This window comes from Corynebacterium uberis, assembly GCF_020616335.1.
GTDB lineage: Bacteria > Actinomycetota > Actinomycetes > Mycobacteriales > Mycobacteriaceae > Corynebacterium > Corynebacterium uberis.
In genome coordinates, this window is record NZ_CP085051.1 from 458,874 (window position 1) to 515,773 (window position 56,900).

The window sequence follows — 56,900 nt, forward strand, 5'->3', positions numbered from 1 at the left end:
CCGGTGGGCATCCCGCAGCTGATCGGGATCGACCTGTGGATGGGCGGGCTGCGCGCCGGGCTGCGGGGCAATCGGGTACAGCGGACTCGCGCATGCGGCGCCGGGGTCCGTCTCGGTTGGTTCGGCGCCGACGGGCAGGGGTGTTGAGGCGGCGAGCAGCACACCGGCCAACGGCATAACCCACCTGCGGGACCACAAAGGTGGAAGCGTAATCATCCCAGCCCCCGGATCAGCGCGAACAGGCCCATCAGGTGGGCGGCGAGGGGGAAGACGGCGGCAACCAGCAGCGATTCGGCCTTTTCTAGCCAGGCCACCGTGGTGGGTTGGGGGGAGCCGAGCCGCGAGATCCATAGCGGACTACTCAGCGCGGTCATTCCGGTGATACCAACGATGGCCGCCGCTATTGGGTGTGCGTGGACGCTGGTTCCCGCCACCGCTGCTCCCAGCATCCCCGCGACCGCAAGCGTGCCGTAGGACAGGCGGCACCCCGGGGTGATGTGGCGCAGGCCATGGAAGATCACGCCACCGGCTACCGCGATGCCCAGCACCAGCCCGAAGGCGGAATGAACGGTGTCTTGGCGAGCAGCTAACCCCATGAGCACCAACGCTGGGCCGGCACTGGCAGCGACTCCTGCGGTGATGCCGGTGTGTATTCGGCGGGCGCGCGCGGCACGCTGCGTGACGTGTGGGTCTGCGGTGTCACTGGCCGCAAGATCCTCCCCGGCGGTGGGCAGCACGGGTACTCGCAACCCGGACAGTGCCGTTGCCAGGCCGGGTGTGCTCAGCAACACACCCATCCCTGCCGCGCACACAGCTGCGCTGGCACCCAGCAGGGTTCGGGAAATGGCCCAGCCACCCAGGCCGCACCCGACCAGCGCCAGGGCGGTCATCCCCGCGCACACAGTGCTCACGCCCCAGCCCCGGATGCGCAGCCACGCGGGAATAAGCACGCCGAGGACACCCAGGAGGGTCGCGGTGGCGATCACGGCCGGAAGGCTGGCGTGGGCAAGCGCCCCGGAAGCCCCCGCCCTGACCCACAGGGCGCCGCTGGCTACCAGGCAGGATATGGCCGCACAGCACACCTCGGTGAGCTCGCGGCACCACACCACAATGGCCAATAGACTGCCGCCGAGTATTCCTGCGATGGCCCAGGCCGGCAGCCAGGGAACAGCCAGCGCGGCCAGGCCCACCGCGCCGAGCAGGCAGCATAGGGTGGCGGTGGTGCGTTCGGGAAGCACCAGGTCGCCGTGGGGCCACGGCGAGTGCCGGGAGTCCGTGGCGGCGAGAGCCTCGGCGGCATCGCGGATCACGGGGGCCGGACGCGACTCGGTTGGTTCGACGATGATGAGGCTGCCATCGCGCACGGGAGTGTGGGCGAGGGCGACGGCGGCGTCGATAAGCACTCCGGCGGGGGTGCGCGCCTGCCAGGGGCGTGCGGGACGGGGAGCCGCGCACAGGTCGGCGGCTTCTGGCAGGACGTCTGCGAGCGCGCAGCTCGCCGGGATGGTCAGGTCCGATTCTCGCTGGCAGCCGCCCACGATGAAACGCATGGTCACCCGTCTGAGGTGATCGGTAGGCATGGGCACAGTTATTTCCCCCTTTGTGCACGTCAGTGACCGCGTGGCCGAACCCCCAAGGCGGGCTCCGCGGCTGATGCGGGGGAAGAAGATTTTTCTTGAACCCCCGATTGGTGACCATGATGGCCTATACTGGCGGCCATGTCCACACCCCGGGGGGAATTCGGGGTGATAACCGCAGCCTCAGGATCCGGCACACACGCCCGGTGAGCTGGGGGAAGATACACAATCGGGGGGAAATTTTGGTGGCCACCACCGCCTTGTCACACGCCATGACACCCATCGACGATGACGCCTTTGTCATCGCCACACGCACCTTTGAGCAACGCGAACCGGTTCCCACGGTGGGCAGCGAGCCGCTGCGTGCCGAGCCCATTCCGCCGGCCAACCGCCCCGGGTCTACCCCCTTATTGCGGCTGCTCATGCCGGTGGTCATGGTCGCCGCGATGGCTGCGATGATCATCGTCATGGTGGTCTCCGCGGGGACCATCAATCCCATGATGCTGGTTATGCCGCTGATGATGGGCATGAGCTTTCTTATGATGTTTTCTCCACCCGCAGGGGCGGATACGGACGAGACTCGACGTACCTACCTGCGCCACCTTGGCCACCTGCGCGAAGCCGCCCTGGCCAGGGGAGATGAACAGCGCGCCGCCGAGCTGCACCGCAACCCCCACCCGGAGGACTTGGGGTGGCTGGTGGGTACCGCCCGGCAGTGGGAACGCGCGCCGGAAGACCCCGACGCCCTCCACGTGCGCGTGGGCACCGGACCTGCCGCCCTGTGCACCCCCGTGGAGGTGGGGGAGGCCGGCGCGGCAGAAGACCTAGACCCGGTGTGTGCGGTCTCCCTGCGGGCGACGGTGCGCGCGGTCAATACCGTCGGCGGGATGCCGGTGGTCATCGCGCTTCCCGCATTCCGCCTGATCAGCCTGAACGGTCCTGGTGCGGCGGGGCTCGCGCGCGCCCTTATCTGCCAGCTGGCGGTGGCCCACGGGCCAGAAGCCGTGTCCGTGGAGATCCTCGGCGGGCATGCGCAGCAGTGGCAGTGGCACAAATGGTTGCCGCATTCCGCGCGGGTGCCGCAGGCGCGCCACCGGGTGCTCATCGCCGTCGGCCAGGCCGGAAATGACTACATCACCAGCACCGAGGAGACTCCCTTTACGGTGGTCATTGGTGTTGATGCCGGCGATCACGGTCCGCTCCACCAGCGCGCTGCGGAGGAGGGCCTGGCGCTGACTATCACCGACCGGCTGCTTGTCCACACCGCAGACGGGACCGAAGACATTGGGGCGGCGGACACGCTGCGCGTCGAGCAGGCCTGCCATCTCGCCCGCGCCTTGGCTGCGTATCGACGCCCCACCACCGCCACCGCGCACACCCACTCGGCCGCCTCCGGGCTCCTGGGTCTCCTCGGCTGGCGCGCCCTCGACGACCTCACCGCGCCCGCGCTGTGGCCGCCGCGACCGGCCAGCAGGCGCCTCGCCGTCCCCTTGGGACTTGTCACCGCAGCCACGCCCGGCCAGCCGGAGGCAACACCGCTGGTCATTGACCTGAAAGAATCCGCCCACGGGGGCATGGGGCCCCACGGGCTATGCATCGGGGCCACCGGGTCCGGGAAGTCCGAGCTGCTGCGCACCCTGGTTGCCGCCCTCGCCGCAACGCACAGCCCGGAAGAACTCAACTTTGTCCTGGTGGACTTCAAGGGCGGGGCGACCTTCTTGGGACTAGACCGCCTGCCACACACCTCCGCGGTGATCACCAACCTTGAAGAAGAATCCGTGCTGGTCGAGCGCATGCGAGACGCGATCTCCGGGGAGCTCAATAGGCGCCAGGAGGTGCTGCGCCAGGCAGGAAACTGCGCCAACGTCACGGACTACAACACCGCCCGCGCCGCCGACCCGACCCTCGCGCCGCTGCCCGCGCTGCTCATCGTGCTCGACGAGTTTTCTGAACTGCTGGCACAACACCCAGACTTTGCAGACCTCTTTGTTGCCGTGGGACGCCTGGGCCGCTCCCTGCACGTCCACCTCCTGCTGGCCAGCCAACGCCTCGACGAAGGCCGACTGCGCGGACTCGATTCTCACCTGTCCTACCGCATTGGTCTGCGCACGTTTTCCGCCGCAGAATCCCGCCAGGTCCTCGGTGTACCGGACGCCCACCAGCTGCCCTCACGCCCCGGGGCCGGCTACCTCAAGGCCGACGCGGACGGGGTGGTAGGTTTCCAGGCAGCTTATGTCTCCGGGCCCGCACCTCGGCTCGCGCAGCTACCTGGATCTACCCCAGACAGCCCGAGCGCCGAGCCGGACGTTCACATTGCGCCCTTCTACCGGCGCGATGACGGCGAGGAGCGCAGCCAGGCAGAGGTGGTTCTGGATGATTCCACGACCGTTCTCGACGGCATTGTGGACGTGTGCGTGGCTGCCGCCGCCCAGCGGAATCAGCAGGCCCACCGCATCTGGCTGCCGCCGCTGCCAGAACACATTGGGCTCGCCCAGCTTTCTCACCAGGAGGGAACTGGCGATGCAGATGCGAGCGGGTCGTCTGGGTGCCAGGCTGCCGTGGGCATCATCGATCGCCCCTACAAGCAACGCCAAGACCACCTCGTCCTGGACTTTTCTCGCGGCGGCGGACACCTGGCCCTGTGCGGTGGGCCGCGGACGGGCAAGACCACGGCGTTGCGGACCATTATCGCCGCGCTTGCCCTGCGCTACTCGCCAGACCAGGTCAGCTTTTACGTCCTTGACCTCGGCGGCGGCGGGCTAGACTACCTCTCCACCTTGCCGCATGTGGCCGGGGTAGCCGGGCGCAGCCAGCCCGAGCGCGTCGAGCGGATCATCGATGAAGTCACCACACTGATCTGCGACGGCCCTGCCGGACACGGGGAAACCTTCCTGGTCATCGACGGATGGCACAGCGTGTGCACAGATTTTGAGGACCTGGTCGAGCCGATTACCTCCATGGCTGCCGACGGCCCCGCCGCCCGCGTCCACCTCATCATCACCACCCCACGCTGGACGCTCCTGCGTCCCGCCATCCGGGACCTGATGACCATGCGCATGGAGCTGCGCCTCGGCGAGGCGATGGATTCGCTCATCGACCGCAAAGCACAACAGCAGCTCCCCGCCCGACCGGGGCGCGGCATCACCCATGAGGGAGAACCCATGCTGCTGGCATGTACCGCCAACCAAGATGTCGCCCATATTGCCCGGCAGTGCGCCCAGCGCGGCGATCGCCCCGTTGCGCCGCTGAAGGTGCTGCCCGAATCCATCGGCCGCGATCAGCTGCCCTCCACCGGCGCGGGGATTGCCTGTGCGATCGGCGGACCGCGCTTGACCTCGGTGGCCTGGGACTTTGATAGCAGCCCGCACCTGGTGGCTATGGGTACTCGCGGGTGCGGCAAATCGACGCTGCTCGCCAGCCTGGCAGAAGGGGTCTGCGCTCTGGGTCGGGATGCCGCGCGCATCGTGTTTATTGATCAACGCCGCTCCCACCTGGGCGACATCCCCGAAGACATGCTCGCCGCCTACGCCGCCACGAGCGACGCGGTGGGCAGCGTGCTCGCCGACACGGTTGCTACCGCCCGCACCCGGCTGCCCGGACCGGACGTCAGCGCCCGCCAACTCAGTGAGCGCAGCTGGTGGCAGGGGCCGGAGTTGTTTGTCTTCATCGACGATTGCGATCTCATCGCCGATCACCATCTAGCCGAGCTCGCCGAGCTGCTGCCGCACGCCCGCGACATCGGCCTCCACCTGGTGGTCGCCCGCAAGGCCGGGGGCGCCGGCAGGGCGCTGTTCCAGCCCTTCCTGTCTGCCCTGAAAGACCAGGTGCCCACGGTGGTGCTTTTCGACGTCGACCGTGACGAGGGCGCGTTGTTTGGCATCAAGCCAACGGCGCAGCGTCCGGGCAGGGCGATCTGGCAGCACGGCGGAACCACGCTGGGAACGATCCACGTGGCGCTTCCCGAATCCGCAAGAAAGGAAACCGCATGACCGAGCAGGCGCTGCCGCAGTGCACAGTGACAATCATGGAGGCGGCAACGGTCATCGCCGGCGCCGATACCGTCTACCGCTACGATCTCGCCGGTCCGCTGCTGACCGCCCCCTGGGCGCGAGTTGCGGTCGTGGAACAAGTTCGCCAGCTCTACGCCCTTGATTTCCCACACCTCACCGTGGTGGTGCACCTCTCCTGGCAACTCGATGCCGCCGAGGTCCAGGCGTTGCTGCTGGCTTTTCGCGATGCGGGGGTCGACGCGACCGCGAATGAAGACCCGCACGCGCCCCAACCAGCACCCGCTGCCGAGACTGGGCCTGCCGATGCCTTGCTTAGCCGCGCCACCCCAGCACTGCCGGAAGGCACAGTGCCGGAGCCACCGGCTACCCCGCATGAGCAGGATGGCCAGTACCGCGAGAGGGAGCCGGAAGCTCAGGGGCTTAACGCCGGCGAACTCGATGACGCTGGCTATGGGGGCTCTGGGCCCTACGGCGATAACCCCTACGGTGATGATCCCTACGGTGATAACCCCTACGGTGACGGTCCTTACAGTGGCGGTCTTTACGGTGACGCCTTGTACGGTGACGGCGGGGGCGATGATGACGGCTATGAGGACATCGATTCCACCATGCGCCTCTACCGCCCGGACCGCAGGCCGTCGCGCACGCGAGGCAGGGTGACACCCATCCATCTGGCAATCGCCGCCGTCGTGGTGGCGGTGGTGGGCCTGTCCTGGTTCTCGTTGGATAACACCGTGGCGCCACCTGCGCTGATGAGCCAGACCGAACACGAAGAACCAGCACAAGACCATGCCGCGCCCTCCTCGACGCCCCCGGAGACTCCGGCGGTGCAGGAAAACCAGCAGCATGAGGCGGGGGTGATGCAAGTGTCCACCCCGGCGGGATTCCACGCCAGTGCGCTCGATGCCAACGGGTTCATCCTCACCGGGGCGGATGCGGACCTGCGCATTCATGTGGCCGCGGACCCGATCTATTCGGTAGCGCCTGCCTCGGTTGTACAAGAGGTTGCAGCGATGGTGGAGGAGGACCCTACGCTGACGCGTATCGACGCCCCCGCTACTCCCGATGAGCGCATGCGGTACCGCGAAACCCCGGGCGATGGGTCTGAAGTGGAGTGGACCACATGGATTTCGCAGGGCTATCACGTCAGCGTTGGGTGCCAGACCCGCCAGCAAGCCACCGTGGCGCAGCGTGCCGCCTGCCGGGTCGCCGTGGATTCCGCGGAGGTGCGCACACCGGCTGGACAGGCTGGTTGATACGGGTGGGAACCGAATGGGCGCGCAATCAGTCAAAGAGAAATAGGACGGTCAGGGCACCGCCTTTCCCGGCACCATCAGGGAAAGCGTGGGAATAAGCGCCCCGTCGGGGGGTTGACCGTTGTTCCGCCAGCGGACGCGCGCATCGCGCGTAGCCGCCGTGGCGGTGGGGCCGCACTGTGGCCGTGCTTGTGCCCACTGAAAGCAAGGAACACTATCCATCACATTTCCGGGGGCAAAAGGTCACCCGGGCGAGTTCGAGGAGGGGCGAACAACATGGCAGGACTATTCCGTACTGAAGCCGACGTCATGGTGGCAACCGCGGGACGCGTGGATGACACCAACAGCCAGGTGCAGGGAGAGCTCACCCGCCTGCAAGGCGTCGTAGACGGGGTGCGTGGCTCCTGGGCCGGCGCCGCGCAGGCCAGCTTTGACAACCTCATGGTCCGCTGGAACACCTCAGCGCGTTCCCTGCGTGAGGCGCTGGACTCCATCAGCCAGAACATCAGGGCAAACGCCCGCAACTTTGAGGGTATGGAAGCCAGCAACGCGCAGGCGTTTTCCAACGTCGGGGGAGCGGGGCTGGCGCTCTAGCTGCCGCAAAACCTGACAGACCAATCGACGCAGGACACACAGAACACAGAAAGGATTCCTCGTGGATCAGATCAAGTACTCGTTCGGGGCTATTGAGGCCGCAGCCGGCGATATCAGCTCCACTTCTGGCCGCATCAACCAGGTGCTCGCTGAGCTCAAGGCACGTCTGGCCCCCATGGTGGCCACCTGGGAAGGCGACTCCGCGGTGGCGTACCAGGCAGCTCAGGAGAAGTGGGACCGCTCGGCAGCAGAGCTCAATGAGATCCTAGCGACCATTTCGCGCACGGTCTCCCAGGGCAATGACCGTATGGCTGACGTCAACCGTGCGGCAGCCGCATCCTGGGGCTAAGCCCAGCTAAATCCTGAAAATGGCCTTGCCAGGACCGCGCGGGCTATCCCGCGGCTGGTCCTGGAGGCTCTTACCGGAGCCGCGGGGTGGAACCTGTGCGCGCTTCCGCCGTTGATCTTCTGCGCAACCGGCCTGTGTGTGCAGCCCGGGCACCACCGGGTTGTGCGGGTCTGCGCAGCTGTCCACAGCGGGGCATCACGGGTGGCGTTTGACGCCGCAGGCTTGCGCATGGGATGTCACCGTGGTGCGGCACACCACGGGGGCTTTCCTCCCCGCGGCCCCTGGAAGAGCCTGAAGAAAGCCCTTGCCCGGCATGCCTGTTGTTTGGTTTTGCAGGATGCCTGGTTTAAAGTTGATCAACTGTGTGTGGATCGCTTCGGCGGTCCCTTATGCGCTCATGCCAGGAACGGGTCTCCACCGGCCGCCGGGAATGGCGCTACCTCCTTGTATGGGGTAGCAGGGCGGCATCACGTTGTTGGCCGGCAGCCCCTGGACAGACTTTTCAAGGAGTCGCCTAATGTCTACTTACCACCCGAAGAGCGGTGACATTACCCGTAAGTGGTACGTCATCGACGCCACTGACGTGGTGCTGGGTCGGCTTGCCACCCACGCGGCAAACCTGCTGCGCGGCAAGGGCAAGCCGCAGTTTGCGCCGAACGTCGATTGCGGTGACCACGTCATCATCATCAACGCTGACAAGGTTGCTGTGAGCTCCAACAAGCGCGACCGCGAAATGCGGTACCGCCACTCCGGTTACCCGGGCGGCTTGAAGTCGATGACCCTGGGCCGTGCCCTGGAGACTCGTCCTGAGCGCACCATTGAAGAAGCGATCACCGGCATGATGCCGCACAACAAGCTGTCGCGCGCATCCGTGAAGAAGCTTCACGTCTTCGCTGGCTCGGAGCACCCGTACGCCAGCCAGAAGCCTGAGAACTACGAGATCAAGGTGGTGGCCCAGTGACCGAGCCGAACAACAACATCGACAACAACGTTGCCGACGCCGAGGACCTGGCTGCCGCCGCAGCCGCCGCGACCGAGGAGTTCACCAGCACCATCGGTGATGCCATGGTCACGGAGTCCGAGGAGGCCACCGAGGCCGTCGCCGAGCAGCCCGCCGGCGTCGAGGGCCCGATCCAGACCGTCGGTCGCCGTAAGCGCGCCATCGTGCGTGTGCGCATGGTTCCCGGCAGCGGCAAGTTCATCTGCAACGGCCGCACCCTGGAAGACTACTTCCCCAACAAGATCCACCAGCAGTCCGTCAAGGCTCCCTTGACCCTGCTGGAGCGTGAGGGGCAGTTTGACATCCAGGCCAACCTCAAGGGTGGCGGCCCCACCGGTCAGGCTGGTGCATTCCGCCTGGCCATCGCCCGCGCCCTCAACGCCTACGATCCTTCGGATCGCCCGGCGCTGAAGAAGGCTGGCTACCTCACCCGTGACGCTCGTGCCGTCGAGCGCAAGAAGGCGGGTCTGCACAAGGCACGTCGTGCCCCGCAGTACTCCAAGCGCTGATTTTCAGCCTGCTGCACCACCCCCGGAAGGTTGTCCTCCCGGGGGTGTTGTGCATCGTGGGGGCGACCGCCTGCGGGAGGTGGGGGCGTCGACAAGCGGCACAGCGCGGTGGGCATAATAGGAGCATGACTCGACTTTTTGGAACCGACGGTGTTCGCGGGCTGGCGAACAAACACCTCACTGCCCCCTTGGCATTGAAGCTAGGGGCGGCGGCAGCCCGGGTGCTCACGGCGGAAAAGCTGTCGAGCGAGCGGCGCCCCACGGCCATCGTTGGGCGGGATCCCCGGGTCTCCGGCGAGATGCTGGCCGCAGCGTTGTCGGCGGGCATGGCATCCCAGGGTGTTGATGTATTGCGCGTGGGCGTGGCCCCCACCCCGGGGGTGGCGTTCCTGACCGACGATTACGGCGCTGATATGGGGGTCATGATCTCCGCGTCGCACAACCCCATGCCGGACAACGGCATCAAGTTCTTCTCCGCCGGTGGGCGCAAACTGCCCGATTCGGTGGAAGATGAGATTGAGGCGGTGATGGCGCAACTGGAAGACGCGGGTCCGACGGGCCACGGCATTGGCCGCATCATTGAGGAGGCGCCGGATGCGCGGGATCGCTACCTGGCGCACCTTGCCCACGCGGTGACGGAGGACCTCAGCGGCATCAAGGTTGTGGTGGACACGGCAAACGGTGCGGCCTTTGATATTGCTCCGGCCGCATACCGGGCGGCGGGCGCTGAGGTCATAGCCATTCATGACCAGCCCAACGCCTACAACATCAACGATCACTGTGGTTCGACCCATATTGAGCAGATCCAGGAGGCCGTGCGTGCCCACGGCGCGGACCTGGGTTTGGCGCACGACGGCGACGCGGACCGTTGCCTTGCGGTGGATGCGCAGGGAAACGTCGTCGATGGTGATCAGATCATGGCGATCCTGGCGGTGGCGATGAAGGAAAGTAATTCGCTGCGCAAGAACACGCTGGTAGCTACCGTGATGTCCAACCTGGGGTTGAGCTTGGCCATGCAGGAGCAAGGTATCACCATCGTGCCCACCAAGGTGGGGGACCGCTACGTGCTCGAAGAGCTCAACGCCTCTGGGTATTCCCTGGGCGGCGAGCAGTCCGGGCACATCATCATCCCGGAGCACGGCACCACCGGCGATGGGTTGCTCACGGGTCTGTCGCTGATGGCGCGCATGGCCCACACCGGGTCTTCCTTGGCGGAACTGGCCAGCGTGATGACGGTCCTGCCGCAGGTGCTAATCAACGTTCCGGTCTCTGATAAGAGCGCGATCAGCAGCGCCCCCGCGGTCACCGAAGCCATCGCCGCCGCGGAGGAGGAGCTGGGCGATACCGGCCGGGTGCTGCTGCGCGCGTCCGGGACCGAAGAACTCTTCCGGGTCATGGTTGAGGCCGCAGATTCCGAACAAGCCCGCAGAGTCGCAGGTAGGTTAGCTGCGGTGGTTTCCTCGGTGTAGGAGCGCCGCCCCAATTGTGCGGCGGCGGGAACCGGGCGGGGGGTTGGCGCAGTCAAAGGTGATGGGCGTGTGAAAAGGAATCGCGCCCTGAAAGACTGCGTCACAAGAATTTACCCAGGGGGACAACATGGTTGATGGGGTATCGCTGCAGCCGCACGAAGCCGCCAGCCTGGTTACCATCGGCATTGCAGAAATCGCCGGGCAACACCAGCAACACCAGGCAGTATGCCCGGAATTCACACCGAGCGCGGCTGGCCAAGGTTTTGTGGAATACGGCTCGCGCCTGGCGGCCATGCTCATGCGGGTGCACGCCCGCCAGGGCCGCAATATCACCGCCGCGCAGGAGGTGTTGCGCCGGGCGCGCCGGGAGGTGTCCCAGTTCGTCGCAGCGGATCAGGCCAATGAGGCAGCACTGCGCTGGGGGCGGCGATGAGCGGGGGAACAATGACCGCCCAGGCGCAGGCTTACGCGAAAGTGGTGGCCCAACTCCAGGGTGCTGCCCGGGGGCGGTGGGTTGGCCCGGCTATTGCCCCGGGGGTGCTCAACCAGGCGCTGAGCACCACGGCTGGATTAGACACTAAGGCCCTGGTGGGGCAGGTATCTGCCGCGGTGGGCAAGTCCGGGCCGCAGGGATTATCTGGGGGAATCATGGACCAGATTCTCCGGCTGTTGGGCCAGATCGCCGTGGGCACGATTAGCAGTGGAATCGCCTCGATCATTGAGGATTGGGCACGTGGGCGCAAGGACGCAAAGGATTTTGAAAAGTCCGGCCGCGACGCCGCCTGCGCGATTGATCGAATAGACAAGGGATGTTCGACCAGCAGTTCTGCGATCATCGAGGTCATGGGGCAAGCCGTAGGCCTCCTGTGCGTCCAGCTGCGCCTGCTTGAGCCGATGTGCGGGCCCGCCCACGCCGCAGCATTTGCCAGCGTATTGCGCATTGCCACCACCCTCATCGACTGTGCCGGCCGGCTGGTTATGGATACCTGCCACGATCGCGACGATGCCATCAAGGGCTGTTTTGAATTGCTGCTCAAGCGTGGCGACGCCCTCTGCGAGGCGCCCAGCCGGCCCGTTCCGGGGGAGTCGTCCGAGGACACGTGCCCACAGCCGCCTGCACAGGAGTGCCCCGCGCCAGAAACCCCAAAAACCCCAAAAACCCCAAATGTGCCTGCCCCGGCTCCGTCTCCGGCTCCCGCGCCGGCACCAGAGACTCCTGCCCCGGCTCCCGCGCCGCAGGCTCCCGAACAGCCGCAAGCACCAGAAAAGCCCCAGCAGCCGGCACCACCGGCGCCACAAGCACCGCCTCTTGCTGAGCCGACGGTCCCGCAGGATCAGACCCCTCCTGCATCGCCGACGACCCCGCCGATGGAAACCGGCACGCAGCCTGGATCGGGTAGCGGGCAGACCACCATCGCTGGCGGGTTAGCAATGAAGGTCGAGGGCCTTTTCCAAATCGCTGGTCAATTGGCAGGCAACGGGCTTGTGACCGCACCCGCCTCCGTGGTGGACGTACCGGTCGCTCCCACCACGCCGGCGGCACCGAGCATGGGCACTCACTGGTCTGAGCAACCGCCGGCATCGACGCCTCCAGTGCTTACCGACGCCCCCGTGCCCACCCCCACCAACCCCGTCACCCCTGCTAGCACCACCGGTGTTGCGCCAGCACACGCTGCGGGTGCGGTGTCGGTTACTGGTGGGCTTGCAGGTGGCGTCGCAGGCCATGTGGGCGCACTCGGCGCCGCCGGGGTAGGCCTAGCCTGCCGCGGACTCGAAGCGCTGGGAGGTGCCGTGCAGTGCGCGGTTGATGGGGCGCATCAGGTCGCCGGGCTGGTGCAGGAGGCTGCACTGGGCGCGACTGGTGAGGCTGCGTGGCAGGCCAGCGGAGAACTGACCATCGATGCTCACGCGCAATGGTCCTGCGAACAGGCCAGTGAATGCGTCGATTCTGCCCAGCCGGAAGACACCCCGGAGCTGCCGGATCAGGCGGTGCCGGAGGCGCCTGCACCGGAGACACCAGACACGGCGGAGACGCCGGAAGACACCCCTGAGGTCCCGGAAGTCGTGGAGGAAGACCACGAGCCACAGGAGTCGATCCCTGATGAGGAGGAGCTCGCTCAGGTAGAGCAGCCAGCTCCACCGGCAGAAAAACTTGCTCACACCCAGGTGCGGGCCACCGAACCGCAAGAAATCCCGGAGACCCCGGTTTCTGCGGGGCCGGACGGTGGCGCACCGGAGGAAGCGGATGACACCCCACCCCCGTCGCAGCAATCCGCAGACGAGGTACACAACCGGCATGAGGACCCGGATGGGGCGTCCTCGAAGGCACGAAAGGCAGGGCAGTGGTAATGGAATTCGAGGAGTTTGCAGAACAGTTCCGGCAGCGTGCAGCGGCAAAAATGCTGGAATTTGAAAAGGCGCTAGAGCAGGCGCATCGAGACGTGGTGGCCAAGGATGCCGCGACCCCCGGTGGGCGGCACGCTCCGGCAAGCCCGCCGCCGGGGGCAGATCCTATGCGCCCCAGCAGCAACACCACTGCGCGCCGACCACGGGGGCCGGTGCGTGGGGTCCTACGTACTACGGCCTCCGGCTAGGGAGATGTCGGGAGGACTCCCTAGCAGCTGCGGCTGGGAAGCTGCGCGGCCAGGGGCCTGGGGCTAGGACAGCGAGCTGCGATCCACCGCGTGGGCAGTGGTGGGCTCAAGACCGGCATGGTTGCGCAGGTCATCGCCAAAGAAGGACACAACCTTCTTGGCGGTGGCGTCCGCGGCGGAGAAGGCGGCGTACTTCTTGTCGCCCGCGAGCTGGTGCAGGAGGAAGCCGGTGACCAACCCGCGGACTGTTTCGCGTGCCGAGGTCTGCGGCTTGCCAGCCCCGATAATGAGCTTGAGCAGGATGTCTTCGCTAAAGCCGCCCTGGTTGCCGTTTTCAATTTCACGGTAAGCCACATCCCCGCGCCAGGAGGCGGCAAGCCGCGGGGGATTACCGGCGTCGAGAAGCGAATCTTCACCCGAGCCGATGACCAGGCCGGGGATCGTCAATTTTTGCGCCGCCTTTTCCGCCGACGGCGAGGTAACTGCGGGATAAATCGCGGCGATGGCGCGAACCTTTTCCACCCCAGCGGCCGCTAACACCGCTGCACCAGCCCCCATTCCGTGGCCGACGATGCCCAGCTTTCCGGGGCCAACAGTGATATTGCCCTGGCCCAGCTTGACTCCGGCTAATACCTGAAGGGCGGTGTCCAGATCCCCGGCAAAGCCGCGGTGATCGGGGTTAAATCCGGTTTCCGTGTCCGGAGCCGCCACGGCGATACCCCAACTTGCTAGGTGACGCAGCGTGCCATGGTAGGCCGATACGTGCTTGCGCCAATCGTGGCCAAAGGCCACTGCGGGAATAGAGTTTCCCGTCGCCGGGGTGTAGACCTTGCCCTCCATGCCTGCGTAGGCGAGGTCCCCAACCAGCACCCGGTGAGGCCCGCGCTTGGAGAGCTTGGAAAGCTGCTTCTTCAGATTCTCAGACACGGCTTCAAGGATAGCCAACACCCGCGACATGCGGGGTGTTAGCGGGCCACCTGCTGGGAGGGGCGCTCTGCATGCCAGGTGCACACCTCACGGCTCGACCATAGGGGAGTGCGCGCGTTGAGGTGGGCGGACGGGGCCGGCGCAATGGTGCGAGAAACATACGCTGACCATGATGATCGAGTGATATTGCAGTAGTTGGCGCAACGCTCTGCTGTCCAATACTCGATGTTTGTTTCTTCGTCGATGATGACGAATTTCATTGCGCTATCTCTCCGTGGGTCTCAGGGGCGTGGTCGCCAGATCGAAATGGCGGTCGGGGGCCTGCCGAGAGATTCCGGTAATTCCCCTCGAGCTAGGGGGGAAGAGCCGTGAGAGGGGGCGCCTCACCACCGTGATAAATGTCGCCATACTAACACAAGAGACTTGCCAGGTATTCCTAGTCTGGTGTTTGTGGTGGTGAATTATGCAAAATGCCTGCCAGCAGCGGCACAGGGAAATGGTGTAGCGTCGCGCGGGCGTTTCGCGGGTGTCTTTGTGGTGACTGTTTTTCGTCTTCTCAAAGCCGTGCTGGCGCGCCCCGCTAACGCGCAACCGGACCATCGCTGGGCCGCAACCGACGGTCGGCTCGGTGCTCGTCGTGCGGCGAGGTGGCGGGGCGTCGATAAGCGTCCATGAACGTCGAGGGGGACGCCGGTGAGAACCGCGGGGGCGTCGATAAGCGCCGCTGGGGGTGGTTACAGCGGGGTGGTGTGCCCGCGAGTGGGCGGCAACGTAGTCTATGGGGCATGTGTGGAATCGTGGGATATGTTGGTCGGCCCTCGGGGCGGCAGGGCTTGGGCATTGCGCTGGATGCGCTGCGCCGGATGGAGTACCGCGGGTATGACTCCGCGGGCATTGCCACCGTTGATGACGGTGAGATTCACCTTGCTAAACGCTCCGGGAAGCTAGCCAACTTGGAGGACAAGATCGCGGAGATTGGCGCGGATCAGCTCAGCGGGACAACCGCGATTGGGCATACGCGGTGGGCCACGCATGGCCGTCCGGTTGATGAGAATGCGCACCCGCACCTGTCTTTTGATGGCCGGGTGGCCATCGTGCATAACGGCATCATTGAGAATTTTGGCCCGCTGCGCGAGGAGCTGACTCGCGCCGGTGTGGAGCTGCGCTCGGAGACGGATTCTGAGGTGGCGGCGCACCTGCTGGCGCTGGCCTATAACGAGGGCGAGACTGCCGGGGATTTCCGGGCTTCTGCACTCAAGGTGCTCAATCGCCTGGAGGGCGCGTTTACGCTGCTGTTTGTGCATACTGATCACCCGGATCAGATCATCGCTGCTCGGCGTTCCACCCCGTTGATTGTGGGTGTTGGGGACGGGGAGATGTTCTTGGGTTCGGACGTGGCTGCGTTCATTGAGCACACGCGCGATGCGGTGGAGCTGGGCCAGGATAACGTGGTGATCCTCACCAGCGAGGGCTATGAGATTCTCAATTTTGATGGCACGCCTTCGCAGGGTCGGCCGTTGACTATTGACTGGGATCTGGCCGCCGCGGAAAAGGGTGGCTACTCGTCCTTCATGATGAAGGAGATTCATGAGCAGCCTGCCGCGGTGCGCGACACGCTGGCCGGGCACTTTAGTGATGGCCGCATTGTCCTCGACGAGCGCAATCTCAGCGATGAGGACCTGCGTGGAGTGGATCAGATTTTTGTGGTCGCCTGCGGTTCGGCCTACCACTCTGGCCTGCTGGCTAAGTACGCGATCGAGCACTGGGTGCGCATTCCCGTCCAGATTGAGGTTGCCAGCGAGTTCCGTTATCGGGACCCGGTTGTCGGCCCGCGCACGCTCGTCGTGGCGGTGAGCCAGTCGGGTGAGACCGCCGATACGTTGGAGGCGGTGCGTTACGCCAAGGCCCAGGGCGCAATGGTGTTGGCGGTGTGCAACACCAACGGTTCGCAGATCCCGCGGGAGTCGGACGCGGTGCTTTACACGCACGCCGGCCCGGAGATCGGGGTGGCTTCCACCAAGGCGTTCCTGGCGCAGGTGGCTGCCAACTACATCGTGGGCTTGGCGCTGGCGCAGGCTAAGGGCACCAAGTACCCGGATGAGATTGAGGAGATCTGGAATACCCTGGAGGAGATTCCGGGCAAGATTGAGACGCTGCTGTCTTGTGCGCAGGATTGCCAGGCAATCGCCACCACCTTGGGCGCTATTCCCACGATGCTTTTCCTGGGCCGCGGGGTGGGCTACCCGGTGGCGCTGGAGGGTGCGCTGAAGCTCAAGGAGCTGGCCTACATTCACGCTGAGGGTTTCCCCGCCGGGGAGCTCAAGCATGGCCCGATCGCGCTGATTGAGGATGACCTGCCGGTTGTTGTTGTGGTGCCAAGCCCCCGCGGGGTCAAGCTGCTGCATTCGAAGGTGGTGTCCAATATTCAGGAGATTCGGGCGCGCGGTGCGAAGACGATTGTCATCGCCGAGGAGGGCGATACGGCCGTCGAGCCTTATGCCAATTGGCTCATCCGCCTGCCGGAAACGTCCACCCTCATGCAGCCGCTGTTGGCCACGGTGCCGCTGCAATTCCTGGCCGCCTACATCGCCGCCGAGTGCGGCAATGAGGACATTGATAAGCCGCGCAATCTGGCCAAGTCCGTGACGGTGGAGTAGGCGCCGCACCAGGAGGCGCAACTGCGGGCGGTCGGCGATCCGCGTGGCCACCGGCGGTGGCACAATAGCTGCCATGGATCTGCTGACCACCCGCATTGACCTGGGCGCTATTGCCCATAACACCCGGCTGTTGGCGCGCCGGGTTGCTCCTGCCGCCCTCATGGCCGTAGTCAAGGCCGATGGGTATAACCATGGGGCGGCGCGCGTGGCGCAGGTGATGCTTGCCCACGGGGCCAGTCAGTTGGGGGTGGCCACTCTGCCCGAGGCGCATGCGTTGCGCGCCGCGGGTATCACCGCGCCGATCCTGGCGTGGATTTGGCACCCGCGTGTCGATGATGTTGCCGCGGCGTTGGACGCGTCGATCGAGGTGGCACTGACCTCGCCGGAGCATTGTCAGGCGGTGCTGTCCGCGCTTTGCGACGCCCCCCACCGCACCGCGCGCGTGACCCTCAAGGTGGACACGGGCATGCGCCGCAACGGGCTGGAAGGCGCGGATTTTGATGCGGTCTGCCGGGCGTTGGTGGGTCACCCGCAGGTGGAGGTCACGGGGGTGATGAGCCATCTGGCGTGCGCGGATGAGCCGGATAATCCGTTTACGGATGCCCAGGCGCGGCAGTTTGATCAGGCGATTGCCACGGCGCGTGCGCACGGCCTGGAGGTGCCGGTTAATCACCTGTGCAACTCTCCGGCGACGCTGACTAGGCCGGATCTTTATCATGAGATGGTTCGCCCTGGGGTGGCACTCTACGGTCTGGAGCCGGTGGCGGGGCGCGACCACGGGCTGCGCCCGGCGATGAGCTGGGTGAGCACGGTGACCAAGGTCCAGCCCATCGCCCGGGGCGAGGGCACGTCTTATGGGCTGACGTGGACGGCGCCCAGCGATGGCTTTTTGGCGGTCGTCCCGGGTGGTTATGCTGACGGGCTGCCGCGGGCGTTCCAGAACTGCGTGGAGGTCACCATCGCCGGGCAGCGCTATCCGCAGGTGGGACGGGTGTGCATGGATCAGTTCCTGGTGTGGTTGGGCGCAAACCCGCACGGCGTGCGCGCCGGGCAGTCGGCGACCATTTTTGGTTCCGGGGCGGCGATGAGCGCAACGGAATTGGCGCAGCGTGCGGGAACCATTAACTATGAGGTGGTGTGCCGCCCCTGTGGGCGCACGGTGCGAACGTATGTTGACCAGGATCTCAATGAGGAGGGTGCACATGAGTGAGTCGTGGCCGGTCAGTGGGCAGGTTCGTTGCGAGGATGCGCAGCAGACTCAGCAGTTGGGCGAGCGGATCGGCCAGGCGGTGCGCGCCGGGGACGTGCTCATCCTGGATGGCCCGTTGGGGGCGGGCAAGACCACGCTGACTCAGGGCATTGCCCGCGGGATGGGGATTTCTGCGCGGGTCACCTCGCCGACGTTTACCATCGCCCGGGAGTACCACCCGGGCGGGGACGCGCCCGCGCTGATCCACGTGGATGCCTACCGGCTCATGGGAGGTCAGGATGCGGGGCCCGGGGACGCGCTGGATGCGCTGGAATCGCTCGACCTGGACGCCCAGCTCGATTCCGCGGTGGTGGTTGCCGAGTGGGGCAAGGGGATGTTTGATGTGCTCAGCCAGCGGTGTTGGCTGGTGACCATTGACCGCACGACGGCGGTGGAACAGGATCCTGATTCTCAGGCGCGGTTGATTTCTTGGCACCCGGTGGGCGTGGGGGAGGCGCCCAATGGGACCGGCGCGGAGCCGAAATCCGTGTTGTGAGGGTGGTGTGCCTACAATGGTGCTTTGAAACTCTTGTCTCTGCTTCCGGCTCGCCGCTTCCTCAGGTGAGTAAAGGAAAGCGGACGCACCATGCGCATTGCGCTGCGGGAATGCGAAGAAAGGCGATCCCCATCATGTCTGAGGTACACACTCCTGCCGTGGCTAGCCAGGAGTCCTATCCGGCGCGGCTGATCAGCCCCGGGGCCTGGTTTGGTTGGCTCTACGTCATCGGCGGCATCATCGGAATCGTCTGTTCGGCGATCATCACCGTGGAAAAGATGAAGCTGGCGGAAGACCCGAACTATGTCACCGTCTGTGACATCAATGCGGTGGTGGATTGCGGCAACGTGATGGCCTCATCGCAGGCGTCCGTCTTTGGTTTTGCCAACCCCATCATTGGCTTGGCGGGCTTTGGTATGGTCACGCTCATTGGGGCGGCGGTGCTGGCGGGGGGCCGCTTTGCGGGCTGGTTCTGGTTTGGCGCGCAGCTGGGGATGACGTTTGCGGTGGTCTTTGTCATGTGGCTGTTTTCCCAGGCCGTCTACGTTATTGAGGCGCTGTGCCCCTATTGCATGGCCGTGTGGGCCGTGACCATCGTGATGTTTGTTTATCTCACTGCGTGGAATCTCAAGCAGTTTGGTCCGGCGAACTCGGGTGCCATTAACGTTCTGTATCGCTCGCGCCACGTGATTACCGTGGTGTGGGTGGTGGCCATCGCGGTGGCTATTCTGGTGAAGTTCCGGGACTACCTGTAGGCAAATATTTCGGTTACGCGGCGCCGTACGCTGCGGGTACGTTGTGGCAAAGGCGCGGCTGCGGCCGCGCCATTTTGTTGACATTTATACGTACTAAAGTCTAGTTTTCATGTTTGTTAGGGTTCACTAGAGTCCTGACGCCCCCGGGGCCGCAGCCCCGGATATTCATAAGCTATTGCAGTTGAAAGGCGGGAGCCAATCCGTGTTCCTCGCAAATTTCCTTATCGCGCTGCGTGAGGGAGTAGAAGCCTCCCTCATCGTCGGTGTTCTGGTGGCCAGCGTGGTCAAAATGGGCCGCCGCGATGTCCTCCCGCGCCTGTGGCTGGGAGTGGGCCTAGCGGCCCTGATCCCCCTGGCCGCGGGAGCTCTGATGACCTGGGGCCCGTACACCCTGACGTTCCAGGCCCAGGAGATCCTGGGCGGCAGCCTGTCCCTGGTAGCCGTGGCCATGCTGACGTGGATGATCTTCTGGATGGCCGATCACTCCCGGGAGCTGACGGCCTCGCTGCGGGATCAGACCCGCGCCGCCCTGGAGTCCTCCTCGGCGTGGGCGCTGGTGTGGATCGCCGTCATCTCCGTGGGCCGAGAGGGCCTGGAGACGGCCATCTTCGTGTGGGCCACCGTCAAGGCCACCGCCACGGGCGGCTTGTGGGCGCCGACATTAGGCGTGGTCACGGGCCTGGCGGTGGCAATTGTCATCGGGTGGTTGATCTACCGCGGGACCGCGCGCATCAACCTGGGTTCCTTCTTCTTTGTCACCGGGCTGCTGCTCATCGTCGTCGCCGCGGGCATTGTGTCCTACGGCATCGGCGATCTTCAGGAAGCCGGCGTGATCCCGGGGCAGGGGACCTTCGCCTATGACATCTCCGGCTACTTTGACGGCCACATCCCGGGCCTGACCCCGGACGCCTGGTGGTTTGTCCTGCTGGAGGCCATGTTCAACGTGAACCTCTCGCCGAGCTGGCTTCAGGTGATCGGCTGGGCAGGCTATCTCATTGTGGTCCTGCCGCTGTTCATCGTGCAGGCGCGGCGCCGCGCCAGCAAGAGCGCACGCGCCAGCAAAAACAAGCCGGCGAACGAGCAGGCCAACAAGCAGGCAGAACAGCCCGCAGAGCAGCCCGCCGAGGGCGATGCACCCGCGGTGCGCTCCGCGGCGTCGATAAGCACTTCAACTCCGCCGGAGCCGCACGCCCCGGCAACCCCTCTTCGAAAGGAAGACCAACCATGATTGCAGCACGTCGCAGCCTCGGACTCGCCGGGGCCTCCGCTCTCTTGCTGCCGCTCGCGCTGACCGGCTGTGTGGCAAACGACTCCTCCGGCGGGGACACCCAGGCTGATGGTGCGGACAAGCCCATCGAGGTGACCATCAAGGATGCCTCCTGCGAGGTCTCCACCAACTCTGTGCCGTCCGGCCGGGTGACCTTCAAGCTGACCAACGCCGGCACCGTGCGCAACGAGTTTGAGATCCTGGCCCCGGACCGCCTGCGCATCGTCGGCGAGCGGGAGAACCTGGGCCCCGGCACCACCACTGACTACACGGTGCTGCTAGAACCCGGCGAGTACGTCACCGCCTGCAAGAAGAACATGGTCGGCTCCCTGGTCGGCGCTGCGGACTTCACCGTGACCAAGGGTGAGGACGTGGAGGTCTCTGCCGATGACAAGCAGGTCATCGAGCAGGCCGTGACCAACTACACCGCCTACGTGCGTGACCAAACCGGACAGCTGCTCACCGCCACCCAGGACTTTGTCAAGACCTACAAGGCGGGGGACACCGAGGCCGCGAAGAAGGCTTACGCGCCGACGCGTATGTACTACGAGCGCATCGAGCCCACCGCGGAAGCCTTCGGCGACATTGACCCCGCCCTCGACGAGCGCGAGGCGGACTATCAGGAGGCCGATGACGCCCAGGGCCGCAAGTGGACTGGCTGGCACGCCATCGAGAAGGACCTGTGGCGCCCGGCCGACTACCCGGGCCTGAGCCCCGCTGACCGCGACGCCATGGCGGACAAGCTCGTTGCGGATACCCAGCGCCTCTACGACCTGGTCTACTCGGACGACTTCAAGATCAACATTGATGACATCTCCAACGGCGCCATCAGCCTGCTCGAAGAGGTCGCCACCACCAAGATCACCGGCGAAGAGGAAGCCTTCAGCCACACCGACCTCTACGACTTCCAGGCCAACCTGGAAGGCGCCAAGGTCGCCTACGGCAACGTGGAGTCCCTGGCCAAGAAGAATGACGCCGACCTGGCCGATACCATCTCTTCGCGTATCGACGCCCTGCAAAAGGAGCTGGACAAGCACCGCGAAGGCGATGCCTTTGTCTCCTACGACAAGCTCGATGAGGCCCAGCGCCGCTCCCTGTCCGACCACGTCGACGCCCTGCGCGTTCCGCTGGCCAAGCTCACCGAGGCGATTGTCTAATGAGCTCCACATCATCGTCTCACTCGTCGCAGCGCCCCGACGCTGAGCAGCCCGGCACCGGCGCCGGCCGCGCCGACGAGACGGCGAACACTGCACAGCCTCACGGCGTTTCCCGCCGCAACGTATTGCTGGCTGCCGGCGGCACCGGCGCGGTTCTGGGCGCGGCCGGTTTTGCCGGCGGCTTTGGTACCGCGCGCGCGACCGACTCTGCACACGGCTCCGGCGGTGGCACGGACCTGGATGACACTGTGGACTTCCGCGGCGAACACCAGTCCGGCATCATCACCGACGCCCAGCAGCAGATGATCATGGTGGCCTTTGACATGGTGGCCACCCGCCGCAAGGACCTGATCAACCTGCTCACGGACTGGACCCTGGCGGCCGAGCGCATGCAGGCCGGCAACCCGGTCAAGGATCCCAAGGTCCGCGATGACGTGCCCCCGGATGACACCGGCGAGACCCTCGGCATGGGTGCGGCGTCCTTGACCTGCACCTTCGGCTTTGGTGCCAGCCTGTTTGACCAGCGCTTTGGGCTGAAAGATAAGTGCCCCAAGGTGCTGCGCGACAACATCCCGCGGATGGCCGCGGAGAAGATTGACCCCGCGCGGTCTCATGGTGACCTGGTCATCCAGATCTGCGCCGAGGACCCCATGGTGGTGCTCCACGCGATGCACCAGTTCAAGCGCATTGCCTTTGGCACCGCCGCGGTGCGGTGGATGCAGCTGGGGTATGGCCGGACGTCCTCGACGTCGACGGAGCAGGAGACCCCGCGGAACTTCTTCGGGTTTAAGGATGGCACCAACAACATCAAGTCTGAGGATTCGGACCGGGAGCTGAATAAGCACCTGTGGATTCAGCCCGATGATCCGGCCGGTGACTGGGCCGCGGGTGGTACCTACCTGTGCATCCGCAAGATCCACATGATGATGGAGGTCTGGGATGAGCTTGTCTTGTCCGAGCAGGAGTCCATCATTGGCCGGGACAAGGTTCACGGTGCGCCGCTGTCTGGCGGCGAGGAGTTTACCGCCCCGGACTTTGAGGCCAAGGATGATGAGGGCAAGCCAACCATTGACGTTGACTCCCACGTTGCCATCGTCCACCCGGATCACAACGGGGGCCACCGCATTTTGCGCCGTGGCTACAACTACACCGAGGGGTTGACCAACTTGGGCCGTTTGGACGCCGGGTTGTTCTTCATCGCCTATGTGCGCAACCCTGCGGAGTCCTTCATCCCGATTCTTAAGCGGATGGCCGATGACCAGATGACGGAATACCTCCAGCACATTGCCACGGGCATGTTTATCATCCCGTCCGGCATCGCCGAGGGGGATTCCTACGTGGGGCAGAAGCTGCTGGAGAGCTAGCCTGCGCCGCGTGCACGCCGCCGTTGCCCTTCCTGGGCGCGGCGGCGTTGTGCTGCTTATCGACGCCCCCTCGCGCACCCGCCCCGCCCGCGTCCCGGTCTGCCTCCCGGTTCGCGTTCCTGTTCGCGTCCTCCACCGCTATTGCCCTTTCGTGTCCGAACGGGCACAATATCCCCCAAAGGTTTCCCTGAAGCGGGCGTAATCGGATGTCTGGTCGGGGATGTCTTCCGCTTTTGTGCAGATATGGCCCCGTAAAGAGGGCTAGACAGGGTTACCATGGCAGTACTTTCTTATCTGGCGACGCAGCCGCTCATCGCGCTCATCCTCATCCTGGTCTTGGGCCTGGCAGCGGGTAAGGTGCGGCTGTTTAATATCTCGCTGGGCCCCGCGGCGGTGCTCTTTGTTGCCCTGGGCCTGTCTGCCCTCAACCCGGACATCAAGCTGCCTCCGCTGCTCTTCCAGCTCGGCCTGGCCATGTTCGTCTACGCCATCGGCTTGAGCGCCGGCGCACAGTTTTTCGCGGAGTTCCGCACCCGGGGCTGGCGGCTCAACCTCTTTATGGCGGGCCTGCTGCTGGTGGTGGGGGTCGTGTGCTTCCTGGTGGTCTCCGGGCTTGGGCTGGATGCGGTTAAGGGCGCGGGCATGTTTGCGGGCGTGTTGACGTCCACCCCGGCGATGGCGGCGATCGTGGCCATGGCGGAGGGCATTGATCCGGCGCGCGCCGGCGACGCCGTGATCGGCTACTCCCTGGTCTATCCGGGCGCGGTGCTCGCCTGCATCCTCGTTGCCGCGGTGGGTGCGAATGTGCTCAAGGTCGATCACGTGGAGGACGCCAAGAAGGAGGGGCTCATCGTCGCCCCGCTGGGCTGGCGGGCGCTGCGGCTGCGCGAAGATGTCGTGGCCGCCCACCCGGGGCTGCGCGTCGGGGATCTTGCCGGGTTGGTGGCCGCCCCGGTGGTGGTCACGCGCATTGTTGCGGGTCCGCGGGACCATGAGTTGGCGGATCCGGGCCGTGCGGTGACTGTCGGCATGGTGGTGGTGATCAACGGCACGCAGGAGGCGTTGGACGTCGCTGAGGCGGCTCTGGGCCACCAGGTGGAGGCGGACCTCCACGGTTCGGGCCTGGAGTTTCGCCGGCTGACGGTGTCTAATCCGGATGTGGAGGGGCGCACGATCGGGGAGCTTGACACCGTGGCCCACGGGTTTAGTATTGCCCGCCTGCGTCGGGGGGATATGGATATTGTGCCGCGCCCGGAGGAGGTCTTGCACTATTCGGACCGGGTGCGGGTGGTGGCCGCGCCGCAGCGGATGCGGGAGGTCAACGCGTTTTTCGGGGATTCGGAGCGCAAGCTTGCCGACGTCGATTTGCTGCCCTTCGCACTCGGCCTGCTGGGCGGCCTGCTCATCGGGGCGATCCCCATCCCGCTTCCCGGCGGCAACACCCTGGCGTTGGGCTTTGGCGGCGGGCCGATTGTGGCGGGCCTGATTTTGGGCGCGTTGGGCCGCTCTGGCGCGGTGCATTGGAAGATCCCGTATCACGCGAATCGGACCATTTCCGCGCTGGGCCTGGCGCTGTTCCTGGCGGGCGTGGGCACCACGGCAGGTGCCGGCTTCCGGGCGGCGCTAACGGACGTGTCCTCGCTGATCTTTGTGGGCGTGGGTTTTGTCATCACCGTGGTGGCGGCCCTGGTTACTGCCCTGGTGACCATGAAGACGATGCACCTGACGTGGGATGAGGCGATGGGCGTCATGGCTGGGGGCACCACCAATCCGGCGATCATCTCCTACCTCAACGGCCAGACGGGCACGGAGTTGCCCACCCGCGGCTACGCTACGGTCTACCCCACGGCGATGGTGGGCAAGATTCTGGTGGGCCAGGTGCTCTTGCTGCTGCTGTTGTAGGCGTACCGGCGGCGGGTAGGCTTGTCAGCCGTGTTAGTTCTTGCCATCGATACTGCTACGAGTCATATGGTCACCGGCCTGGTGCGCACCCCGGATATGGCGGTGGTGGCCCAGCGCAGCATCGCTGGTTCGCGGGCGCACAATGAGGCCCTGGTGCCCAGCGTCCAGGAGTGCCTGGATGAGGCGGGGGTGAGCTTTGGAGACCTGGACGCCGTGGTCGCCGGGGTGGGGCCGGGCCCGTTTACGGGGCTGCGGGTAGGCATGGTCTCTGCGCAGGCGATTGGCCAAGCGCTGGGGATTCCGGTCTTTGGGGTGTGCACGCATGATGCCATCGCGGCCGACGCCGCAGGCACCGCCAACAGGGCAGCTGCGGACACGGCAGCCGCAGGCACAGCCGCCGCGGATCGATCTGTGCTGGTGGTCACGGATGCGCGGCGTCGGGAAGTCTATTGGTCCGCCTACCGGGGCGGGCGGCGTGTCGCGGGGCCGGACGTGTGCGCGCCGGGCCAGATTCCTGCCCGCGGCGAGGTGGTGGTTGCCGCTGAGTCGGTGCGCGGGAAGCTGGAGCTGGGGCAGGGGGGCGTCGATACGCGGGATGCAGTGCCCACCCCGGCGGGGTTGGTGGCGGTGGCCGACCTGGATGCGCGGCCGGAGCCGCTGGTGCCGCTGTATTTGCGCCGCCCGGATGCTGTTGCGCCGTCGCTCGTGGTCTCTCCTGCGGTGCCGGCGGTTGAGCTATGAGGTTGCGCGCGGCGTCGCAGGCGGATGTCCCGGCCATCGCGCGGCTGGAGGGCGAGCTTTTCGCGGGGGAAAGCCCGTGGTCTGCGGCTGTGGTTGCCGCTGAGGTGGCGCACCCGGCGTGCCGATACCTGGTGGCAGATGACGCCGCCCAGGTGGTGGGCTACGTGGGGTTGGCGCGCTTGGGCCCACCTGCGGACCCGGAGTTTGAGGTCCACACCATCGGCGTGGCGCCCAGTGCGCAGGGCCGTGGGGTGGGCAGGGCGTTGCTTGAGGCGGTGCTGGAGCACGCCGATGCCGCCGGCGGCCCAGTGTTTTTGGAGGTCCGCACCGACAATGCGGCGGCGATCGGGCTGTATGAGTCCGTGGGATTTGTGCGCCTGGGCGTGCGGAAGAATTACTATCAACCCTCCGGGGCGGATGCGTTTACCATGCGCCGCGGGGTGAAGGGACAAGACGAGCAATGATCATCCTGGGTATTGAAAGCTCCTGCGATGAGACCGGCGTGGGCATCGTGGAATTGTCTGCGGACGGCGCGGTGCGGGTGCTGGCTAACGCGGTGGCCTCCTCGATGGATCAGCATGCCCGCTTCGGCGGGGTGGTCCCGGAGATTGCGTCGCGCGCGCACCTGGAGTCGATGGTTCCGGTGATGGATGAGGCGTTGCGCCAGGCGGGCATAGCGCGTCCCGACGCCGTCGCCGCCACCGTGGGCCCCGGGCTTGCTGGTGCGTTGCTCGTCGGCGCGTCCGCGGCTAAGGCCTACGCCGCCGCCTGGGGGGTGCCCTTCTACGGGGTCAACCACTTGGGCGGGCACGTCGCCGTGGCCAGCCTGGAAGGCGACGCCCTGGGGCACGCCGTGGCGCTGCTGGTGTCCGGTGGGCACACCCAAATCCTTGAGGTTCCCGGCCCCGGCTTGCCCATGCGGGAGCTGGGCTCCACGCTTGACGACGCCGCCGGGGAGGCCTATGACAAAGTCGCCCGCCTGCTCGGCCTGGGCTACCCGGGCGGACCGGTCATCGATACGCTTGCCCGCCGCGGCAACCCGCAGGCCATCGCCTTTCCCCGGGGTCTGACCAAGCGGGTCGACGAGGAACGCGGGCACGCCTATGACTTCTCCTTTTCTGGGCTGAAAACCGCCGTCGCCCGCTACGTCGAGGCCGCCGAGCGCGAGGGGCGCACCATCGACGTGGCTGACGTGTGCGCCTCCTTTCAAGAGGCAGTGTGCGATGTGCTCACCGCCAAGGCGGTGCGCGCCTGCGTGGACGTGCAGGCCCCCACGCTGCTGCTCGGCGGGGGAGTGGCGGCCAACTCGCGGCTGCGGGAGCTCGCCCAGCAGCGCTGCGCGGCGGCCGGGGTGGCGCTGCGGGTGCCCTCGCCTGCGCTGTGCACCGACAACGGATTGATGATCGCCACCGTCGCCGCCCAGCTCATCCACGCCGGGGCTGCGCCTTCGGGACTCCAGGTGGGCACCAATCCCTCCCTGGAGGTGGAGGTGCCGCTGGTGGCTGCGGACCGGTAGCAACGGGGCGTCGATAAGCGGGATTAGCGCGCGTCCGGGTCCGTCCGATCGCCCAGGTAGCGGGGCGTGTTTTCCGGATGCGCGTCGGTGGGCAGCCCGCTCGGGCGCGCGCGCCACAGGACGCCAACCAGCACCGTCATGCCGGCGGAAGCGATCGCCGTGGCGCCAATGCGCGGCAGGGTGGTAAAGCCTTCGCAGAAAATCCCGAAGAGTATGAAGGTGAGAAAGAAAGTGGTGATGGCTATCAGCCCGCCCTTGCGCATCGCGGCCTCCTTGTCTTGGTGGGGAAGTCTCGGGCAGTTGTGCAGTCGAGCATAGATGCGCTGATGAAATCTTGGCCAACACCTGGTGAAATCTGCCCAACCTGGGCCCCGACGATGCCGGATTGCCGGTAGCTTCGGGCTGGATACGCCCGTGAAAACTCGCCAGGAAGGACCATCCCCGTGGCCGATTCGACCGACACCGCGCCCCTGCGTGCGGTGCGCATCACCCCCGACCTTGAGTGTGAACAGGTCCGGGTGCGCCCGGCCGTGCTGCACGATCCCGCCCTGACGCGCGTGCCGGTGCAATTCGTCGAGGGCGGTGAGGTGCTCGTCGCGCTCGTCGATGCCGATAGCGCGCACCCCAACGCCGCGGCATCGCTGGGGCGGGCCGCCGCCGCCACGGGCAACTCGGCCTTCTTCGCCGACCCCTCCCGCGCGCTGTGCGGCACGGTGCTCATCGTCGGCCCGCAGGACTCCTCGCTTTCCGACGCCGCCCTCACCGAAATCCACGACGGCGTGCGCGCCGCGCAGGACTACCGGGAAGACCTGCCGGTGGAGTTCCGGCTCTGGAAGAATGCGGCGCGCAACCTCGGAGCTGAACAGGGCTGATGCTTGCCGGGGGGGGGAGCGCGGTTAGGCTGGGCTGGCGTACAGGAATTCCCCGGATGAAAAGGAGTCAGCAATGATCAGCATTGGTATCTGGGAGCTGGTCGCCGTCGCCCTTGTCTTGGCGGTGATTGTGGCAATCGTGGCCGCCATCGTGGTTCTTTCCCGCCGGTCCCGCGAGCGGCATCACACCCGCGGCGAGGGTGCTGCGGGTACCGGCCGGCTGGACGGCACCGCCTAGCGCTCGGCTAGGCGGTGAGCCCGCGGCGGCGAATCCCCAGCCCCGAGATCGCGGCGAACCACACGAGTGCGGCGATGAGTCCCCAGCGGGTGTCGTCGGCAAGCACAAGGACCACCACCATCGTGGCAAAGAAAACCAGCACCCCCACCGCGGAGGCGCGCCCGCCGGGAACCGGAAACACGGAGGCCTCATGGGCCTGCGGCTGGCGGCGCCGGAACACCAGGTAAGAAAACGTCACCGCGCCCCACACCCCCATAAACAGCGTCGCAGACATGGAGGTGACCATGGTAAACGCCTCCAACACCCCGTCGCCGGTAGCCATGAGCACGATCGCGGCCAACAGGAAAATGCACGACAACGTCAGCGCATTGCGCGGCACATGCCGGGGAGACAGCCGCGCAAAAATCCGCGGCGCATCGCCGGACTGGGCCAACCCATAGACCATCCGGGACGTGGAATAAATCCCGGAATTGGCCGAGGACGCCGCAGACGTGATGACCACCAAATTAACGATCGTCGCCGCCGCCGGCACCCCAGTCAGCGCGAACATCGTGACAAACGGCGAATTCTGCGGCACGATCTCATCCCACGGCGTGACCATCATGATCACCGTCAGCGACCCGATATAAAACAACACCACCCGGATGGGAATGGAATTAATGGCCTTGGGCAGGGCCGTCGCCGGATCCCGCGTCTCCGCCACCGCCGTGCCCACCAACTCAATGCCCACAAACGCAAACAAAGCGATCTGGAAGCCGGTGATAAACCCACCCAGCCCATTAGGGAAGATGCCCCCGTGCGCCCACAAGTTACTCACCGCCGCCTGTGACCCCGCGGCGTTGACATGGTGGAGACAAATAAGCACCACACCAAGGACAATGAGCGCCACGATGGCCACCACCTTAATCATGGCGAACCAAAACTCCGTCTCCCCAAAAGCCTTCACCGTCAGCGCATTGAGGAAAAACAGCAGCGCGATCGTGCCCAGAATAGGAATCCACGCCGGCAGGTCGGGCCACCAAAAACGGAAATACCCGCAGATAGCAATCAGATCCGCCACACCAGTGACGATCCAGCACAGCCAGTACGTCCAGCTGATAGCAAAGCCGGCCCAGGGGCCCATGTAGGTCTCCGCGATATCAGAAAAGGACCGGAAGCTCGGGTTGGCCAGCAAAATCTCGCCCATGCAGCGCATGAACAAAAACAGGGCGAAACCGATGATCGCGTAAACCAGCAGAATCGACGGGCCCGCCAGGGAGATCGTCTTGCCAGAGCCCATGAACAAACCGGTGCCAATGGCCCCGCCGATGGCGATGAGCTGAATGTGGCGATTATCCAGGTTGCGTTTGAGGTCACGGTCCTCAGGCGCTTGTGCGGGCGGGGCGCTGGCGTGTGCTGCGCGCTGGTGTGGCGAGCGCGGCGCGGGGGTGGTCATGACGGGATCTCCAGTCCGAGTGATATCTGTCGCTCAATTGGCGTAAGCGACACTGTAGTACGTCTGCCTCATTCCGCGCGCGTTGTGGGCGGTGGTTGCTGGCGGGGGTTGGCTCTTCTGTGGTTCCTGCGTCTCGGGGCCCCTTGGGGGCCTGTGCCCCGGGGCCTCCTTGCACCGTGTGACTGGTGTGACTGGGTGAGTGCGTTTTCGGGGGTAAAAAGGGCGCGTTTCGGGGGTGTTTTGTGCACCGTGTTAATCCCACCAGTCACACGGTGCAAGGAGACGGTACGAGGAGGGCGGTGTAGGGGGCTGCTGCAAGGGGGCGGCGCGAGGAGGGCGGTACGAGGAGGGCGGCGCAAGGGGACGGCGCAAGGGGACGGCGCAAGGGGGCAGCGCTAGACAGGCCCGCGCCCTGCGTGACCGCGGGAGGGGGAAGGCCTGCGGGGGCGGAGGACCGCAGGGTACGAGTCCTGCAGCAGGCGTGGGTCCCGGCGCTGTGCCGGACGGTTGAAGCCTGGCACTCACGAGGGTAGAGTGCCAGTCAGGTTGTGCGACGCACAGTTGTTCACCCGCGACGACGGCTGTGGAAGCCAAAAGCAACCGGCTCAACATTCGCAGTATTCCAAGATCATTCAATGGAGGAATGACAGTGGCAAACGTCAACATCACCCCGCTCGAAGACCGGATCCTCGTCCAGATCAATGAGGCTGAGACCACCACCGCGTCTGGCCTGGTTATCCCGGACTCCGCGAAGGAGAAGCCGCAGGAGGCCACCGTTATCGCCGTGGGCGCCGGGCGCTTTGATGACAAGGGTGAGCGCATTCCGGTGGACGTCAAGGAGGGCGATACCGTGATCTTCTCCCGCTACGGCGGCACCGAGATCAAGTACCAGGGCGAGGACTACCTCATCCTGTCCGCTCGCGACGTGCTCGCCGTCGTCGCTAAGTAATTAAGGGGGAATGACCCTACATGCCTAAGCTGATTGCTTTTGATCAGGAGGCCCGGGAGGGCATCCTGCGCGGCGTCGATACGCTGGCTAACGCGGTCAAGGTCACGCTTGGCCCGCGCGGTCGCAATGTTGTGCTGGCCAAGTCCTTTGGCGGGCCGACGGTGACCAATGATGGTGTGACCATCGCCCGCGATATTGATGTCGAGGAGCCTTTTGAAAACCTCGGCGCCCAGCTGGTCAAGTCGGTGGCCATTAAGACCAACGACATTGCCGGTGACGGCACCACCACGGCTACGTTGCTGGCCCAGGCGCTCATCGCTGAGGGGCTGCGCAACGTGGCGGCTGGCGCTAATCCCATCGAGCTCAACCGCGGCATCGCTGCTGGTGTTGAGAAGGTTGTTGAGGAGCTGCGTGCCCGCGCGACCGAGGTCTCGTCGACCACGGAGATCGCCAACGTGGCCACCGTTTCTTCGCGCGATGAGCTCATCGGTGAGATGGTCGCCGGGGCGATGGACAAGGTGGGCAAGGACGGCGTGCTGACCGTCGAGGAGTCCCAGACCATCGACTCCACCCTGGAGATCACTGAGGGCGTGTCCTTTGACAAGGGCTTTTTGTCCCCGTACTTCATCACCGACACGGACACGCAGCAGGCGGTGCTTGACGACGCCCTCGTGCTCCTCGTGCGCAACAAGATCTCCTCGTTGCCGGACTTCCTGCCCCTGCTGGAAAAGATTGCCGAATCCGGCAAGCAGGCACTCATCGTTGCCGAAGACATTGAAGGCGAGGCCCTGCAGGCCCTGGTGGTCAACTCGCTGCGCAAGACCCTCAAGGTCGCGGCCGTGAAGTCGCCCTACTTTGGGGAACGCCGCAAGGCCTTCATGGACGACCTGGCCGTGGTGACCGCCGCGACCGTCGTTGACCCCGAGGTTGGCATCACGCTGGCTGAGGCCGGCGAGGAGGTCTTCGGTTCGGCCCGCCGCGTGAGCATCACCAAGGATGAGACCGTCATCGTCGATGGTGCCGGGACCGCCGAGGATGTTGAGGCCCGCCGCGCCCAGATCCGCCGCGACATTGAGCGCACGGACTCCTCCTGGGATAAGGAGAAGCTGGAAGAGCGCCTGGCCAAGCTGTCCGGTGGCGTAGCGGTGATCAAGGTCGGCGCCGCCACGGAGACCGAGGTCGCCGAGCGCAAGCTGCGCGTCGAAGACGCCATCAACGCTGCGCGCGCCGCGGCGCAGGAAGGCATCATCGCCGGCGGCGGCTCCGCCCTGGTGCAGATTGCCAAGGAGCTTGAGACCTACGCCGAGCAGTTCGACGGCGAGGCCAAGACCGGTGTGCTGGCACTGTCCCGCGCGCTGGTCAAGCCCACCTTCTGGATCGCCCAGAATGCTGGCGTGGACGGCTCCGTGGTTGTTGCCCGCACCCAGGAGCTGGACAACGGCTCCGGCTTTAACGCCGCAACCCTGGAGTACGGCAACCTGCTGGATGCTGGCATCATCGACCCGGTTAAGGTCACCCACTCCGCGGTGGTCAACGCCGGATCTGTCGCCCGCATGGTGCTGACCACCGACGCTTCGGTGGTAGAAAAGCCCAAGGAAGAGCAGCCTGCCGCGGGTGGTCACCACCACCACCACTAAGCTCGCTGCTTTCCCGCACCCCCAGCACGCCCCGGCCTGCTGGGGGTGCGGTCTTTTCGGCGGGCCGCGGACTGTCCTACCGAACAATGGTCTAGTGGCGTGGTGGCGGCGGCGTCGTTAATGTAGTGGACATGGCTACCACTCGCAGAGACTTTCTCAAGGCCGCGATGATCGCCGGGGGCGCAGTCGCCGCCGGCCCGATGTTCGCCGGTGCCACGGCTGGCGCCAGCACAACCGGAACCATCGTGCTGACCGGATACAGCCCGTTCGGGGGCCGCAGCATCAACACCGCCTGGGACGTCGCCCAGGCCGCGGGGCGCCTTCTCGACGCCGATTCCGGCCTCAACGTAGTGGTCACGCAGCTTCCCACCGACTGGACCCGCTACCGCCAGCAACTGCTCGACCTGGTGTCCCAGCACCACCCGGACCTGCTGCTCGGGCTGGGCGAGCGCGGGGGACTCATGCCCGCACCCGCGATGGAGCTGCACGCCTACAACCAGGGAAAGGGCGTAGACGCGCACGGCAACAACGGCCCCGGCGAGCTGGTCCCCGGCGGGCCCGCGGAGATCGTCGCCCCGGAGGCAAACCGCCAGGCCTACAAGGCCGCCCGGGCGGAAGGCCACAAGATCAACCCCAGCTATGACGCCGGGCGCTACCTGTGCAACGCGGAGCTCTACACCAACCTGTCGCTCCAGCAGCAGGGCGCCGTGGCCGCGGCCGGTTTCATCCACGTTCCGGCGCTGCGCACCTCCCAGGACAAGAAGATCGATATCTTCGCCCAGGCCGTCGCCGCCACGGCGCGCAATTTGGTCTAATACTGCGGCGCGCGGGGCCAGAAGCCCTTTATGACCAGCTCCGGCCTATACTGTTGCCATGACGACGCGGAGGAGCTTTCTCAAAGGTGCAGCAGTACTAGGCGGCGCGCTGGTAACCGGGGTGGGGCTGGGCCCTGGCATTGCACAGGCGTGCTGCGCCCCAACGATCCTGATCACCGGGTATAGCCCCTTCGGCGGGCGCAAGATCAACACCTCCTGGGATGTGGCCCAGCAGGTGGGCGCCATCCTGCGCGCCGATGATTACTACGTTGACGTGGAGCTGGTGCCCACCGATTGGACCAACTACCGCCCGCGCATCCTGTCCCTGGTAGAAGAGCGCACCCCCATCGTCGTCCTTGGCATCGGCGAGCGCGGCGGCTACTTCTACGCCCCGGCGATGGAATTGCGCGCCTTTAATAAAGCCCAGGGCACCGATGCTTTTGGCAACTCCGCTCCCGCCGAATTGGTGCCCGGTGGGCCCGGCGAGATTGCAGCGCCGGAGGCAAACAAGCTGGCCTATCAGGCCGCCCGCGCCGCGGGCTACAAGATCAACCCCAGCTATGACGCGGGACGCTTCTTGTGCAACGCGGAGCTTTACACCAACCTGTCTTTGGTTAATGACAAAAAGATTGCCGCCGGGGGTTTTGTCCACGTGCCGGCGTTGAAGACCTCGGAAGATAAGAAGGTCGGCGAGTTTGCGCAGGCCATCGCGGAGACGGTGCGGCACCTGGCGGCCAGCACCGGCTGGTGGGACGCCCCACGCCGCTAAATAGGCGGACTCTAGTGGCGCTAGCCGGCCGCCGTGAGCAGCCGTACTTCTGCGGTGGCTACCAGGGCGAGGGCAAGGCCCAGGACGATCAGGGCTGCCGCTAAAACCGGCCCGGGCACCCGCGGTTGAGCGCGTGTGGGGTTGCGCGTCGCCCCGACAATCAGCGCTCCGGCAAGGATCGCGCCGGGCAGGTTGAAGGCCAGCACTTGTTGGACGGCCGCGCAGCAGGCGATGATGCGCAGCCACCCGGTGGAGCGTCCGGCGGCGACGAGCAGCCCGGCGAAAAGGGCTGTCAGGGCGGCGTGTGCCGCGCCGAGGGCGGCGCTGGGGCTTGCCGTGGCGTACTCGGAAAGGCTCACCGCGGCGCCGCTGAGGGTCAGGCCTACGAAGGCGGCGTAGGCAACCGCGCTCAACAGCCAGTACCAGCAGGCCAGGCGGGCGGTGCGGTGGGGGTCAGTCAGCCAAATGCGCAGGGTGCTCATGGGAGTAGGTGGTGGCTTTCGCGGTAGTTCATGTACTGGCGGATGAGGTAGTCCAGGGCGATGCTCAGCCCGATGCTGGAGTAGTAGTCCCCCTGATGCCCCTCCGGGGTAATGCGGCTGGCCACGTAGTGGAGGTTCCAGGTGGCCAAGCCGGCCAGGGGGTTGTGGCTGAGCCGGGTGACGGCGAGCACCGGGATGTCTCGCAGTCGGGCGGCCTGGGCCGTGGCGGCGGCGTCCTCACGAGTGCCGCTCAGGGAGACGATGACCAGCAGGTCCGTGGGCTTAATCAGCGGCAGCGCGGCGGTGATCTCCGTGGCCGTGGAGATGGTGGTCGATGCGGTGCGGTTGGCCACGAGGGACTTGGAAAACTCGTTGGCCGCCATGCGTTGGGAGTATCCGGTGGCGTAGCAGTAGACCGTACCGGCGTTGGCAATGGCCTCCAGGATCGGGTCGAGCCGGGTGTTGTCTAGCTGGTCAAGGGTCTGGGTGATGTCCTCGCGCAGGGCTGCGATGCGGTCGATTCCGGTAGCAGCATCGCGTTCGCGAAGGCTCGTGCGCAGGAAGTACTTCAACTCCGCGAACCCGCTAAATCCCAGCCTTTTGGCCAGCCGCAGCACCGACGAGGTGGAGGTGAAGGTTCGGTGGGCGACGTGCTGGACGGAGGCCTGTGCGGCCTCCTCCTGGTTGTCCAGGAGGTAGGTCAGGATCGTCTTTTCGGTGTCGTTCCATCCGCCGTGTGTGGCGGAGATGACGGCGTCCAGGTTCACGCTGCCGGTGGTCCTTCCGGGGACGAGGGGTTGGGGTCTCGTCCCCCGACTGTAGCCGGTGGCTCTTAGGCGTCCTGATTGACCATCGCTTCGAACTTATCGCGCACCTGCGGCACGTCCATGCCCACGATGACCTGAAGGGCCTTGCCCTTGTTCACCAGCCCGAGGGCGCCGGCTGATTTGAAATCTTCCGCCGCGGCAACCAGCTCCGGGTCTGCCACGGAGACGCGCAGTCGGGTGGCGCAGTTGTTCATGCTGGTGATGTTGTCCGGACCGCCGAGCAGTGCCAGGAAGGCGGTGGCGCGGGGGCTGAAGGGATCGGAGGTGGTGGCGTCGGTGCTTTCGGTGCCTTTGGTGTTGGCGGGGGCGTCGATAAGCGATTCGGTGTCATCGCTGTTCTTCTTGTTCTTCTTGGCCTCCCGGTACTCCGCTTTGGAGTAGAGCTTCACATCTGCATTGTCTTCACGCCCGGGGGTCTTGAAGTTGAATGTGAGGATGAGGAAGCGGAAGACCACAAAGTACAGGGCAGTAAAGGTCAGCCCAATGCCGATCTGCATGAGGTAGATGCTGTGGTGGTTGGACCACATGGGGATCCAGTTTTGGGCGAAGAAGTCGATGAGCCCGCCGCCCATATTTCCTACCAGCCCAAAGTGGTACATCAGCCCGGACATCAATCCGGCGAACACGGCGTGCAGGGCAAAGAGCGGGGGTGCCACGAACAGGAAGGTAAATTCCAGCGGCTCGGTGATGCCGGTGATGACGGCGGTGAGTACCACGGGGATGAGCAGCGCGAGGGTTTCCTTGCGCTTTTCGGCCTTGGCAGTGGTGTAGAACGCGGCGGCGATGCCGAGCGGTGCGAAGACTTTGGAGTTGCCGTGGAGGGCGAATCCGCCGCCGGGGAAGAGCTCCTTGAGGGGGCTGGTGGAGGCGGAGAAGGTCTCGATGTGCTGGATCCAGTAGGCCTGGATGCCCTCGGGCACGACGGCGGGACCGAAGATGAACGGGGAGTAGACAAAGTGGTGGAGGCCGGTGGGGATGAGGATGCGTTCAAGGAACGTGTACAGGCCTACGCCGATCGCCCCGGAGGAGACCAAGAATCCTTGCAGTGAGGCGATGCCCAGTTGCACCTGCGGCCAGACCAGGCACACGAGCAGGGCCAGCGGGATCATCAGCAGCATGCCCACGGCGTAGACGTATTGGCTGCCCTGGAAGATGCCCAGAAACTCGGGCAGCTTCTTTTCAAAGTAGCGGTTGTGAATCCACACGGCGATGGCGGCGATGAAAATGGCGCCCAGGATGCCGGTGTCGAGGGTCTTGATTCCGGCGATCATTTTCAGCCCGGATTCGCCGCCGGCTTCCGCGGAGTAGTCCACCCCAAAGGTGTCGCCGAATGCTTCGAGCATGGCGCCGACAAAGTAATTGAAGGTCAGATAGATCATCGCCGTTTCCAGCACGGCGCGCGCGTTGGCCATTTTTGCCAGGGCGATGGGCAGCCCGAGGACAAAGAGCAGTTCCATCTGGTTGAACACGGTCCACGACCCCGCCTCCCAGATGCCCCAGAAGGTGGACCACCAGGTTCCGTCGGCGGCCAGCGAGCCGAAAATCTGTTCATTTTGGGCGATGATGGCCAGTGCAACTGCTAGGCCTGCGACGGCGAACAGGAGCACGGGTGCCAGCATGGCGGAGCCGAAGCGTTGGACCTTTTCCATGGCCGGGTAACCCTTTCGCGTGGGGGTCAGTGGTTTTTGCATGCCCGAGCTTATTGTCGCGCGCTGGCAGATTCCGCCTGAATACGGGTTTTTGGAATTTGTGCCGCCGGTGTGGCACAAGGTTCATGGGTGTGGCTCCCAGATTCGGTGTGCGCGGGGGAGGTGGGCCTTTAGGGTGGGCGGTACCCGGACCCGTGGAAAGGACAGATCCGTTCGTGAACATTCTCACCCTAAACGCACATAGTTGGTGCGAGCCGGATCAGCCGGCGAAAATCATGGAGGTTGCGCGGCTGTTGGTGCGGGAGCGTATCGACGTCGTGGCAATTCAGGAAGCCAATCAACTGCACGCGGGCATTCCCGGCGCTCATCCCGTGGTGCAGGTTCATGGGGATGTTGCTGCTGGCGCGGACAATTACGCGGATCTGTTGGCCCGGGCGTGCCGGCATCTTGGGGTGGATTATCAGGCCCACTGGGTGGAGGCCCACCTGGGTTTTGGGATCTATGACGAAGGCGTCGCCGTGCTCGTGCGTGCCCAGGGTCCGGAGGCGCCGCGGGTGCGGGATGTGGTTCCGGTGCTGGTGGGCGACTACCCGTTTGCGGACGTGCGCCGTCGGGTTGTGCTCGCCGTGCGCATTGAGGTCCAGGGGCAGTCCCTGTGGGTGGCGTCGGGGCATTTTTCCTGGTGGGAGATGGACGGGCAGCCCCAGTTCGCCCAGGAGTGGGAGGCGTTTTCCCGGTGGGCGCGCTCGTGCGGCCAGGAGCTGGTCATTCTGGCCGGCGATCTCAACGCCCCGGCGGACGCCTCGGGCCAGGGTGCGGATCTGTGGCGCTCCCACGGCTGGGTGGATACCCGCGATGCGTGTGCCCGCCCGGAGGGGTGCCAGACGATCGTCGGGGGGATTGCCGGGTGGGAGGATGCCCGTGAGGCAATGCGCATTGACTATGTGCTGAGTAATCGTCCGGTGGATGTGGACGCGCATCGGGTGGTCTTTGGGCATGATTCAGATACTCCCGTGGTGTCCGATCATGCCGGTGTATTAGTGGCTATGAACATGCAATCGTCAGGGAAGGAAACATTCGTCGATGAGTAAGAATCCCAGTTCCGCGCAGTGGTGGTCCGATTCCGTGGTCTACCAGGTCTATCCGCGCAGTTTCCATGATTCCAATGGAGACGGCGTGGGCGACATTCCGGGAATCACCCAGAAGCTGCCATATATCAAGTCCTTGGGCGTGGACGTGGTGTGGCTGTCTCCGGTGTATCGCTCGCCTAATGATGACAACGGGTATGACATCAGCGATTACCGCGACATCATGGAAGAGTTTGGCACGCTGGCCGATTTTGATGAGATGCTGGCCACGGCCCATGAGCTGGGCCTAAAGATCATGATGGACCTGGTGGTCAACCACACCTCGGATGAGCACGAGTGGTTTGTGCAGTCGCGCTCCTCGCGGGAGAATCCCTACCGGGATTACTACATTTGGCGCGATCCTGCCGGGTTCGCCGAGGACGGCACGCCCCTGCCGCCGAATAACTGGGGCTCAGAGTTTGGTGGTTCGGCCTGGGAGTATGACGAGCACACGGAGCAGTTCTATCTGCACATTTTCTCGCGCAAGCAGCCGGATCTGAACTGGCGCAACCCGAAGGTGCGCCAGGAGGTCACGGACATCATCACCTTCTGGCAGGACCGCGGCGTGGACGGGTGGCGCGTGGACGCCTTTGCCGGTACGGACAAGCCGGAGGGCTTCCCGGATGATCCGAACCAGCAGCCGGGCCGCTACACCTCCTCCGGGGCGTTTTTGAACAACGGCCCGAAGGTCCACGACTACCTGCGCCACATGAACACCACCGCGTGGTCCCAGGTGGATGCGCTGACGGTGGGGGAGATGGCTGTGCCCACCCCGGAGGACGGCAAGGCGTTTACGGCGCAGGATCGTCAGGAGCTGGACCAGATCATCCACTTTGAGCATGTGTCTTTGGCCCCCTCGAAGCGCTTTGGGCCTAAGTTCACGGTGCATAAGCCGTCTTTGGTGGAGCTTAAGGGGGTGCTGGATTCCTGGCAGGCGGGCCTGCACGATGATGGCTGGATTGCCCTGTATTGGGATAACCACGATCAGCCGCGGGTGGTGTCGCGTTTTGGTGATGCGTCGGCGGAGTTTCGGGCGGTGTCGGCCAAGGCGCTGGCCACGGTGCTCTACTTCCAGCAGGGCACGCCGTATATCTATGAGGGCCAGGAGATCGGCATGACCAATGCTGGTTTCGATTCCATCTCGCGCTACCGCGATCTGGATACGCTCAATTGGTATCGGGAGCGGGTGGAGGAGCGTGAGGAGCTCACGCCGTCGCAGGCGATGGCCTACATCCATGAGAAGAGCCGGGACAATGCCCGCACGCCGATGCAGTGGGATGATTCCGCGTACGCGGGGTTTAGCTCGGCGGCGCCGTGGATTGATGTCAATCCGGCGTATAAGCAGATCAATGTCGCCGCGCAGGAGGATGACCCGGATTCGGTGCTCAACTTCTACCGCAGGCTGCTGGAGTTGCGCCGTGGTCAGCTCGCCGATGTGGTCCGGGAGGGCAGCTATGAGCCCATCGCCCCGCAGGATCGCAGCGTGTATTCCTATCGCCGGGTGCGTGGCGATGCGGAGTTGACGGTGGTGGTCAATTGCACGTCGCGCGATGTCACCTACACCAAGGTGGAGCCGGCGGCGGGCGCCAAGCTGGTGTTGGCCAACTATCCGGATAGTGCGCAGGTGGCGGCTCCCAGCGATGGTGTGGTGGAGCTGCGCCCGTGGGAGGCGCTGGTCTTTTTTGCGCCGGCAGCCCAAGCCCAGGGCTAGCTGGTGACCCAGGTGCGAATACGGGCGCGTCGGCGCAGCTCGGTGAGGCGTTCGGATTCGCTCATGCCGCCCCAGATGCCATAGGGTTCGGCGGCGCGTAGCGCGTGTTCGCGGCAGGCGTCGATGACGGGGCAGGTGGCGCAGATGGCTTTGGCTGTTTCTTCGCGCTGGGTGCGGGCGCGGCCGCGTTCCCCGTCAGGGTGGTAGAACACCTCCGAGTTGGCGCCGCGGCAGGCGCCGTGGAGTTGCCAGTCCCACAGGTCCGCGTTGGGGCCGGGTAGGAGGTGGGTGACAGTCATCGTGGAGGTCTCCTTGGGTTGCGGGGTGGGTCCGCAAGCAGTATGGGCAGTGGCTGTAAACGGCGGGTGTCTGGGTTGTTGCCGTGCTGGATGGGGGGAGTAAAAGATAGGTGAATTTTGGGGGTAGCCGGTGGAATGTGGTGCTGTATCGTAAGATGACAATTCACAGACTTCGCCTCCGCCTGGTGCGTGCGAGGATCAGCAATGGAAGTTATTCGGACGAGGGCGAGCAGGAAACGTGATGCTATGAGCGGGACTGGGGAGGAGCTTGAAGCTCTTGTCGCCCCCGCTGTGGCGGGAGACCGTGGGGCGTTGCAGCGCTTGACTGCCAAGATCTATCCAGCGGTGCTGCGCTATTCCCGCGTTCGTATTTCTGGGAGCCGGACCCCTACTGCTGAGGACGTTGCGCAGGATGCGTGCCTTGCTATCGCGACGTCGATAAGCAAGTACCAGGATCAGGGCCGTCCGTTTATGGCGTACGTCTACGGGGTGGCGGCGCATAAGGTTGCCGATGCGCGCCGGGCGTTGTCGCGGGATTTGTCGAGCCCCACCGATGAGGTGCTGGATCGGGTTTCGGGCGATGCTAATCCGGAGGATTGGGCCCTGTGGAATGACGGTGGTAACAGAGCGCGGCTTCTTCTCGATTCATTAAGTGACAAGGCTCGCGACATCCTGATTCTGAGGGTTTTTGTGGGCTTAAGCGCCGAGGAGACGGCCGCTGCAGTGGGCAGCACTCCGGGCGCGGTGCGGGTGGCTCAGCATCGGGCGCTCGCAACGTTGAGGAAGAAGATTGAGCAGGGAGAGGGACTATGACGCAGCGTCGAGGCAGCGGTTTCGGCCAGGAGAGGGCAGGCGATGACGTCGCCGCCTTCGCCGATGCTGATTCCTTCCTGTCCGATCTCTCGCGCGGCTATGACCCCTCTGATGGGGCGATGAACTCGCCGCATTGTTGCTCGCGTTGCGCGATGAGATTGAGGGGGACCCTTTCCCCCAGGCTCCCATACTTCCGGAGGAATCGCGTGCCGACGCCCCCGTGGCCGCCGTGTCCGATCTTGAGGAGCACCGCGCGCGTCGCCGCGGCATCAGCCCGCTGGCGTCCGGATTCGTCGGGGCGGCTGCGGCGACGGCCGTCATCGTCGGAAGCGGCGCAATGGTCTACAGCGCAGATCCCGGCTCCCCGCTTTATGGTCTATCCACCGAGGTCTTCGGGGACCGCGAGCATGAGTCCACCATGGTCGAGCTGGCGGGCACCCTCGATGAGATGAACAATCGCGCCGAGCGCGGGGACATGACCGGGGCCCGGCTGCTCATTGACCAAGCGCGCAACCTGTTGCAGGAGCGCTCCGGCGCGCCCGCCTCCGCACCCGCCCCCGATGCCGCCCCGACCCCCGACCAGCGCAGCACCATCACCGGGCGCGGTGATACCACCACGGTGACGGTGACCACCCCGGTGCCGATGCCGCAGCCGGAGGAACACCGCGACACCGCCGATAAGCACCGAGAAGCCCCGGTCACGGTCACGGAGACCGTCACCGAGCAGCAGACGGTGACGGTGGCTATCCCCGATACCGCCCCGGGTGTGGCGCCGAAACCTGCCGCCACCATCGAGCCACAGGTGGCGGAGCGCGGCGTGGAGGATGCCGGCGACGGAGTGGGCGTGTGGGTGCCCAACCTTGTCGATGGCGGCGGCGCCGGCACCGATAGCCCCCGCAGCCAGGCGCGCGAGGCGCACTAGCCGGGCGCGGCGGTGCGTCGGCACGGCGCGCGGGGTGCGGGGCGCAACCGCCCGTGAACCCACCCCCCGTGAGTGCACCCCCGGAAAAAAGGGGGCCGTTAGCGCCCACGCATGCCGTCGAGGTAGCCCACCGCGTAGTCCCAGGGGACGTAGCATTCCACCGTGGGGTTGGCGCTGGGCTCGTGGACGGGGCTGATCTTTTCGGCCAGGGTGGCGCGCATGTTGGACGCCAGGATGTCCCAGTCAAAGTAGTGGTTGATGCCGCAGTCTTCACACAGGAAGAAGATGCCCAAGATCCCCTTGGGCTCTAGGAAGCGCTTGAATTGGGAGACCAGCGCGAGGTCGCGTTGGATGTCCTGGCGTTCCTCGTCCGACAGCGGGGGCATGGGTTCATCGGCTTCCAAGAACGACGCCGGATCATTCGGGTCGTCGGCGAAGGGGTCCAACGGCATCTGGAATTCGAAACTCACCTGGCCGATCCTACCTTTGATCGATGCGCCGGGGGCCGCTGGGTGGTGGTCGCTGGCCTTTAGTGGCGTTGTGGGCCGCCCGACCGCGCTCATCGTGCGTGTGATGGTTAGAGTAAGGGGGACTGTAGGCACTTTTCTCGTGGGTCAAGTAAGTGAGGAGAACACAATATGGCAGATCGTCGCGTGGCAACCGGTGGGGACGATCCGAATAAGGTTGCTTTGCAGGGGCTGACCTTTGATGATGTGCTCCTGCTTCCGGCGGAGTCGAATGTGGTGCCCAGTGAGGTAGACACCACGGCGCAATTCACCCGCAACATTCGCCTAGGGTTGCCGGTGGCGTCCGCGGCCATGGATACGGTCACCGAGGCACGCATGGCTATTGCTATGGCGCGCCAGGGTGGTATCGGGGTGCTGCACCGCAACCTGTCGGCCACCGAGCAGGCGGAGCAGGTGGAGATGGTCAAGCGCTCTGAGTCCGGCATGATTACGGATCCGGTGACGTGTACCCCGGAGATGACCATCGGGGACGTCGATGCGCTGTGTGCCCGGTTCCGCATTTCTGGTCTGCCGGTGGTGGATGCGCAGGGGCGCCTGGTGGGCATTTGCACTAACCGGGACATGCGATTCGAGCCGGATCAGCAGCGCGTCGTTGCTGAGGTGATGACGCCGATGCCGCTGGTGACCGCCCGGGAGGGCGTGAGCAAACAGGAGGCGCTGGAGCTGCTCAGCGCCAACAAGGTGGAAAAGCTGCCCATCGTCAACGATGACGGCATTCTCACCGGCCTGATCACAGTGAAGGACTTTGTTAAGACCGAGCAGTACCCCATCGCGTCGAAGGATGACTCCGGCCGCCTGCTTGTCGCCGCGGGCATTGGTACCGGTCAGGATGCCTACGAGCGCGCCGGCCAGCTGGTGGATGCCGGCGTCGATGTCCTCATCGTGGATTCGGCGCACGCCCACAACAACCGCGTCCTGGAGATGGTCTCTCGGGTGAAGAAGGACTTCGGTGCGCGTATCGACGTCGTCGGCGGCAACCTTGCCACGCGCGAAGCGGCACAAGCGATGGTGGATGCGGGTGCCGACGGCATCAAGGTGGGCATCGGGCCGGGCTCCATCTGCACCACCCGCGTGGTTGCCGGCGTGGGCGCCCCGCAGATCACCGCCATCCTGGAGGCAGCGGTTCCCGCCCACGCCGCCGGGGTGCCCGTCATCGCCGACGGCGGTATGCAGTTCTCCGGCGACGTGGCCAAGGCGCTGGCCGCCGGCGCGGATACCGTCATGCTGGGCTCCATGCTCGCCGGTACCACCGAGGCGCCGGGCGATATCGTGGTGGTCCAAGGCAAGCAGTACAAGCGCTACCGCGGCATGGGCTCCATGGGCGCGATGCAGGGCCGCGGCTTGTCCGGGGAGAAGCGCTCCTACTCCAAGGACCGGTACTTCCAGGCTGACGTGCACAGTGAGGACAAGCTGGTTCCGGAGGGCATCGAGGGGCGGGTGCCGTTCCGCGGGTCCATCGATACCATCACCCACCAGATCATCGGCGGCCTGCGCGCGGCCATGGGGTACACCGGCTCGGCGACCATCGCTGACCTGCAGCAGGCCCGCTTTGTCCAGATCACGTCCGCTGGGTTGCGGGAATCCCATCCGCATGACATCACCCAGACCGTCGAGGCACCGAACTACCACTAGGAAGTAAGAAGGCAAGCAGCAGTCATGCGTGACTTTGTAGAAATCGGCATCGGCCGCCAGGCGCGGCACACCTACCATCTCGATGAGATTTCGATCGTGCCCACGCGGCGTACCCGCTCCTCCAAGGACGTGGACACCACCTGGCATATCGATGCCTATACCTTTGACATTCCGGTGATGAGCCACCCCTCCGACGCGCTCGCCAGCCCGGAGTTTGTCATGGAGCTTGGCCGCCAGGGCGGCCTCGGCGTGATCAACGCCGAGGGGCTGTGGGGCCGCCACGAGGACGTCGAGGCTGCTGTTGCCACGGTGGTCGCCGCCGTCGACGCCCACGGCGTTGCCAGCGCGCAGGCCAACAAGGTGCTCCAGGAGCTGCACGCCGCGCCCATCGACCAGGACCTGCTGGCGGCGCGCATCGACCAGGTGCGCACATCCGGGGCGACGGTGGCTGTGCGCGTCTCCCCGCAAAACGCACGCGAGCTGGCCCCCCAGGTGGTCAAGGCCGGCGCGGAGTTGCTGATCATCCAGGGCACGACCATCTCCGCCGAGCACGTGGCCCAGGGCGGCGAGCCGCTCAACCTCAAGGACTACGTGGGCTCGCTGGACGTGCCCGTTATTGCCGGCGGGGTGTATGACTACACCACGGCCATCCACCTCATGCGCACAGGCGCGGCCGGCGTGATTGTCGGCGGTGGGTGCAACACCAACCCGATGTCCTTGGGCATGGATGTTCACCTGGCCACCGCGATTGCGGATGTGGCTGCCGCGCGCCGGGACTACCTGGATGAGACCGGGGGCCGCTACGTGCACATCATCGCCGATGATGGGGCGCTGCAGACCTCCGGCGACGTGGCCAAGGCGATTGCGTGTGGCGCCGATGCGGTCATGCTGGGCACGCCCCTGGCCGCTGCCGCGGAGGCGCAAACGCCCGGCTATTTCTGGCCCTCGGTGGCGGCGCACCCGCGCTTCCCCCGCGGCCTGGTGGTCACCACGGGAGACGAGCTGGACGTGGCGGAGCAGCCGAGCCTGGAGACGATTCTGCACGGCCCCTCGGCGGATCCCACGGGTCAGCTCAACATCGTTGGGGGCCTGCGCCGCGCGATGGCTAAGTGTGGGTACACGGATTTGAAGTCCTTCCAGAAGGTTGACTTGGCCACAAATTCCTACCTCTGACCTGCGGGTTTATGCAGGATGTGAAAAAGTAGACATGTGATCGGCGTCACGGCCTTGTGGTCGGGCGTCCGGTCTGCTGGCCCCGGGATGTGGCGATGACAAGCCACAATGCTCCCGGGGCCTTAATTTATCTAGAAATATCTAGACCATAGGGCGATTTGTTCCCGCCTCACACGGGTGTAGATTCCGTCTGATGATCAAGCCAAAGCCCCAGTTTTCAGGGGTGTCTCATCAGGGTGAAAACCCGTCCGCGCAAGCCCCGAAAAAGGTCGCTCGCGCTGGAGAAACGCCGGCCAGCCATCCCTGGTGGAAGGTGATGTGCCTGTCCGGAGTGGACTACTTTTCCACGCTCGGTTATCAGCCAGGAATTGCCGTCATGGCCGCCGGGGTGCTCGCCCCCGTGGCCACCCTGCTCCTGGTGGCCGTCACGCTGCTGGGCGTGGTGCCGGTCTACCGGCGCATCGCCCAACAATCGCCAGAAGGTCTAGGTTCCGTGGCGCTCATCGCGCGGCTCGTCCATGGGTGGAAGGGCGCATTTATCATCCTGGTTTTGCTGGGATTCGCGCTCACGGATTTCATGATCACCATCACCCTGTCTTGTGCGGACGCAGCCACCCACGTTCTGCACAGCGCCTCCTCGCCCTGGATCATCCCGGTCACCGTCGCCTTCGTCTGCGCCTTGGCGGGGGTGTTTCTGCGCGGATTCCGGGAGGCCGTGGGGGTGGCCGTCGTGCTCGTTGTTGCGTACCTGGCCCTCAACGCGGTGGTGATTGGGCGGTGCTTTGTGGCTCTGTACGCGGACCCGACTCCCTTGGCCGGATGGTGGCAGCAGCTGTCCATGGCGGGGGCGCATCCGGCGGATATGGCGCTGGTGGCGTGCCTGGTCTTTCCCAAGCTGGCGCTGGGCCTGTCCGGTTTTGAAACCGGGGTCTCTGTCATGCCCTTGATCCGTGCGCACAGCGTGGAACAGCGGGTTCGCTGTGGCAAGGTGTTGCTGGCGGTTAGTGCGGCGCTGATGTGCGGCTACCTGGTGTGTTCGTCGATTGTGACCACGGTGCTTATCCCGGAGGCGGCGTTGCATGCGGGCGGGCCGGCGGATGGGCGGGCGTTGTCCTGGCTGGCCCACCAATACCTGGGGCAGGGCTTTGGTGCCTGCTATGACCTGGCCTCGGTGGCGATTCTCTGGTTTGCCGGTGCCTCGGCGATGTCCGGGATGCTGGCGCTGATTCCGCGCTACCTGCCGCGCATGGGCATGGCGCCGCAGTGGGCGCGGCGGCGGCGCCCGATGGTGGTTGCCTTGAGCGTCATCGCGGTGGTGGTCACGGTGGCCTTCGAGGCGGACGTGGATCGCCAGTCTGGCGCGTATGCCACGGGGGTGCTCGTGCTTTTGGTCTCGGGTGCGGCGGCGGTGTCCGTGACGTCGCGGTCGCGGAAGGCGCGGGTCATCGGCGGGGTGACCACGGCGGTTTTGGGCTATACGCTGGTGGCCAACATTGTGGAGCGCCCGGACGGGCTGAAGGTGGGGGCGTGCTTCATCGTGGGCATCGTGGTGGTCTCTGTGGTGTCGCGGGCGTGGCGCTCCTTTGAGTTGCGCGATGGCGGCGTGAGTTTTGACACTCGGGCAGAAAACATCATTCGGGCGGCAGGCTCCGGGTCGCAGATCGCCCTGGTTCCGTGCCGCCAGGGGGTGGGCGCGGATGGGTTGGCGTCAAAGGAAGTGCGTGTCCGTTCGGCAAATGGTTTAGAGGACGAGTCGCTGATTTTCGTGGCGGTCACGCTTAGTGACCCGGCGACGTTCGCCGGACACCTCACGGTGCGCGGTTCGATGATCAACTCGGTGCCGGTGTTGACGTGTACGGCGCCCTCTGTGGCTAACGCGGTGGCAGTTGTTGCCTTGGCTATCCAGTCATTGACGCAGGTCAGCCCGGATATCTATTTTGAGTGGGCGCCGGGAAATCCGTTGTGTGACATGATCAGGTTCATCGCCACCGGTCGCGGCCAGAACGCGACGGCGACACAGGAGATGCTGCGGCGGTTCGCTCCTGATGGGCGTCCGCGCCCACAGGTGCATATCAGTTAAAGGACAGCAAGCAGCAGTCACCCCCGTATGGGGTGAAATGCCTGTAACCATGGACGATCCCACTACACTGCCTGTGAAACGCAGACCCTCCCTGAACAGATGAGTTGACTGATTACATGTGCCCAGCTGTGTCCGATCAAACTTTGTCTACCCACGGCAATAAGAACCCTGTGGGCGTCAATGATGTGTTCTTTTCCGCCACAGATGAAGCGGGTCACATCAAGGAAGCCAACGATGTCTTCGTGCGGCTGTCGCAGTACAGCCGAGAAGAGTTGGCGGGTGCCCCTCACAACATTATTCGCCATCCTGCCATGCCGGCCGGCGTGTTCCACCTGATGTGGAGTGAGCTCAAAAACGGCCGCGCCTTCGCTGGTTATGTGCGTAATCGCGCTAAGGATGGCTCCACCTATGACGTGGTGGCTACGGTCACCCCGTTGGATGAGGGCGGTTACCTCTCCGTGCGTACCCGCCCGTTGACCAAACTATCCCTCAAGGCGATGGGCCTGTACAACCAGATGATCGCCGCCGAAAAGGAGTTGGCGGACGAGGGTCTGGGGCGGCGTGTGTTGGCGGAGCGTAGCTGCGGCAACCTCGGCGAGCTGCTGACTGAGGCCGGCCTGGAAGACTATCGCGAGTTTGAGTACCAGGTGCTGCCGTCTGAGGTGGCGGATCGGGAGCGTCACGGGGATGCCCTGTTTGATGCCCCTGAGGCCACGGGAGAGGCCCGAACGCTCATCGATGCCATTGCTGCACTGCACCGGCAGTTGGACGCGTCTATGGAGGCCCAGCGCACCATCAAAGACACGGTCGCTGAGCTGGCTGCCACGGGCGATCAGCTGCGCGCGGAGATGGATTCTTCTAAGCGTGTGGCCGAGTCGATGGAGAACGTGGATATCACCGGTTTCCAGCGCACGCTGCTGCTGACCCCGTTGCAGATTTGGGTCAACATGCACGGCATTGTGGTGGACTACCTCAAGGACCTCATTGACCTGACCAGCCAGTTGGCGCGGGTGTGTGGCCGCACGCGGTTCACCATCGCGCTGGCGCGCCTGCATGCCACGATGGCATCGCGTTTCGCGGTGGACATCGCGCAGGGTGCGCAGGGGTTGGATGAGGCGGCGTCGGCACGCTCCTTGCGTATTTTGGCCTCTGCGGTGCGTTCTGGCCTCCGCGAGATGGACAATCAGGTGGCCACCCACCAGCGTTTGTCCGCGCGGGCGGCGGCGAAGATCGGGTCGGTGGTGCGCATCATGGAGCCGCCGAATGAGATGATCGATAACTGGCTGCAGGTCACGGACAAGGATTCGCTATCAGAGCAGACCCGGGAGCTTGTCGACGCCGTCGCGGCCGCCCTCGAGGGCGCCAACGGTGCGACCTCCCGGTTGCAGGATCTTGTCAGCGCTCTCGATGGCGGCATCGAGCATGATGCGGACGCGCTGCGCGACCTTGCTCAGAAGGTCACGGAGTCCGTGGAACGCTACACCGACGGCTACTAATGGGGACCGGGGCGCTGCGGTAGGCTGTGGCGTGTGACTGAGCAGATTTCCCGCCCCAACCCCGTCCTCGTCGTTGATTTCGGCGCGCAATATGCGCAGCTCATTGCGCGCCGCGTGCGTGAGGCACGCATCTATTCCGAGGTCGTGCCGCACACCATTTCCGCCGCGGAGGTTCGCGCCAAGAATCCGGCCGCGCTGGTGCTGTCTGGGGGGCCGTCCTCGGTGTATGCGCAGGGGGCGCCGAGTCTAGATCCGCAGATCTTTGAGCTTGGCATTCCGGTCTTTGGCATTTGTTATGGTTTCCAGCTGATGACCCGCGCGCTGGGGGGCACGGTGGCCTCCACCGGGCAGCGCGAATACGGGCGCACGGACGTGCAGGTCTGCGGCGATGGGGGCGTGCTGCATGGCGGCCTGGATTCCACGCACAAGGTGTGGATGAGCCACGGGGATGCGGTTTCGCAGGCCCCGGAGGGCTTTAGCGTGACGGCGCAGTCTGCGGGCGCCCCGGTGGCGGCCTTTGAGGATACGTCGCGGCGCATGGCTGGCGTGCAGTACCACCCGGAGGTGCTGCATTCCCCGCACGGGCAGGAGGTGCTCACGCGCTTCCTCACCGAGGTTGCCGGTATTGCTCAGGATTGGACCCCGGCCAATATTGCGGAGGAGCTCATCGCCGCTGTGCGCGAGCAGGTGGGCGCGGGGCGCGCCATTTGCGGGCTGTCCGGCGGGGTGGATTCGGCGGTGGCGGCCGCCCTCGTGCAGCGCGCCATCGGGGACCGGTTGACCTGCGTATTCGTGGATCACGGCCTGTTGCGTAAGAACGAGCGCGAGCAGGTCGAGCAGGACTTTGTTGCCGCCACCGGCGCCCGGCTGGTCACGGTGGATGAGCGGGAGGCCTTCCTGGATAAACTCGCCGGGGTCACCGAGCCGGAGGCCAAGCGTAAGGCCATCGGCGCGGAGTTCATCCGCAGCTTTGAGCGCGCCGTCGCCGGGGTGCTCGAAGGCGAGCAGGTGGACTATTTGGTCCAGGGCACCCTCTACCCGGATGTGGTGGAGTCTGGCGGCGGGACGGGCACCGCGAACATCAAGAGCCACCACAACGTTGGCGGCCTGCCGGATGATGTGGAGTTTGAGCTGGTGGAGCCGCTGCGCCTGCTGTTTAAGGATGAGGTGCGCGCCGTCGGCCGCGAGCTGGGCCTGCCGGAGGTCATTGTCAACCGCCAGCCCTTCCCGGGCCCGGGCCTGGGCATCCGCATCATCGGGGAGGTCACCCAGGAGCGCCTGGACACCCTGCGGGAGGCGGATGCGATTGCGCGCGAGGAGCTGACCCGCGCGGGCCTGGACGAGCAGATCTGGCAGTGCCCGGTGGTGCTGCTCGCCGACGTCCGCTCCGTGGGTGTTCAGGGCGATGGCCGCACCTACGGCCATCCGATTGTGCTGCGCCCGGTGGCCTCGGAGGACGCCATGACGGCGGACTGGGTGCGCATCCCCTATGACGTGCTAGAAATCATCTCTACGCGCATCACCAACGAGGTCCCGGAGGTCAACCGGGTGGTCCTCGACGTCACCTCCAAGCCCCCGGCAACCATCGAATGGGAGTAATTTACCGATGATCCTTGCAGAAGCCCTTGCTGAGCGTGCCGACGCCCAGCGCCGCCTCGCCGCGCTCAAAGAACGGCTCTCCCGCGTCGCCCGCATCCAGGAGGGCGAGACCCCGGACGAGGACCCCGCCGCGCTCCTCGCGGAAGCTGAAGAAGTCCTCGACCGTCTGACCTGGCTGATCCGAAAGATCAACGCCACCAACTCTGCCACCGCCTTTGACGAGCAGCACTCGCTCAGCGATGCGCTGGCGCTTCGCGACGCCGCCGCAGCTCGCCGCAGGCTGTACTCCGAGCTTGCGGAGGCGGCGTCGGCACGCCAAGACCGCTACTCCCGCAGCGAGGTGCGCTTTGTTGCCGCCGTGGATGTGGCCGCCACGCAGGCCAAGGCCGATGCCGCGGCCCAGCGTTTCCGGGAGCTGGACACGGCGATTCAAAAGCTCAACTGGCAGGTAGAACTCACCGAGTAATCAGGATTATGTAAGAGTTCACCTGTTTGTAGCGCCAGATTTGCCTGGGGGCTATTCCGGGGTGTCACCGTGGACGGGAATGCGATCCTTCCCGCCCTCCGACACCTAGGAACCCCCATGGCTTCTCCCACTACACACCGCTCCACGGATTGGGCCTGGCACGCCGCCTTTGGCATCCTCTCCGCGGTAGCGCTCATTGCCTTTCTGCTCTGGTCCTTCCAGTACGTAGGCTCCACAACCAACAGGATGCTGCTGGTCACCGCCATCGCCTTTGCCATTTTCATGGCATTCAACATCGGCGGCAATGACGTGGCCAATTCTTTTGGCACCTCCGTTGGTGCCGGCACGTTATCCATGAAACAAGCGCTGGTCATCGCCGCGATTTTTGAAGTCTCCGGGGCGGTGCTCGCCGGCGGTGAGGTCACCGACACGGTGCGCTCCGGGATCGTGGACCTGGGGGCGATGACCTGGCTCGACCCGCTCGAATTTGCCTACATCATGATGGCCGCTCTGCTGGGCGCGGCCATCTGGCTGTTGGTGGCCACGCGGCTGGGCTGGCCGGTGTCTACCACCCATTCCATCGTCGGCGGCATTGTGGGCGCTGCGCTCACGGTTGGCTTCTTAAGTGGGCACGGCGGCTGGGCCATGGTCCAGTGGGCGGAAGTCGGTCGCATTGCCATCTCCTGGGTGCTCTCCCCGCTACTCGGCGGGGTGGCCGCCTACCTGCTCTTTGGCGCCATTAACCGCACGATCCTGGTCTACAACGCAAAGGCAGACCAGCGGCTGCGGGAGATCAAGACCGAGCGCGCCGAGCTCAAACACCGCCACAAGGCCGCCTTTGAGCGCCTGGGGGAGCTCCAGCAGATCTCCTACACCAACGCCATGGTGCGCGACGCCACCACGTTTTCTGACCCCGACTACGATGCCAATGACTTAGAGTCCGAGTACTACAAGCAACTCCACCGCATCAATACTGAGGCCACGAGCGTAGACGCCCACCGTGCGCTACAAAACGGGGTGCCCCTGCTGGCCGCCGGCGGCTCCCTAGTCATCTCGGCGATGATGCTGTTCAAGGGCTTGAAGAACCTGCACCTGGACTTTTCTGCGTTCCAGAACCTGCTCATCATGACCATGATCGCAGCCGTGGTGTGGATGGCTGTGTACATCTTCGCCCGCTCGCTCAAGCGCCAGGACCTATCCAAGTCCACGTTCCTGCTATTTAGCTGGATGCAGGTCTTTACCGCCTCGGCGTTTGCCTTCAGCCACGGCTCCAACGACATTGCCAATTCCATCGGCCCGTTCGTCGCCGTGCTGGACGTGATCAAGACCGGCGAGATTTCAGAGAAAACCTCCGTGCCCATGGCCGTCATGGTGGCCATGGGCGTCGCGCTGATCTCCGGGCTGTGGTTCATCGGGCGCTACGTGATCAAGACGGTGGGTTCAGGCTTGACCGAGATGCACCCGGCCAGCGGGTTTTCCGCGGAGCTGTCTGCCGCCGCGGTGGTCATGGCGGCCTCGTTGCTGGGCCTGCCGGTGTCCTCCACGCACATTTTGATCGGCGCAGTGCTCGGCGTGGGCATTGTGAACAAGGCGGCCAATTGGAATCTGATGAAGCCGATTGCCACCGCCTGGGTGATCACCCTGCCGGCATCGGCACTGGTTGCGGCGGTCACCGTGGCGGGGCTGCGGGTGATCTTCTAAGACAAACCTGTACAGGCAGACCCTTGCGGTGATGTGCGCTCGCCAGTACACTTTCAGCACTACGTTGCTTCGGACACATTGTCCCGCTCTTCTTCAGGAGCGTTTTGGAGGAGGAACGACCGTGCCTGACACGCCGACCGAGAGCCGAATAGAAGGCCGCGCCTGCCTGCTCGCCATCTGTGTGATGCAACTCTTTTACGTAGAAACCCCGTGGTTGCGGGTCTTCGACGTCGTAGTGGGCAGCATCATGGCCGTGCTCATCGCCCGAGAATTGTGGCGGCGCCGCCAGCACAGTGAGCACACCCAGCGGCAGTAGCAACAAGCTATAGTGAGAAACTGCGCAGACGCCGCTCGCCTTCGGGCGGGCGGGGCTGTCGGCCACGGCGTGGTGTGCGTCAGCGAGTGCAAGGCTGAACGCCGCACCAGCCTTATTGTGCGGCACAGTACCCGCGTGGGGCCCGCGGGACCCTCTTTATACAGAGCAGGGCCCAATATGGTGCACACGGGCACGGTGTACAAATAACCCCTTACTACCGCGCACTGGGGCGCACGCCACGCGGCCGGGTAACGCAGCGATCCCTCGCTTCGGGCTTTCACGCCTTGGGGCGGGGGATCGTTTTTCGTGCGCCTCGTGCCTAGCTTTCTTCGCTTTCGTCGCGGAATGCGGCGCCAGGGTGCGGGGCGGCAAGCCAGTCCGCTCCCGTGACGCGGGCGCGCAGGGTGGTGGGGGAGGGGGCGTCGGCAAGCAGCCCGCGGCGACGCAGCTCGGGGCAGATGAGCTCGCAGACTGCCTGCATGTCCTTGTCGCGCAGCGCGTAGTCGATGTTGAAGCCGTCCACCCCGGCGACCTCCATCCAGCGTTGCAGTTCATCGACAACCTCTGCTGGGTTGCCCACCACCACGGGCCCGCGCCCGCCGATGGCCATCTGGGCGGCAAGCTCGCCGACGGTCCACTCGTGGTCGGGGTCCAGCGCGGTGAAGGATTGCGTGGCGGACCGGTTGCCGTCGATGTCACCGTTGCGCGCGATGACGGCGGCCAGCGGCTCATCCGGGGAGCAGCCGGCAAGGTCCAGGCCCGTCCATCCGGCGAACAGGGCGAGCGCGGCCTGGGGGTCCACGCAATCGAGGTAGGACTGATAGCGATCCTGGGCGGCGGCGGTGGTCTCAGCAGTGATCAGGGTGATCGACGCGATGGTCTTCAGCGGGCGCCCTGCGGCTTGCTCGTGAGCCGCGCGTACCAAGGGGGCCACGTTTTCCGGAGTGGTCCCGGAGAAGAACAGCGCCTCAGCATGCCGGGCGGCGAATTGGATGCCGCGCGGCGAGGACCCGGCCTGGAAGAGGAAGGGGGTGCGCTGCGGGCCGGGCAGCGCCACGGCCGGGCCGTGGACATCAAACCAGTGGCCGGAGTGCTCGACGGGCCGGATGCGCGCCGGGTCCATGTAGGTATTGGAGGCGACGTCATGGACCAGGGCATCCGGGGCGATGGAGCCCTCCCACAGGGCGTAGACCACGTCCATGAACTCGTCGGCGCGATCGTAGCGCTGGTCGTGGGGCAGCACCTCGCCGCCAGCGTTGTGGAGGGCCTGGGGCTGGTAGCCGGTGACGATATTCCAGGCGATGCGCCCCCGGCTGAGGTGATCCAGGGTGGTCAGCCGGCGGGCCAAAAGATAGGGCGACTCGTAGGTGACGTTGCCGGTCACCCCGAAACCAATGGTGCTGGTGGCCTGGGCTAGGGCGCTGATCAGCATCATGGGATCAAGCAGCGGGTATTGCATGCCCGCACGCACGGCGGTCGCGCCGGAGCCGCCGTAGACGTCATAGACCCCGGCCACATCGGCAAAGAACATGGCATCAAAGCCGGCCTTTTCTAGCATCTGGGCGTGGCGGACCCAGAAGTCCACGTCGCGGTATTGTTCGGTCTGGGCATCCGGGTGGCGCCACAGTCCGGCGGTTTGGTGGGTGGGCACGAGCATGTCAAGGGCACAAAGAAGCATGGATAGCATTGTGCCCCCGCCACGGGCCTGGCGGGGGCACTTTGGCATTTTCAGAAGGGTTTTCCACGGCCCCGCTCCCGGACGTGATCCAGGAGCTGGGCTGTGGAGCTAGTGCGCAGGGGTGGCCTCAGTGAAGGTGATGGGACCCATGTAGGAGGACACGTTGAGCGTCAACGTAGCCCCACCGGCGTCGGGGTTGTAGGTGTGGTTGGTGCACGTGCCGCCGCCTTCCGGCCCGAAGCAGTTGATGCGCACCGGGATGGAGCTGGGCAGCGCGACGTTGAGTTCACCGGCCCGGGCGGTGAGGTCTACGGTCCGATCGGAGGGCAGCTTTTTCAGGTTCGTCAGATCAAGCGTCTTTGGGTTGGTGCCGGTGCGGTAGCTTTCGGCCAGGTCCGCGGAGGTGGCCGGCGCCCAGCTATACGGCGAGGCGAGCAGGGACTCGTCAGTTCCCCAGGAGTCGTAGACGTTGACGGCCGCCCACAGCACCGCGCCGGCCACGCACAGCCCAAAGATGACGGATGCGGTCAGTGCGGCCAGGGTGCCTACCACCCAGGGCCACACGCGCCGGGGGCGCGGGGCCGGCTGCGCGTAGGCGACTCCTGCCGGAACCATGCCGGTGGCGGGGATGCCCTCCGGGGGCAGCTGCCACGCGGCTGCCTGGGCGCGAGCCTCGGCGGCGCTAAAGGGCGCGGCGTCGAAGGACGTGGTGTCAAAGGCGGCGGGTTGTGCCGACAAGGCCGGTGCAGGCTGCGCGCCCTGCGCATCGGAGATACCGGAAGTTGTGGCAGTATCGGAAACCCGCGCGGCACCTCCAGTACCTGCAGCACCGGAAGCAGTAGTGCTCGCGGTGGGGGAGGGGGCGTCGTGAAGCGAGACCGTAGGCTCGCCGGCGGGGCGTTCGGGTTGGCCAGGAGTGGGGGGAGTAGTCATGGGAACTTCCTGTGGAGTGTGGGTGTGAAAGAGCAGCCAGCCGGCGAGGGCGAGCACGGCAAAAACGCCGAAGCTGGGGAACCCGAGGATCCAGAATCCGGTGGTTAGGCTGAACAGCAGATCGACCAGGAGCACGATGTAGAGCGTCCAGCCGACGCGGCGCTCATGCTTGTACGCCGGGTGGTGGGCGTAGGTGGAAAACACCGTGGCGGAAAAGGGGCTGGTGGGCGCGCCGCGGCGGGTGAGCACGCCCCAAGCGATGAGGTAGATGGGGACGGTGCCCAGCCCGCAGATAGCGCCGAAGACAAAGAAGACGCGCAGCAGCGTGGGGTCTACTTGGTAGCGCACGCCGATGCCTTCGCACACGCCGCCGAGGCGTATTCCGGATTCGCCGGGGGCCTTGGGGATGCGCTCGGGGCGGTTGGCCCATAGCTGGGAGAGCGCCGACGGCGCGGCGGCCTGCGCAGCAGCGGCCTGGGGCGCGGCGGCCTGCTGCGTGGCAGTGGCCTGCGGCGCATCCTGCGGTACCGCTCCCGCTGATGGCTCAGCCTGCGGCTCGGTCTGCGGCTCGGTCTGCGGCTCGGCCTGCTGCTCAGCGTGGGGCGCATCCTGCGGAGTGCCCTGCTGCGTGCCCTGTTGCTGTGGCGCTGACGCCTGCGGCTTCGGCCCCGGAGTGGGGCGCCCGATGGCGCTGCTGCCGGAAGGGGGTGTTGGCTGTGGCGTGGACTTCGTCATGGTTCCCATTGTCGGCGCGCATGGACAGGAAAGATATAGGGAAGTGTCTGTAAAAATCCCCGGGTGTTCTGGGGTGTTCTGGGGTTCTCCGGGGTGAGGATGGGGGAAAACCCTGATGATCTCCCCCAGGTGGGGGTGGAACAATGGGGTGCTATGAGTTCTCACCCGTATGCCGGCGCCTATGGCGGGCCCACGCAGCCCAGCCCGTATCCGCGTTTTTCTCGCCCCGCCCAGGGCACGGTGTTGGTGGGGGTTGCCGCGGGTGTGGCGCGCAATCTTCGGGTGGATGTGGCCTGGGTGCGGTTGGTGCTGGTTGTGTTGTGCGCTGTCCAGGGCTTGGGCCTGGCGCTGTATGCGGTGTTGTGGCTGGTGTCTCGGCGCGATGTGGACCCTGGTGTTGGTGCGGGTGACCAGGTGGCGCCTGTTTCGCCGCTGCGTGATCGTTTTGGTTTGCCGTGGGTGGTGTGGGCTGCGGTGGCAGGTGCGGGGGTTGTTTTGGCGCTGGTGGCGTTGAGTACGTATCAGGGTTTTAGTGGGGCGAGTGTGGTGCCGTTGGTGCTGGGCATCGTGGGGGTGTTGTTGGTGTGGCAGGCGGTTGATGTGGATTTGGGGGTGGGGTCGGCGACGTCG

The 56,900-nt window shown here is 65.3% G+C and carries 52 protein-coding genes (2 of these 52 cut by a window edge); 39 read left to right on the forward strand and 13 right to left on the reverse strand.

Annotation, left to right across the window (positions count from 1 at the left end):
* A protein-coding gene (locus LH390_RS02115; protein WP_227280816.1) for a S8 family serine peptidase crosses the window boundary here: on the reverse strand, nt 1-177 show its start. 1,095 nt of this gene lie to the left of the window's left edge; the window shows 177 of its 1,272 coding nt (coding positions 1-177); it begins with the start codon at nt 175-177; the stop codon falls past the left edge of the window.
* 35 nt (nt 178-212) lie between these two features.
* Entirely contained in the window at nt 213-1,580 is a 1,368-nt protein-coding gene (gene eccD / locus LH390_RS02120) for a type VII secretion integral membrane protein EccD (RefSeq protein WP_227280815.1), read from the reverse strand.
* A gap of 269 nt (nt 1,581-1,849) precedes the next feature.
* On the opposite strand from eccD, the gene eccCa reads away from it, so the two are divergent.
* The 9 genes from eccCa to LH390_RS02165 all read left to right on the forward strand — a co-directional run bounded on the left by eccCa (nt 1,850) and on the right by LH390_RS02165 (nt 13,113).
* On the forward strand, nt 1,850-5,566 hold the full coding sequence (eccCa, locus tag LH390_RS02125) for a type VII secretion protein EccCa (RefSeq protein ID WP_274709752.1): 3,717 nt from the start codon (nt 1,850-1,852) through the stop codon (nt 5,564-5,566).
* Nucleotides 5,563-6,843 carry a type VII secretion-associated protein gene (locus tag LH390_RS02130; RefSeq protein WP_227288257.1) on the forward strand — a complete coding sequence of 427 codons (1,281 nt, stop codon included), beginning with the start codon at nt 5,563-5,565 and terminating at the stop codon, nt 6,841-6,843. The genes eccCa and LH390_RS02130 overlap by 4 nt, the downstream gene beginning before the upstream one ends.
* A gap of 276 nt (nt 6,844-7,119) precedes the next feature.
* Entirely contained in the window at nt 7,120-7,437 is a 318-nt protein-coding gene (locus LH390_RS02135; protein ID WP_227280812.1) for a WXG100 family type VII secretion target, read from the forward strand.
* A 61-nt stretch (nt 7,438-7,498) separates the two neighbouring features.
* The gene (locus LH390_RS02140) at nt 7,499-7,786 is read left to right on the forward strand and encodes a WXG100 family type VII secretion target (RefSeq protein WP_227280811.1); all 288 of its coding nucleotides are present in this window, start codon (nt 7,499-7,501) and stop codon (nt 7,784-7,786) included.
* A gap of 517 nt (nt 7,787-8,303) precedes the next feature.
* A complete protein-coding gene (rplM, locus tag LH390_RS02145; RefSeq protein ID WP_227280810.1) occupies nt 8,304-8,747 on the forward strand; it encodes a 50S ribosomal protein L13 in 444 nt (147 codons plus the stop codon).
* Nucleotides 8,744-9,295: a 30S ribosomal protein S9 gene (gene rpsI, locus LH390_RS02150; protein WP_227280809.1), complete on the forward strand. Its 552-nt coding sequence runs from the start codon at nt 8,744-8,746 to the stop codon at nt 9,293-9,295. The genes rplM and rpsI overlap by 4 nt, the downstream gene beginning before the upstream one ends.
* Nucleotides 9,296-9,420: 125 nt before the next feature.
* Entirely contained in the window at nt 9,421-10,764 is a 1,344-nt protein-coding gene (glmM, locus tag LH390_RS02155) for a phosphoglucosamine mutase (protein WP_227280808.1), read from the forward strand.
* Nucleotides 10,765-10,891: 127 nt separating this feature from the next.
* Nucleotides 10,892-11,197, forward strand: coding sequence for a hypothetical protein (locus LH390_RS02160; protein ID WP_227280807.1), 306 nt, complete (start codon nt 10,892-10,894; stop codon nt 11,195-11,197).
* An 11-nt stretch (nt 11,198-11,208) separates the two neighbouring features.
* A complete protein-coding gene (locus LH390_RS02165) occupies nt 11,209-13,113 on the forward strand; it encodes a hypothetical protein (RefSeq protein WP_227280806.1) in 1,905 nt (634 codons plus the stop codon).
* A gap of 308 nt (nt 13,114-13,421) precedes the next feature.
* On the opposite strand, the gene LH390_RS02170 is transcribed toward LH390_RS02165, so the two are convergent.
* Both LH390_RS02170 and LH390_RS02175 read right to left on the reverse strand, forming a co-directional pair.
* Complete coding sequence (locus LH390_RS02170) at nt 13,422-14,285, reverse strand: dienelactone hydrolase family protein (RefSeq protein ID WP_227280805.1); 864 nt, start codon at nt 14,283-14,285, stop codon at nt 13,422-13,424.
* 38 nt (nt 14,286-14,323) lie between these two features.
* The gene (locus LH390_RS02175) at nt 14,324-14,545 is read right to left on the reverse strand and encodes a hypothetical protein (RefSeq protein ID WP_227280804.1); all 222 of its coding nucleotides are present in this window, start codon (nt 14,543-14,545) and stop codon (nt 14,324-14,326) included.
* Between the two features lie 525 nt (nt 14,546-15,070).
* Between LH390_RS02175 and glmS the strand changes: the two genes are divergently transcribed.
* The 11 genes from glmS (at nt 15,071) to tsaD (ending at nt 27,389) form a co-directional block, all read left to right on the forward strand.
* Nucleotides 15,071-16,942, forward strand: coding sequence for a glutamine--fructose-6-phosphate transaminase (isomerizing) (glmS, locus tag LH390_RS02180; RefSeq protein ID WP_227280803.1), 1,872 nt, complete (start codon nt 15,071-15,073; stop codon nt 16,940-16,942).
* Nucleotides 16,943-17,015: 73 nt separating this feature from the next.
* Nucleotides 17,016-18,152, forward strand: coding sequence for an alanine racemase (gene alr, locus LH390_RS02185; RefSeq protein ID WP_227280802.1), 1,137 nt, complete (start codon nt 17,016-17,018; stop codon nt 18,150-18,152).
* Nucleotides 18,145-18,687 (forward strand): tRNA (adenosine(37)-N6)-threonylcarbamoyltransferase complex ATPase subunit type 1 TsaE, encoded by a 543-nt coding sequence (gene tsaE / locus LH390_RS02190; RefSeq protein WP_227280801.1) that lies wholly within the window; start codon nt 18,145-18,147, stop codon nt 18,685-18,687. The genes alr and tsaE overlap by 8 nt, the downstream gene beginning before the upstream one ends.
* Before the next feature lie 134 nt (nt 18,688-18,821).
* Nucleotides 18,822-19,442: a vitamin K epoxide reductase family protein gene (locus LH390_RS02195; protein WP_227280800.1), complete on the forward strand. Its 621-nt coding sequence runs from the start codon at nt 18,822-18,824 to the stop codon at nt 19,440-19,442.
* Between the two features lie 202 nt (nt 19,443-19,644).
* Entirely contained in the window at nt 19,645-20,670 is a 1,026-nt protein-coding gene (gene efeU, locus LH390_RS02200; protein WP_227280799.1) for an iron uptake transporter permease EfeU, read from the forward strand.
* The gene (gene efeO / locus LH390_RS02205; RefSeq protein ID WP_227280798.1) at nt 20,667-21,866 is read left to right on the forward strand and encodes an iron uptake system protein EfeO; all 1,200 of its coding nucleotides are present in this window, start codon (nt 20,667-20,669) and stop codon (nt 21,864-21,866) included. Before efeU ends, efeO begins: the two co-directional genes overlap by 4 nt.
* Nucleotides 21,866-23,230, forward strand: a complete 1,365-nt coding sequence (gene efeB, locus LH390_RS02210) for an iron uptake transporter deferrochelatase/peroxidase subunit (RefSeq protein ID WP_227280797.1) — start codon at nt 21,866-21,868, stop codon at nt 23,228-23,230. The genes efeO and efeB overlap by 1 nt, the downstream gene beginning before the upstream one ends.
* Nucleotides 23,231-23,506: 276 nt before the next feature.
* Nucleotides 23,507-25,132 carry an aspartate:alanine exchanger family transporter gene (locus LH390_RS02215; RefSeq protein ID WP_227280796.1) on the forward strand — a complete coding sequence of 542 codons (1,626 nt, stop codon included), beginning with the start codon at nt 23,507-23,509 and terminating at the stop codon, nt 25,130-25,132.
* Nucleotides 25,133-25,162: 30 nt separating this feature from the next.
* The gene (gene tsaB, locus LH390_RS02220) at nt 25,163-25,873 is read left to right on the forward strand and encodes a tRNA (adenosine(37)-N6)-threonylcarbamoyltransferase complex dimerization subunit type 1 TsaB (RefSeq protein ID WP_227280795.1); all 711 of its coding nucleotides are present in this window, start codon (nt 25,163-25,165) and stop codon (nt 25,871-25,873) included.
* Nucleotides 25,870-26,337 (forward strand): ribosomal protein S18-alanine N-acetyltransferase, encoded by a 468-nt coding sequence (rimI, locus tag LH390_RS02225; RefSeq protein WP_227280794.1) that lies wholly within the window; start codon nt 25,870-25,872, stop codon nt 26,335-26,337. Before tsaB ends, rimI begins: the two co-directional genes overlap by 4 nt.
* The gene (gene tsaD / locus LH390_RS02230) at nt 26,334-27,389 is read left to right on the forward strand and encodes a tRNA (adenosine(37)-N6)-threonylcarbamoyltransferase complex transferase subunit TsaD (protein WP_227280793.1); all 1,056 of its coding nucleotides are present in this window, start codon (nt 26,334-26,336) and stop codon (nt 27,387-27,389) included. Before rimI ends, tsaD begins: the two co-directional genes overlap by 4 nt.
* Nucleotides 27,390-27,412: 23 nt before the next feature.
* Here the strand turns inward: tsaD and LH390_RS02235 are convergent, their stop codons facing one another.
* Complete coding sequence (locus LH390_RS02235; protein WP_227280792.1) at nt 27,413-27,652, reverse strand: hypothetical protein; 240 nt, start codon at nt 27,650-27,652, stop codon at nt 27,413-27,415.
* Between the two features lie 180 nt (nt 27,653-27,832).
* Between LH390_RS02235 and LH390_RS02240 the strand changes: the two genes are divergently transcribed.
* Nucleotides 27,833-28,261: a hypothetical protein gene (locus LH390_RS02240; protein WP_227280791.1), complete on the forward strand. Its 429-nt coding sequence runs from the start codon at nt 27,833-27,835 to the stop codon at nt 28,259-28,261.
* Nucleotides 28,262-28,334: 73 nt separating this feature from the next.
* Nucleotides 28,335-28,499 carry a hypothetical protein gene (locus LH390_RS02245; RefSeq protein WP_227280790.1) on the forward strand — a complete coding sequence of 55 codons (165 nt, stop codon included), beginning with the start codon at nt 28,335-28,337 and terminating at the stop codon, nt 28,497-28,499.
* 7 nt (nt 28,500-28,506) lie between these two features.
* On the opposite strand, the gene LH390_RS02250 is transcribed toward LH390_RS02245, so the two are convergent.
* A complete protein-coding gene (locus LH390_RS02250) occupies nt 28,507-29,934 on the reverse strand; it encodes an amino acid permease (protein WP_227280789.1) in 1,428 nt (475 codons plus the stop codon).
* Nucleotides 29,935-30,583: 649 nt separating this feature from the next.
* Here LH390_RS02250 and groES point away from each other — a divergent pair.
* The 4 genes from groES (at nt 30,584) to LH390_RS02270 (ending at nt 34,104) form a co-directional block, all read left to right on the forward strand.
* A complete protein-coding gene (gene groES, locus LH390_RS02255; protein WP_227282656.1) occupies nt 30,584-30,883 on the forward strand; it encodes a co-chaperone GroES in 300 nt (99 codons plus the stop codon).
* A 20-nt stretch (nt 30,884-30,903) separates the two neighbouring features.
* Nucleotides 30,904-32,520: a chaperonin GroEL gene (gene groL / locus LH390_RS02260; RefSeq protein ID WP_227280788.1), complete on the forward strand. Its 1,617-nt coding sequence runs from the start codon at nt 30,904-30,906 to the stop codon at nt 32,518-32,520.
* A 131-nt stretch (nt 32,521-32,651) separates the two neighbouring features.
* On the forward strand, nt 32,652-33,335 hold the full coding sequence (locus tag LH390_RS02265) for a pyroglutamyl-peptidase I family protein (protein WP_227280787.1): 684 nt from the start codon (nt 32,652-32,654) through the stop codon (nt 33,333-33,335).
* A 58-nt stretch (nt 33,336-33,393) separates the two neighbouring features.
* Nucleotides 33,394-34,104 carry a pyroglutamyl-peptidase I family protein gene (locus LH390_RS02270; RefSeq protein WP_227280786.1) on the forward strand — a complete coding sequence of 237 codons (711 nt, stop codon included), beginning with the start codon at nt 33,394-33,396 and terminating at the stop codon, nt 34,102-34,104.
* A 20-nt stretch (nt 34,105-34,124) separates the two neighbouring features.
* Here the strand turns inward: LH390_RS02270 and LH390_RS02275 are convergent, their stop codons facing one another.
* The 3 genes from LH390_RS02275 to LH390_RS02285 all read right to left on the reverse strand — a co-directional run bounded on the left by LH390_RS02275 (nt 34,125) and on the right by LH390_RS02285 (nt 37,062).
* Nucleotides 34,125-34,586, reverse strand: coding sequence for a hypothetical protein (locus tag LH390_RS02275; RefSeq protein ID WP_227280785.1), 462 nt, complete (start codon nt 34,584-34,586; stop codon nt 34,125-34,127).
* Entirely contained in the window at nt 34,583-35,353 is a 771-nt protein-coding gene (locus LH390_RS02280; protein WP_227280784.1) for a MurR/RpiR family transcriptional regulator, read from the reverse strand. Before LH390_RS02280 ends, LH390_RS02275 begins: the two co-directional genes overlap by 4 nt.
* 65 nt (nt 35,354-35,418) lie before the next feature.
* Nucleotides 35,419-37,062, reverse strand: a complete 1,644-nt coding sequence (locus tag LH390_RS02285; protein ID WP_227326843.1) for an alpha-glucoside-specific PTS transporter subunit IIBC — start codon at nt 37,060-37,062, stop codon at nt 35,419-35,421.
* 215 nt (nt 37,063-37,277) lie between these two features.
* On the opposite strand from LH390_RS02285, the gene LH390_RS02290 reads away from it, so the two are divergent.
* Nucleotides 37,278-38,153, forward strand: coding sequence for an endonuclease/exonuclease/phosphatase family protein (locus LH390_RS02290; RefSeq protein WP_227280782.1), 876 nt, complete (start codon nt 37,278-37,280; stop codon nt 38,151-38,153).
* A complete protein-coding gene (locus LH390_RS02295; protein ID WP_227280781.1) occupies nt 38,146-39,900 on the forward strand; it encodes an alpha-glucosidase in 1,755 nt (584 codons plus the stop codon). The genes LH390_RS02290 and LH390_RS02295 overlap by 8 nt, the downstream gene beginning before the upstream one ends.
* On the opposite strand, the gene LH390_RS02300 is transcribed toward LH390_RS02295, so the two are convergent.
* Complete coding sequence (locus LH390_RS02300) at nt 39,897-40,199, reverse strand: WhiB family transcriptional regulator (protein ID WP_227280780.1); 303 nt, start codon at nt 40,197-40,199, stop codon at nt 39,897-39,899. The two genes, LH390_RS02295 and LH390_RS02300, sit on opposite strands and share 4 nt — an antisense overlap.
* 246 nt (nt 40,200-40,445) lie before the next feature.
* Between LH390_RS02300 and LH390_RS02305 the strand changes: the two genes are divergently transcribed.
* Nucleotides 40,446-41,012 (forward strand): sigma-70 family RNA polymerase sigma factor, encoded by a 567-nt coding sequence (locus LH390_RS02305; protein ID WP_227337387.1) that lies wholly within the window; start codon nt 40,446-40,448, stop codon nt 41,010-41,012.
* Between the two features lie 133 nt (nt 41,013-41,145).
* Complete coding sequence (locus LH390_RS02310) at nt 41,146-41,934, forward strand: hypothetical protein (RefSeq protein WP_227337388.1); 789 nt, start codon at nt 41,146-41,148, stop codon at nt 41,932-41,934.
* Nucleotides 41,935-42,032: 98 nt separating this feature from the next.
* Here the strand turns inward: LH390_RS02310 and LH390_RS02315 are convergent, their stop codons facing one another.
* Complete coding sequence (locus LH390_RS02315; protein WP_227280777.1) at nt 42,033-42,404, reverse strand: DUF5319 domain-containing protein; 372 nt, start codon at nt 42,402-42,404, stop codon at nt 42,033-42,035.
* A gap of 168 nt (nt 42,405-42,572) precedes the next feature.
* Here LH390_RS02315 and guaB point away from each other — a divergent pair, with 168 nt between their 5' ends.
* From guaB to LH390_RS02355, 8 genes are all read left to right on the forward strand, one after another.
* Nucleotides 42,573-44,093 (forward strand): IMP dehydrogenase, encoded by a 1,521-nt coding sequence (gene guaB, locus LH390_RS02320; RefSeq protein ID WP_227326844.1) that lies wholly within the window; start codon nt 42,573-42,575, stop codon nt 44,091-44,093.
* A gap of 24 nt (nt 44,094-44,117) precedes the next feature.
* Nucleotides 44,118-45,266, forward strand: coding sequence for a GuaB3 family IMP dehydrogenase-related protein (locus LH390_RS02325; protein ID WP_227288262.1), 1,149 nt, complete (start codon nt 44,118-44,120; stop codon nt 45,264-45,266).
* 193 nt (nt 45,267-45,459) lie between these two features.
* Nucleotides 45,460-47,346, forward strand: a complete 1,887-nt coding sequence (locus LH390_RS02330; protein WP_428845112.1) for an amino acid transporter — start codon at nt 45,460-45,462, stop codon at nt 47,344-47,346.
* A 128-nt stretch (nt 47,347-47,474) separates the two neighbouring features.
* Nucleotides 47,475-48,842, forward strand: a complete 1,368-nt coding sequence (locus tag LH390_RS02335; protein WP_227280774.1) for a PAS domain-containing protein — start codon at nt 47,475-47,477, stop codon at nt 48,840-48,842.
* A 33-nt stretch (nt 48,843-48,875) separates the two neighbouring features.
* Nucleotides 48,876-50,441 (forward strand): glutamine-hydrolyzing GMP synthase, encoded by a 1,566-nt coding sequence (gene guaA / locus LH390_RS02340; RefSeq protein WP_227280773.1) that lies wholly within the window; start codon nt 48,876-48,878, stop codon nt 50,439-50,441.
* Between the two features lie 7 nt (nt 50,442-50,448).
* A complete protein-coding gene (locus tag LH390_RS02345) occupies nt 50,449-50,907 on the forward strand; it encodes a DIP1984 family protein (protein ID WP_227280772.1) in 459 nt (152 codons plus the stop codon).
* Between the two features lie 117 nt (nt 50,908-51,024).
* Nucleotides 51,025-52,608, forward strand: a complete 1,584-nt coding sequence (locus LH390_RS02350; protein WP_227280771.1) for an inorganic phosphate transporter — start codon at nt 51,025-51,027, stop codon at nt 52,606-52,608.
* A gap of 121 nt (nt 52,609-52,729) precedes the next feature.
* Nucleotides 52,730-52,924: a hypothetical protein gene (locus LH390_RS02355; RefSeq protein ID WP_227280770.1), complete on the forward strand. Its 195-nt coding sequence runs from the start codon at nt 52,730-52,732 to the stop codon at nt 52,922-52,924.
* A 319-nt stretch (nt 52,925-53,243) separates the two neighbouring features.
* On the opposite strand, the gene LH390_RS02360 is transcribed toward LH390_RS02355, so the two are convergent.
* Both LH390_RS02360 and LH390_RS02365 read right to left on the reverse strand, forming a co-directional pair.
* A complete protein-coding gene (locus LH390_RS02360) occupies nt 53,244-54,602 on the reverse strand; it encodes an NtaA/DmoA family FMN-dependent monooxygenase (RefSeq protein WP_227280769.1) in 1,359 nt (452 codons plus the stop codon).
* Nucleotides 54,603-54,710: 108 nt separating this feature from the next.
* Complete coding sequence (locus LH390_RS02365) at nt 54,711-56,270, reverse strand: PspC domain-containing protein (RefSeq protein WP_227280768.1); 1,560 nt, start codon at nt 56,268-56,270, stop codon at nt 54,711-54,713.
* 153 nt (nt 56,271-56,423) lie between these two features.
* Between LH390_RS02365 and LH390_RS02370 the strand changes: the two genes are divergently transcribed.
* Nucleotides 56,424-56,900, forward strand: the start of a protein-coding gene (locus LH390_RS02370; protein ID WP_227280767.1) for an ATP-binding protein. The gene runs 735 nt beyond the window's last position; the window shows 477 of its 1,212 coding nt (coding positions 1-477); it begins with the start codon at nt 56,424-56,426; the stop codon falls past the right edge of the window.

What these genes read in the sequence shown, in the direction of transcription:
- eccD (WP_227280815.1), bottom strand. Translation starts at nt 1,580, where the DNA reads ATGCCTACCGATCACCTCAGACGGGTGACCATGCGTTTCATCGTGGGC.
- eccCa (WP_274709752.1), top strand. Translation starts at nt 1,850, where the DNA reads ATGACACCCATCGACGATGACGCCTTTGTCATCGCCACACGCACCTTT.
- LH390_RS02130 (WP_227288257.1), top strand. Translation starts at nt 5,563, where the DNA reads ATGACCGAGCAGGCGCTGCCGCAGTGCACAGTGACAATCATGGAGGCG.
- LH390_RS02135 (WP_227280812.1), top strand. Translation starts at nt 7,120, where the DNA reads ATGGCAGGACTATTCCGTACTGAAGCCGACGTCATGGTGGCAACCGCG.
- rplM (WP_227280810.1), top strand. Translation starts at nt 8,304, where the DNA reads ATGTCTACTTACCACCCGAAGAGCGGTGACATTACCCGTAAGTGGTAC.
- glmM (WP_227280808.1), top strand. Translation starts at nt 9,421, where the DNA reads ATGACTCGACTTTTTGGAACCGACGGTGTTCGCGGGCTGGCGAACAAA.
- LH390_RS02160 (WP_227280807.1), top strand. Translation starts at nt 10,892, where the DNA reads ATGGTTGATGGGGTATCGCTGCAGCCGCACGAAGCCGCCAGCCTGGTT.
- LH390_RS02165 (WP_227280806.1), top strand. Translation starts at nt 11,209, where the DNA reads ATGACCGCCCAGGCGCAGGCTTACGCGAAAGTGGTGGCCCAACTCCAG.
- LH390_RS02175 (WP_227280804.1), bottom strand. Translation starts at nt 14,545, where the DNA reads ATGAAATTCGTCATCATCGACGAAGAAACAAACATCGAGTATTGGACA.
- glmS (WP_227280803.1), top strand. Translation starts at nt 15,071, where the DNA reads ATGTGTGGAATCGTGGGATATGTTGGTCGGCCCTCGGGGCGGCAGGGC.
- alr (WP_227280802.1), top strand. Translation starts at nt 17,016, where the DNA reads ATGGATCTGCTGACCACCCGCATTGACCTGGGCGCTATTGCCCATAAC.
- tsaE (WP_227280801.1), top strand. Translation starts at nt 18,145, where the DNA reads ATGAGTGAGTCGTGGCCGGTCAGTGGGCAGGTTCGTTGCGAGGATGCG.
- LH390_RS02195 (WP_227280800.1), top strand. Translation starts at nt 18,822, where the DNA reads ATGTCTGAGGTACACACTCCTGCCGTGGCTAGCCAGGAGTCCTATCCG.
- efeO (WP_227280798.1), top strand. Translation starts at nt 20,667, where the DNA reads ATGATTGCAGCACGTCGCAGCCTCGGACTCGCCGGGGCCTCCGCTCTC.
- efeB (WP_227280797.1), top strand. Translation starts at nt 21,866, where the DNA reads ATGAGCTCCACATCATCGTCTCACTCGTCGCAGCGCCCCGACGCTGAG.
- LH390_RS02215 (WP_227280796.1), top strand. Translation starts at nt 23,507, where the DNA reads ATGGCAGTACTTTCTTATCTGGCGACGCAGCCGCTCATCGCGCTCATC.
- rimI (WP_227280794.1), top strand. Translation starts at nt 25,870, where the DNA reads ATGAGGTTGCGCGCGGCGTCGCAGGCGGATGTCCCGGCCATCGCGCGG.
- tsaD (WP_227280793.1), top strand. Translation starts at nt 26,334, where the DNA reads ATGATCATCCTGGGTATTGAAAGCTCCTGCGATGAGACCGGCGTGGGC.
- LH390_RS02235 (WP_227280792.1), bottom strand. Translation starts at nt 27,652, where the DNA reads ATGCGCAAGGGCGGGCTGATAGCCATCACCACTTTCTTTCTCACCTTC.
- LH390_RS02245 (WP_227280790.1), top strand. Translation starts at nt 28,335, where the DNA reads ATGATCAGCATTGGTATCTGGGAGCTGGTCGCCGTCGCCCTTGTCTTG.
- LH390_RS02250 (WP_227280789.1), bottom strand. Translation starts at nt 29,934, where the DNA reads ATGACCACCCCCGCGCCGCGCTCGCCACACCAGCGCGCAGCACACGCC.
- groL (WP_227280788.1), top strand. Translation starts at nt 30,904, where the DNA reads ATGCCTAAGCTGATTGCTTTTGATCAGGAGGCCCGGGAGGGCATCCTG.
- LH390_RS02265 (WP_227280787.1), top strand. Translation starts at nt 32,652, where the DNA reads ATGGCTACCACTCGCAGAGACTTTCTCAAGGCCGCGATGATCGCCGGG.
- LH390_RS02270 (WP_227280786.1), top strand. Translation starts at nt 33,394, where the DNA reads ATGACGACGCGGAGGAGCTTTCTCAAAGGTGCAGCAGTACTAGGCGGC.
- LH390_RS02275 (WP_227280785.1), bottom strand. Translation starts at nt 34,586, where the DNA reads ATGAGCACCCTGCGCATTTGGCTGACTGACCCCCACCGCACCGCCCGC.
- LH390_RS02285 (WP_227326843.1), bottom strand. Translation starts at nt 37,062, where the DNA reads ATGGAAAAGGTCCAACGCTTCGGCTCCGCCATGCTGGCACCCGTGCTC.
- LH390_RS02295 (WP_227280781.1), top strand. Translation starts at nt 38,146, where the DNA reads ATGAGTAAGAATCCCAGTTCCGCGCAGTGGTGGTCCGATTCCGTGGTC.
- LH390_RS02300 (WP_227280780.1), bottom strand. Translation starts at nt 40,199, where the DNA reads ATGACTGTCACCCACCTCCTACCCGGCCCCAACGCGGACCTGTGGGAC.
- LH390_RS02305 (WP_227337387.1), top strand. Translation starts at nt 40,446, where the DNA reads ATGAGCGGGACTGGGGAGGAGCTTGAAGCTCTTGTCGCCCCCGCTGTG.
- guaB (WP_227326844.1), top strand. Translation starts at nt 42,573, where the DNA reads ATGGCAGATCGTCGCGTGGCAACCGGTGGGGACGATCCGAATAAGGTT.
- LH390_RS02325 (WP_227288262.1), top strand. Translation starts at nt 44,118, where the DNA reads ATGCGTGACTTTGTAGAAATCGGCATCGGCCGCCAGGCGCGGCACACC.
- LH390_RS02330 (WP_428845112.1), top strand. Translation starts at nt 45,460, where the DNA reads ATGATCAAGCCAAAGCCCCAGTTTTCAGGGGTGTCTCATCAGGGTGAA.
- LH390_RS02345 (WP_227280772.1), top strand. Translation starts at nt 50,449, where the DNA reads ATGATCCTTGCAGAAGCCCTTGCTGAGCGTGCCGACGCCCAGCGCCGC.
- LH390_RS02350 (WP_227280771.1), top strand. Translation starts at nt 51,025, where the DNA reads ATGGCTTCTCCCACTACACACCGCTCCACGGATTGGGCCTGGCACGCC.
- LH390_RS02360 (WP_227280769.1), bottom strand. Translation starts at nt 54,602, where the DNA reads ATGCTTCTTTGTGCCCTTGACATGCTCGTGCCCACCCACCAAACCGCC.
- LH390_RS02365 (WP_227280768.1), bottom strand. Translation starts at nt 56,270, where the DNA reads ATGACGAAGTCCACGCCACAGCCAACACCCCCTTCCGGCAGCAGCGCC.